The organism is Pedobacter sp. V48 (assembly GCF_000523515.1).
Taxonomy (GTDB): domain Bacteria; phylum Bacteroidota; class Bacteroidia; order Sphingobacteriales; family Sphingobacteriaceae; genus Pedobacter.
The window spans coordinates 1-57157 of record NZ_AWRU01000004.1; the positions used below are offsets into that span (position 1 = coordinate 1).

At 38.8% G+C, this 57157-nt stretch carries 46 protein-coding genes and 3 pseudogenes; 19 read left to right on the top strand and 30 right to left on the bottom strand.

Annotation, left to right across the window (positions count from 1 at the left end; translation table 11 throughout):
* A pseudogene (locus N824_RS34000) lies at positions 1 to 222 on the top strand (hypothetical protein); the annotation flags it as partial.
* 2 nt (positions 223 to 224) lie between these two features.
* Positions 225 to 1061, top strand: coding sequence for an IS3 family transposase (locus N824_RS03085; RefSeq protein ID WP_152542344.1), 837 nt, complete (start codon positions 225 to 227; stop codon positions 1059 to 1061).
* 68 nt (positions 1062 to 1129) lie between these two features.
* On the opposite strand, the gene N824_RS03090 is transcribed toward N824_RS03085, so the two are convergent.
* Positions 1130 to 2728, bottom strand: a complete 1599-nt coding sequence (locus N824_RS03090; RefSeq protein WP_048903691.1) for a glycoside hydrolase — start codon at positions 2726 to 2728, stop codon at positions 1130 to 1132.
* Positions 2729 to 2794: 66 nt separating this feature from the next.
* On the opposite strand from N824_RS03090, the gene N824_RS03095 reads away from it, so the two are divergent.
* Entirely contained in the window at positions 2795 to 3991 is a 1197-nt protein-coding gene (locus N824_RS03095; protein ID WP_052334042.1) for a DUF4185 domain-containing protein, read from the top strand.
* A 21-nt stretch (positions 3992 to 4012) separates the two neighbouring features.
* Positions 4013 to 4981 carry a FecR family protein gene (locus N824_RS03100; RefSeq protein WP_048903692.1) on the top strand — a complete coding sequence of 323 codons (969 nt, stop codon included), beginning with the start codon at positions 4013 to 4015 and terminating at the stop codon, positions 4979 to 4981.
* A 239-nt stretch (positions 4982 to 5220) separates the two neighbouring features.
* On the opposite strand, the gene cdaA is transcribed toward N824_RS03100, so the two are convergent.
* Complete coding sequence (gene cdaA, locus N824_RS03105; protein WP_048903693.1) at positions 5221 to 6012, bottom strand: diadenylate cyclase CdaA; 792 nt, start codon at positions 6010 to 6012, stop codon at positions 5221 to 5223.
* A gap of 20 nt (positions 6013 to 6032) precedes the next feature.
* Positions 6033 to 6890: a dihydropteroate synthase gene (folP, locus tag N824_RS03110; protein WP_048903694.1), complete on the bottom strand. Its 858-nt coding sequence runs from the start codon at positions 6888 to 6890 to the stop codon at positions 6033 to 6035.
* 93 nt (positions 6891 to 6983) lie between these two features.
* On the opposite strand from folP, the gene N824_RS03115 reads away from it, so the two are divergent.
* The 4 genes from N824_RS03115 to N824_RS03130 are packed head-to-tail and all read left to right on the top strand — an operon-like array spanning position 6984 to position 10255.
* Complete coding sequence (locus tag N824_RS03115; protein WP_048903695.1) at positions 6984 to 7526, top strand: DUF1599 domain-containing protein; 543 nt, start codon at positions 6984 to 6986, stop codon at positions 7524 to 7526.
* A gap of 10 nt (positions 7527 to 7536) precedes the next feature.
* Complete coding sequence (locus N824_RS03120; protein ID WP_048903696.1) at positions 7537 to 8688, top strand: BT_3928 family protein; 1152 nt, start codon at positions 7537 to 7539, stop codon at positions 8686 to 8688.
* 2 nt (positions 8689 to 8690) lie between these two features.
* Positions 8691 to 9746, top strand: a complete 1056-nt coding sequence (locus N824_RS03125; RefSeq protein ID WP_048903697.1) for an ABC transporter permease — start codon at positions 8691 to 8693, stop codon at positions 9744 to 9746.
* A gap of 2 nt (positions 9747 to 9748) precedes the next feature.
* Positions 9749 to 10255: a shikimate kinase gene (locus N824_RS03130; protein ID WP_048903698.1), complete on the top strand. Its 507-nt coding sequence runs from the start codon at positions 9749 to 9751 to the stop codon at positions 10253 to 10255.
* On the opposite strand, the gene N824_RS03135 is transcribed toward N824_RS03130, so the two are convergent.
* From N824_RS03135 to N824_RS03210, 16 genes are all read right to left on the bottom strand, one after another.
* On the bottom strand, positions 10238 to 11947 hold the full coding sequence (locus N824_RS03135; protein WP_052334043.1) for a M28 family peptidase: 1710 nt from the start codon (positions 11945 to 11947) through the stop codon (positions 10238 to 10240). The genes N824_RS03130 and N824_RS03135 overlap by 18 nt on opposite strands.
* A 54-nt stretch (positions 11948 to 12001) precedes the next feature.
* Positions 12002 to 12457, bottom strand: coding sequence for a DoxX family protein (locus tag N824_RS03140; protein WP_048903699.1), 456 nt, complete (start codon positions 12455 to 12457; stop codon positions 12002 to 12004).
* A gap of 86 nt (positions 12458 to 12543) precedes the next feature.
* Positions 12544 to 13353, bottom strand: coding sequence for a tRNA pseudouridine(38-40) synthase TruA (gene truA / locus N824_RS03145; protein ID WP_048903700.1), 810 nt, complete (start codon positions 13351 to 13353; stop codon positions 12544 to 12546).
* 4 nt (positions 13354 to 13357) lie between these two features.
* Positions 13358 to 15319, bottom strand: coding sequence for a beta-N-acetylhexosaminidase (locus N824_RS03150; RefSeq protein ID WP_052334044.1), 1962 nt, complete (start codon positions 15317 to 15319; stop codon positions 13358 to 13360).
* Between the two features lie 21 nt (positions 15320 to 15340).
* Positions 15341 to 16747 carry a D-alanyl-D-alanine carboxypeptidase/D-alanyl-D-alanine-endopeptidase gene (dacB, locus tag N824_RS03155; RefSeq protein ID WP_048903701.1) on the bottom strand — a complete coding sequence of 469 codons (1407 nt, stop codon included), beginning with the start codon at positions 16745 to 16747 and terminating at the stop codon, positions 15341 to 15343.
* Between the two features lie 76 nt (positions 16748 to 16823).
* Entirely contained in the window at positions 16824 to 17816 is a 993-nt protein-coding gene (locus N824_RS03160; RefSeq protein ID WP_048903702.1) for an aspartate-semialdehyde dehydrogenase, read from the bottom strand.
* 182 nt (positions 17817 to 17998) lie between these two features.
* Complete coding sequence (locus N824_RS03165; protein WP_048903756.1) at positions 17999 to 18883, bottom strand: sugar phosphate isomerase/epimerase; 885 nt, start codon at positions 18881 to 18883, stop codon at positions 17999 to 18001.
* A gap of 10 nt (positions 18884 to 18893) precedes the next feature.
* Positions 18894 to 19775, bottom strand: a complete 882-nt coding sequence (locus N824_RS03170) for a hydroxypyruvate isomerase family protein (protein ID WP_048903703.1) — start codon at positions 19773 to 19775, stop codon at positions 18894 to 18896.
* Between the two features lie 38 nt (positions 19776 to 19813).
* A complete protein-coding gene (locus tag N824_RS03175) occupies positions 19814 to 21055 on the bottom strand; it encodes an MFS transporter (protein WP_048903704.1) in 1242 nt (413 codons plus the stop codon).
* 32 nt (positions 21056 to 21087) lie between these two features.
* Complete coding sequence (locus tag N824_RS03180) at positions 21088 to 21780, bottom strand: DUF1080 domain-containing protein (protein WP_048903705.1); 693 nt, start codon at positions 21778 to 21780, stop codon at positions 21088 to 21090.
* Positions 21781 to 21808: 28 nt separating this feature from the next.
* The gene (locus tag N824_RS03185; RefSeq protein WP_048903706.1) at positions 21809 to 23266 is read right to left on the bottom strand and encodes a Gfo/Idh/MocA family protein; all 1458 of its coding nucleotides are present in this window, start codon (positions 23264 to 23266) and stop codon (positions 21809 to 21811) included.
* A gap of 26 nt (positions 23267 to 23292) precedes the next feature.
* Positions 23293 to 23766 carry a c-type cytochrome gene (locus N824_RS03190; protein WP_048903707.1) on the bottom strand — a complete coding sequence of 158 codons (474 nt, stop codon included), beginning with the start codon at positions 23764 to 23766 and terminating at the stop codon, positions 23293 to 23295.
* Between the two features lie 12 nt (positions 23767 to 23778).
* On the bottom strand, positions 23779 to 24837 hold the full coding sequence (locus N824_RS03195; RefSeq protein ID WP_048903708.1) for a sugar phosphate isomerase/epimerase: 1059 nt from the start codon (positions 24835 to 24837) through the stop codon (positions 23779 to 23781).
* Positions 24838 to 24845: 8 nt separating this feature from the next.
* Positions 24846 to 26006: a Gfo/Idh/MocA family protein gene (locus tag N824_RS03200; RefSeq protein ID WP_048903709.1), complete on the bottom strand. Its 1161-nt coding sequence runs from the start codon at positions 26004 to 26006 to the stop codon at positions 24846 to 24848.
* The gene (locus N824_RS03205) at positions 26006 to 27709 is read right to left on the bottom strand and encodes a GMC oxidoreductase (RefSeq protein ID WP_048903710.1); all 1704 of its coding nucleotides are present in this window, start codon (positions 27707 to 27709) and stop codon (positions 26006 to 26008) included. The genes N824_RS03200 and N824_RS03205 overlap by 1 nt, the downstream gene beginning before the upstream one ends.
* An 18-nt stretch (positions 27710 to 27727) precedes the next feature.
* On the bottom strand, positions 27728 to 28399 hold the full coding sequence (locus tag N824_RS03210; protein ID WP_048903711.1) for a gluconate 2-dehydrogenase subunit 3 family protein: 672 nt from the start codon (positions 28397 to 28399) through the stop codon (positions 27728 to 27730).
* Positions 28400 to 28665: 266 nt separating this feature from the next.
* On the opposite strand from N824_RS03210, the gene N824_RS03215 reads away from it, so the two are divergent.
* Together N824_RS03215 and N824_RS03220 are read left to right on the top strand one after the other, a co-directional pair.
* Positions 28666 to 29610, top strand: a complete 945-nt coding sequence (locus tag N824_RS03215; RefSeq protein ID WP_048903712.1) for an NAD-dependent epimerase/dehydratase family protein — start codon at positions 28666 to 28668, stop codon at positions 29608 to 29610.
* 54 nt (positions 29611 to 29664) lie between these two features.
* The gene (locus tag N824_RS03220) at positions 29665 to 30390 is read left to right on the top strand and encodes a YebC/PmpR family DNA-binding transcriptional regulator (protein WP_048903713.1); all 726 of its coding nucleotides are present in this window, start codon (positions 29665 to 29667) and stop codon (positions 30388 to 30390) included.
* Between the two features lie 20 nt (positions 30391 to 30410).
* Here N824_RS03220 and N824_RS03225 read toward each other — a convergent pair whose 3' ends face one another.
* From N824_RS03225 to N824_RS03265, 10 genes and pseudogenes are all read right to left on the bottom strand, one after another.
* A complete protein-coding gene (locus tag N824_RS03225) occupies positions 30411 to 31196 on the bottom strand; it encodes an alpha/beta hydrolase-fold protein (protein WP_048903714.1) in 786 nt (261 codons plus the stop codon).
* A gap of 134 nt (positions 31197 to 31330) precedes the next feature.
* Positions 31331 to 33628 (bottom strand): beta-glucosidase BglX, encoded by a 2298-nt coding sequence (bglX, locus tag N824_RS03230; RefSeq protein WP_052334045.1) that lies wholly within the window; start codon positions 33626 to 33628, stop codon positions 31331 to 31333.
* 8 nt (positions 33629 to 33636) lie between these two features.
* Positions 33637 to 34299, bottom strand: a complete 663-nt coding sequence (locus tag N824_RS03235; protein ID WP_084498168.1) for a GDSL-type esterase/lipase family protein — start codon at positions 34297 to 34299, stop codon at positions 33637 to 33639.
* Between the two features lie 14 nt (positions 34300 to 34313).
* Positions 34314 to 36062, bottom strand: a complete 1749-nt coding sequence (locus N824_RS03240) for a family 43 glycosylhydrolase (RefSeq protein ID WP_048903758.1) — start codon at positions 36060 to 36062, stop codon at positions 34314 to 34316.
* Positions 36063 to 36065: 3 nt separating this feature from the next.
* The gene (locus N824_RS03245; protein WP_052334046.1) at positions 36066 to 37418 is read right to left on the bottom strand and encodes a glucoamylase family protein; all 1353 of its coding nucleotides are present in this window, start codon (positions 37416 to 37418) and stop codon (positions 36066 to 36068) included.
* Positions 37419 to 37474: 56 nt separating this feature from the next.
* Positions 37475 to 38956, bottom strand: coding sequence for a RagB/SusD family nutrient uptake outer membrane protein (locus N824_RS03250; RefSeq protein WP_048903716.1), 1482 nt, complete (start codon positions 38954 to 38956; stop codon positions 37475 to 37477).
* Between the two features lie 12 nt (positions 38957 to 38968).
* A pseudogene (locus tag N824_RS03255) lies at positions 38969 to 41629 on the bottom strand (SusC/RagA family TonB-linked outer membrane protein).
* Positions 41595 to 41987, bottom strand: coding sequence for a carboxypeptidase-like regulatory domain-containing protein (locus N824_RS34005; protein ID WP_235206979.1), 393 nt, complete (start codon positions 41985 to 41987; stop codon positions 41595 to 41597). The pseudogene N824_RS03255 and the gene N824_RS34005 overlap by 35 nt, the downstream one beginning before the upstream one ends.
* Positions 41988 to 42236: 249 nt before the next feature.
* Positions 42237 to 45128, bottom strand: coding sequence for a triple tyrosine motif-containing protein (locus N824_RS03260; RefSeq protein WP_048903717.1), 2892 nt, complete (start codon positions 45126 to 45128; stop codon positions 42237 to 42239).
* A gap of 6 nt (positions 45129 to 45134) precedes the next feature.
* Positions 45135 to 46082, bottom strand: coding sequence for a rhodanese-related sulfurtransferase (locus tag N824_RS03265; protein WP_048903718.1), 948 nt, complete (start codon positions 46080 to 46082; stop codon positions 45135 to 45137).
* Between the two features lie 317 nt (positions 46083 to 46399).
* On the opposite strand from N824_RS03265, the gene N824_RS03270 reads away from it, so the two are divergent.
* From N824_RS03270 to N824_RS03280, 3 genes are all read left to right on the top strand, one after another.
* Positions 46400 to 47581, top strand: a complete 1182-nt coding sequence (locus N824_RS03270; RefSeq protein ID WP_373419276.1) for an aminopeptidase C — start codon at positions 46400 to 46402, stop codon at positions 47579 to 47581.
* A gap of 175 nt (positions 47582 to 47756) precedes the next feature.
* Positions 47757 to 48263: an RNA polymerase sigma factor gene (locus N824_RS03275; RefSeq protein ID WP_048903720.1), complete on the top strand. Its 507-nt coding sequence runs from the start codon at positions 47757 to 47759 to the stop codon at positions 48261 to 48263.
* Positions 48264 to 48275: 12 nt separating this feature from the next.
* Positions 48276 to 48923 carry a hypothetical protein gene (locus N824_RS03280; RefSeq protein WP_048903721.1) on the top strand — a complete coding sequence of 216 codons (648 nt, stop codon included), beginning with the start codon at positions 48276 to 48278 and terminating at the stop codon, positions 48921 to 48923.
* 4 nt (positions 48924 to 48927) lie between these two features.
* Here N824_RS03280 and N824_RS03285 read toward each other — a convergent pair.
* Positions 48928 to 51375: pseudogene (locus N824_RS03285) on the bottom strand (DUF5686 and carboxypeptidase regulatory-like domain-containing protein).
* Between the two features lie 142 nt (positions 51376 to 51517).
* On the opposite strand from N824_RS03285, the gene kbl reads away from it, so the two are divergent.
* The 6 genes from kbl (at position 51518) to N824_RS03320 (ending at position 56996) form a co-directional block, all read left to right on the top strand.
* Positions 51518 to 52705 (top strand): glycine C-acetyltransferase, encoded by a 1188-nt coding sequence (kbl, locus tag N824_RS03290; protein WP_048903723.1) that lies wholly within the window; start codon positions 51518 to 51520, stop codon positions 52703 to 52705.
* Between the two features lie 104 nt (positions 52706 to 52809).
* Positions 52810 to 53847, top strand: a complete 1038-nt coding sequence (gene pheS, locus N824_RS03295) for a phenylalanine--tRNA ligase subunit alpha (RefSeq protein ID WP_048903724.1) — start codon at positions 52810 to 52812, stop codon at positions 53845 to 53847.
* A gap of 409 nt (positions 53848 to 54256) precedes the next feature.
* On the top strand, positions 54257 to 54832 hold the full coding sequence (locus N824_RS03305) for a TetR/AcrR family transcriptional regulator (RefSeq protein ID WP_048903726.1): 576 nt from the start codon (positions 54257 to 54259) through the stop codon (positions 54830 to 54832).
* Between the two features lie 82 nt (positions 54833 to 54914).
* A complete protein-coding gene (locus N824_RS03310) occupies positions 54915 to 55025 on the top strand; it encodes a hypothetical protein (protein WP_048903727.1) in 111 nt (36 codons plus the stop codon).
* A gap of 92 nt (positions 55026 to 55117) precedes the next feature.
* On the top strand, positions 55118 to 56587 hold the full coding sequence (gene rlmD / locus N824_RS03315; RefSeq protein WP_048903728.1) for a 23S rRNA (uracil(1939)-C(5))-methyltransferase RlmD: 1470 nt from the start codon (positions 55118 to 55120) through the stop codon (positions 56585 to 56587).
* 1 nt (position 56588) lies between these two features.
* The gene (locus tag N824_RS03320; RefSeq protein ID WP_048903729.1) at positions 56589 to 56996 is read left to right on the top strand and encodes a hypothetical protein; all 408 of its coding nucleotides are present in this window, start codon (positions 56589 to 56591) and stop codon (positions 56994 to 56996) included.
* Positions 56997 to 57157 lie beyond the last annotated feature (161 nt).

The window sequence follows — 57157 nt, forward strand, 5'->3', positions numbered from 1 at the left end:
TCTCCTTTTCAAGCTCTTCTAGCCTGGTTAAWGCGTTTGGGTGAGAATGGCTTAAATGCTCAACAGAGAGGCCGAAAAACGATGAAAAAAAACAAGCCCCCAAAAACTCCCCCAAAACCGTTAACCAGGCTAGAAGAGCTTGAAAAGGAGAACTTATATCTCAGAGCGGAGAATGAGTTGCTAAAAAAGCTCGATGCCTTAGCTCAAAAGAAAAAGCGTTAGCCATAGAGGAGTTAAGGCATAAATATCCATTAGGACTATTATTGGATATATTAAAAATGGCCAGAAGCAGTTATTATTATCACTTAAAAACAAAATCAGTACTGAGAAAACATGATGCTTCCCAAGATCAAATAAAGAAGATTTATCATCGTCACCAAGGGAGGTATGGCTATAGAAGGATTACCATGGAGATGAAGAATGGGGGTTGTATTATCAATCATAAAACAGTTTTGAAACTGATGAGTACATTAGGACTGAAATCATTGATTAGAAGAAAGAAATACAGATCCTATAAAGGCGAGATAGGTAAAATTGCACCAAATCTATTAAAACAGGACTTTACTTCAACACAGCCTTGCCAGAAGTGGGCAACCGACATAACAGAATTCAAAGTGGGCGATAAAAAACTTTATCTATCTCCAATCATAGAATTATTTAATGGGGAAATCATCAGCTATAACTTGTCTGAATCCCCAAATTTTGAGCAGGTATCCCAGATGATGAAAGATGCCTTCAAAAAGATCAGTAGCAATACAAACCTAATCTTACACTCTGATCAGGGATGGCAATACCAGATGAAGCAATATCAGCGATTACTGAAAAACAAAGGTATTAGGCAGAGCATGTCTAGAAAGGGAAATTGCCTGGATAATGCCATTATTGAGAATTTCTTTGGCATCATAAAATCTGAATTATTCTATCTTAAGAAGTACTACCAGATTGAGGAACTTAAAAAGGATATAAAGAACTACATCGAATATTATAACAACGATCGAATCAAACTCAATCTAAAAGGAATGAGCCCGATTAAATATCGAGCTCATCACATTAATAATTAATTTTTAATTTTGTCCAACTTTTGGGGTGCACTTCAAATGAAGGCTCCCTCTTTTTGCGTTTATATTATTTAAAGAGCAGAAAATATAAAGGTGCTTATAGAACGTGGAGGTAAGGCAGTATCTCCAATTGGGTAAGGGCGAATATTGTCACCCTGCTTTTCAGAAGTTATATAATGCTTTTTAAGCTTTAAAGCCTGTCCTTTAAGTAGCCCTTTCAATACAAAATCAGTTTTTTTAGTTTCACCTGTGTAGTTAATTACATTTATCACAAGACTTTTTCCTTTCGGTTCTTTAAATGCAGAAACCATTACCTGCTGGGCAACCTCCATGTCATTTAAGCTGTCGCTTCTTTGTGTTTCTATACGAACCATACCAGGGCGGATAAAAAGACTGTAATGTCCCAATGCCCACAGGTTTTTAGTTATGGTGTACTTGCTTTCAGGTTTGCTTGCTCTGTGCGGATTTAATGCAATAAGGAAGTAACGTGGATTTAATGGATTCCCAGGCTCATATGCATTCCAGAAGTGCCATGCAGACGCATCTCCTACGGTAAAATCATGGTTAATTACCTTTGCAAGGAACAATGCATGGTCCATCTCGCTTGGCTTACCTGCGATCTTATCTTTATAACCATCGCCAAGCATGGAGTATTCTGATTGCCAATATTCCAGACCATTATATTTCTTTAAAGTATCTCTTAAAGATTTTCTTGTGTTTATTAGCGTACTGTCACCGTTTTCAGTAAAGTATCCATGGCCTTCAACAAACTTTGTGCTATTGCTAAAACCACCTATGTATAACGGGCTTTTTGGATTCCAGAAGCTGTCTATCTGGCGGGATGTACGTCCCTTGTCTGCATATAAGTAATCAAGCTGACCGGCTTCGGTTGTCAGGATCTTTGTACTAAGCTTTTGTTTCTGTAAACTGATATTTAAAGATTTAATGGTTTGATACATTTCTTCATTTGTCCATGGACTGCCTTCCTGGTTAGATTGCTTTAGCCAATCCCATTGGGGCTCATTTATTGGGCTTATGTAGTTAAAACGAAGACCCTCTTTATCATAATGTTTTATTACTTCGGTCAGGAAGTTTGCATAAGCATCATATTTATCGGGCTTTAAATTTGTAGAGCCATCTTTTTGTGACTTATAGCCACGGCCATTCTTGTTAAATTGTACTGGAGGGCTGTTTACAAATGCAATCAAGTCTTTTACTCCATAATTTTTTGCCTGCCGTAACATCCAGGTGTATCCTTGTTGTTTGCTCCAGTCGTAAGTTCCATCTGGAGATAAAAAACACTCTACTCTGCGTGAAGGATCAGCAATTCCACTGCTGTCGCCTTGTTCAGCAGTCCCCCCGCCAATGTTAAATCGCCATGCAGATAAGCCGATACCCTTTGGCTTACCATCTTTTTCAAATTCCCTGCTAAATAACAATTTTGCAATGTGTTGTTTTTCAGCCAATGGCCATTGCTTGCCAATTTCCTCAGTATACCAGCAACCAGACCCGCCTATGTTGTGTATTTGTTGTACGGTTTTGTTGAGCAGAAGGGTAAATTTAATTGGTTTCTGATTTTGCGAGAATGAACTTAGGGTACTGGCTAAAAGAAAAGTGCAAAGGGTAATTTTCCTAATAAAGACACTGGAAAGGAGTAGCTTAATTTTCATAGATACAATATTAATAATTGACGGCTTAATATACATATAACTCTACTTTTAATATATTTATGCCTGATGAATAGACTTAGATTTACCTCAGGCATAAAAAAAATCGTTTTGTTATGCTGCTTGGCTGGCTCTTTTAGCAATTCCGGTGCTCAGGATTTGACGAATATAAAGTTTACGGCAACTGAGGCCCCAGAGTGGACAAATTTATTTGCAAGAAATAATGGATGGTTTGGCGGTGATGGTATCTATACTATTCCATTAAATGGGGTAGAATCAGGTAAATCGGAAGCTAAGAAAACACTCTTTATTTTTAGCGATAGTATGATCGGTAATATTAAAGATGCTAAAATGGAGCCGGGAGCTAAAATGATCCATAATAGCATAGCGATATTAAAAGGTACAAAAGCTGTAAAGGATAACATAACGTTTTTCTGGAAAAACGATCAGACGGATAACCCGGAAACTGTCTTTATACCAAAAACTCCCCTAACAGGCCCTACAGATTATTATTGGCTTGGAGATGGTTTTGTAAATCAGGAGCAAAATAATGCCATCTATATTTTTGGTTACAGAGTGAAACAGGTTAGTGATGGTGCTTTTGGCTTTTCGGAGGTAGGTAATACACTAATCAAAATAGCAGAAAAAGAAGAACCTCCCTATAAAACCTTTGAACAGAAAGACACTCCATTTTATTTAAGCAGTAATGAAACTGAAAAGGAAATGGGCTCATTTGGTGCGGGTATATTCGTGAACACAACCAAAGCCGGTGCACCTAAACCTGACGGGTATGTTTACGTTTATGGTGTAAAAGGGATGGCCAAAAAATTGCTCGTAGCAAGGGTAAAACCTAACGAATTTGATGATTTCGCTAAGTGGAATTTCTGGGATGGAGCCGCATGGAATGCCGATATTAAGAAGGCTGAAGCAATAACAGATCAGGTTTCAAATGAGCTTAGCCTATCAGTATTGCCAGATGGGAGATATGCTTTAATTTTTCAGCAGGGTGGCATGGGAAGAGATGTAGGGATGCGTTTAGGGAAAAGCCCTATCGGGCCTTTTGGGCCGATAATAAAATTGTGGGATAGTTCTGATGCGTTAATAAAGAAAAGTTATTTCTCTTATAATGCTAAAGCGCATCCAAGTTTATCTGAAAAAGGAGAACTTTTAATTAGTTATAATGTTAATTCTTTTGATTTCTTTAAAGATCTTGAAACGGATCCTCAATTGTACAGGCCCCGGTTCATTAAGATAAAATTTAACTAAAACTGAAAAGGAAGTGTAAAAATGAGTGAAGAACCAGAAAAGAAACCAATATTTTACGACAGATGGGCATTTAGATATTTGGCGATAGCCTGTTTGGCGTTAATAGCGTGTGCAATTGGAGCAACTTTTTATAACCATCATCCAAAACCCTTAAAAGAAAACAGGTTTGCTAAGAGAGACATTCATGCAGGCAGCAGCAGGGCAATATTAACTTTGGCCAGCGGTAAAAAGATCAGTCTTGATGAAGCGCCAAATGGAATTCTGGCTGAGGAGTCGGGAGCAAGCATTGTAAGAACAGGCAGCGGACAAATTACTTATGCTGTTCATGAAAGTGCGCTTAGTTCTGATACGGTCAAAAATGTAGGTGTTAATCATCTTGAGACTCCCTTAGGCGGCCAATATCAGGTTCGTTTGCCAGATGGTACTAAGGTGTGGTTAAATGCAGCATCTAAATTAACTTATCCGGCATCATTTGATCCAGGTGCTGAGCGTAAAGTAGAGCTAAGGGGTGAAGCTTATTTTGAGATTGCTCAGATTGCCAATACGCCATTTGTAGTATTTTCTGGAAAGCAGCGTGTTGAGGTTGAGGCGGGGCGATTTAACATCAGCAGCTATCCTAATGATGAGGCGATAAAAACTACCCTGTTGGAGGGAATGGGCAAAATTAATTCCGATAATATCATAAAGTCAGGCCAGCAGTCTATAAATAAAAAAGGCAATTTGGAAATCATTCCTGCAAATACCAAGGAAGCAGTTGCATGGAAAAACGGGCTCTTCTTATTTGAAGATGAAAGCCTGGAAACTATAATGAAAAGTATTTGCAGATGGTACAATGTTGAAATAATTTACGTCAACGAAAATGCACGTAAGGAATTATTTAGTTTATCTGTTTCAAGGTTTGACAACATTTCCTCTACTTTAAAATCTTTAGAGAATACAGGTTTTGTAAGGTTTAAAATAAAGGGGAGAAAAATAACCGTTCTTCGCTAAGTCTGGCATCTGTTGCGAAAAGCAACAGCGCCCAGGCCTCATTGAAGAAGGTGATTTTTAAGGAAAGCAGGGGGCTATCTTTCTTTTGCCAGATGAACAGGCAGTATTAATTATCATCACTTCATATTAACATAAGCAGGGAGATTGCCATGCTATTTCCCTTAAATTCAGTGCCTGAGGCTTAAGAACTATTTTTGCCCTTTAGTGCAATTTTTTCGAGCCTATGAACATCACTTAATTTAAAAATCTTTATTTAGAAGTTTCTCTAACTCTCCAAAAGATACGTTCATTCTTACACGGCCTTGTTTAGCATAGGCAATCTCTCCGGTTTCTTCTGAAACGATTACCGCAACGGCATCTGTAGTTTCGGATATGCCAATTCCGGCCCTATGACGAAGACCAAATTGAGGTGGTAATTTATCATTATCAGTTAAAGGGAGGATACAACTTGCACTTTTAATTTTGTTTTCTGCAATAACAACGGCTCCATCATGGAGCGGGCTATATTTTTGAAAGATGCTTTCCAGTAAACGTTTTGATATTTTTGAATCTATGAGCTCGCAACTGTTGGCGAAAAGCTGGTCGTCGTAAAACTTTACAAATACAATTAGCGCACCTGTTCTGGATTTTTTCATGCTTTTGCAGGCATCAATGATAGGTTTTATCCTTACTAAATTGTCGCGCTCAATGTTTTTACTTCCAAACAAATAGCCCCACCAGGCTTTGTTTTGCTGTAGGAAAGTGTTTTTCCCGATGAGTAATAAGAAGCGCCTGATCTCTGGTTGGAAAATAACGATGAGGGCTATTATCCCCACACTCATGAATTGGTTAATGATGGTGGATAGTAAATTCATCTTTAATGCATCTACGACCCAGTGTATTACCAGTATGATTACCATACCTAACAACAGGTTTACTGCGAGGGTGTTCTTAATCAGGTTGTAGATGTAATAGATAATTAAAGCGACAAGAATAATGTCTACCGCATCTGTAATTGTTACCTTTAAGAAATCGAATTCTAAGCCTTTCATCACTGCCAAGTTATGGATTTTTATTGTTGCTGCGTCTTTTGAACTAAAGCTATACACTCTACTGCAGCTTTTACATCGTGAACACGTAATATGCTTGCGCCTTTTAATAGCGCTATAGTATTCAGTACGGAGGTTCCGTTAAGAGCTTCCTGCGGGGTTAAACCCAGAAATTTGTAGATCATAGATTTTCTGGAAAAGCCCACAAGTAAGGGAAGTTCAAAAATGTTAAAGTCCTGAAGTTGATTTAGCAGCTGATAATTCTGATCTAAAGTTTTTGCAAAACCAAACCCGGGATCTAAAATGATATCCTTTATCCCCAGTTTCTGTAGTTCAGCAAGTTTAAGTGAGAAATAATCCGTTATGTCTAATGCAAGATCTTTATATTCCGTTTGTTGTTGCATGGTTTGTGGGGTTCCCTTCATATGCATCATAATGTATGGAACCTGAAGTGCAGCAACTGTTTCAAACATGGCTTCATCCATGTCGCCCGAAGCGATATCATTTATGATATGCGCGCCGGCCTCTATGCTTTCTTTTGCTACCCTTGCTCTAAAAGTGTCTATAGAAATGATTGCCTCAGGTAACTTTTTTGTGATAGCCTCTACAACCGGAACTATCCTTTTTAACTCTTCGTCTGGACTCACTTCTGCTGCACCCGGACGAGAGGAGTATGCTCCTATATCTATAAACTTAGCTCCATCTTTCAGAAAGGCTTCCGTTCTTTGTAGTGCCTCGTCTAAAGAGCCGGCTCTGCTTTGATTGTAAAAGGAGTCTGGGGTCAGATTTAGGATGCCCATTACACATGGAGCACTGATATCCGTCAGTTTGCCTTTGACGTTTAGTGTAGTCTTTCGGTTTAAAAATGTATCTTTAGCCATTGTTTGAATACAAACTTAGATAAAATCTTTAAATGATTTTACTCAATTAGGATACTGTATTAAAACGGATGTAAACTTATTATTTTAATCGTTTTGGCAACAAACACTTCACAAGAATTTGACTCGGTAATTGCGGTTTGCAAATCGCTTTTTTTAAAGAAAACAAACGACTATGGAACAGCATGGCGAATATTAAGGCCGGCTTCCATAACAGACCAGATCTTCATTAAAGCACAGCGAATCCGCACGCTCGAAGAAAAGAAAGTATCCAAAGTAGGAGAAGACGTCGTTTCTGAGTATATAGGAATTATTAATTATTGTGCAATTGCCATGATGCAACTTGAACTTGGAGAAGATGATCCATATGAGCTTGGGGTAGAAAGAGTAGAGAAGCTTTTTGATGAGAAGGTAAATGAGACCAAAGAACTAATGTTTGCCAAAAATCACGATTATGGTGAAGCTTGGAGAGACATGCGGATTAGCTCTTTAACAGATCTGATTTTAATGAAAATTTTAAGGGTAAAACAAATAGAAGACAATTCGGGGCATACCCTGGCCTCCGAGGGTGTAAATGCAAATTATCAGGATATGCTAAATTATGCTGTTTTTGCTTTAATTAAGTTGGGCGTAAAATAGCTGGTAAACAATGAAGAAAGCTGCATTAAACTTTTTCAGGATATTTGTTGGTATCCTTTTTATATTTTCAGGGTTAATAAAAGCCAATGATCCGCTTGGATTTGGTTATAAATTGCAGGAGTACTTCGAAGTGTTCCATATGCCATTTCTTAGTGGTATGGCTACTGGAATCGCCATATTGCTTTGTGTATTTGAAATTGTACTGGGGGCTTTACTACTTTTTGGCTTTTGGCGCAAACAGGTAACTACTGGTTTATTGGTGGTTATTATTTTCTTTACATTTTTAACCTTTGTTTCGGCAGCGTTTAAAGTAGTAACCTCATGCGGATGCTTTGGAGATGCCATTCCTTTAACACCTTGGCAATCCTTTACTAAAGACCTGGTTTTATTGGGAATGATCATTTACCTATTCAAAAACAGGGATAGGATTAATCCGGTTACTGAAAGTGCCAGATGGCAAAGTGCTTTATTTGCTATTGTACTTACCTTTTCATTAATGTTTAGTCAGTTCACCTATAGCAGATTGCCAATACTGGATTTTCTGCCTTATAAAGTTGGGGCTAGCTTGCCTGATTTGATGAAAATACCTGCGGGAGGAACGCCTGATGAGTATTTAATCATGTACAACATGAAGAATAAGGAGACAGGTGAAACCAAGGTGATGAGTGATAAAGATTATCTGAAAACAGAGATATGGAAGGATGATAACTGGGAAATTATTGGTGAGCCGGAAAGCAAGCTGATTAAAAAAGGTTATGAACCTAAAATTAAAGATTTGCAAATAACTGATGCTTCTGGTACAGATTATACAAAAGAGCTCATAGAAAACCCGTATTACAATCTGGTAATTGTAGCTTATAATTTAAAAGACTCCAACGAGGAAGGTATAGCTAAGTTGAATGCGTTGGCATTGAATGCAACGGAACAATTTAATATCAGGTCTATAATGTTAACCTCCAGTTCAGCACAAGATGCAGATGCCTACAGCAAAAGAATGAAACTGTTTAGTGAAGTTTTCTATGCTGATGCCGTGCCTTTAAAAAGTATGGTAAGGGCAAACCCAGGTGTGCTTCTACTAAAAAATGGGGTTGTTATTAATAAATGGCATTATAATAATGTCCCTTCTTTTGACGAACTTACTAAAATGTATTTTGCTAAATAATCATGTTACAATACGCTTTTAAAAAATTCATATATGGATTTGCCGTTATGGCAGGCGTAATTGTAGTCGTGTTTGTATTATTTAATGTATTGCCGGGAGACCCTGCAAGGATGACTTTAGGACAACGTTCTGATGTGCAATCTTTAGAGGCTGTGCGCAAAGAATTTGGTTTAGATAGGTCAAGACCGGTACAATTCTTCCTTTATTTAAATGACCTATCGCCACTAGGGCTCCATGATAATGATAAGGAAACCAAGGACAAGTACCACTATGTGAAATTGTTTTCTGTTGGTAATGATGTTGTTGCGCTTAAATGGCCTTACTTAAGGCGCTCCTATCAAACTAAACGTGATGTAACCACTATTCTTACTGAGACGGTTCCCAATACCTTTATTTTGGCGTTTACGGCCATGATATTTGCCACTATCATAGGTGTTTTTCTAGGGGTACTGTCGGCCGTTCATAAAGATAGCTGGATTGATAAAACTGCAAATGCTTTTGCAATTTTGGGTATATCTGCGCCGTCCTTTTTTGCCGGGATTATTATTGCCTGGTTTTTTGGCTTTGTGCTTAGTGATTATACCGGGTTAAATATGTCTGGCAGTTTATATAGCTATGATCCTTTTGAGGGTGAGGTAACTACCTGGAAAAATCTGTGGTTGCCGATGGTAACCCTCGGTTTAAGGCCACTGGCAATTATTGTACAGTTAACGCGCAGTGCGATGTTAGATGTTCTTGCGCAGGATTACATCAGAACTGCACGGGCAAAGGGATTAGGGAGAAATGCAATAATTTACAAGCATGCACTTAGAAATGCCCTAAATCCTGTTATCACCGCTATTTCGGGATGGTTTGCTTCCTTGCTGGCTGGTTCGTTTTTTGTAGAATATATTTTTGGTTATAATGGTTTAGGGCGCACTACTGTAACTGCTCTGGAGATGTCGGATTTTCCGGTAGTTATGGGCTCCATACTTTTTATTGCCTTTGTTTTTGTAGTAATTAATATTTTTGTAGATATTTTATATGCCTTTGTTGATCCAAGGGTAAAGCTGGCTTAAGAATGAAGATATTCCTGATTGGATTTATGGGTTGCGGCAAAAGTACTTTAGGTAAAAAATTAGCCGCTAAATTGGGTTACGATTTTATAGATCTGGACCATGTATTGGAAGACAAGGTGGGTTCCAATATCGGAGATTATTTTGCCGCTAATGGAGAAGATGCTTTTAGAACATTGGAAAGTAAATTGTTGAAAGAGCATGATTACCCTGCAAACTGTGTAGTAGCAACCGGTGGAGGTGCTCCATGTTATTTTGATAATATGGAATGGATGAACGACAATGGGGTTACCATGTATGTCGAAATGCCCCCAATTGCCCTGGCTAAGAGATTGGAAAAAGGTAAAGAAAAACGTCCTTTAATTAAAGATATGAATCATGAGCAGCTGATTGATTTTATTGAAACCAGGTTGGCAGAAAGGAACCGTTTCTATAAACGTGCTATTTTAAGTGTTGATGGAATAAACCTCACACCAGATAAAGCATTGGAGCAATTATCTCAGATCATCTAAATACTGTTTGGTTTGTTTTTCTACTTCCAGAACGGCAAATTTAATTGCTGAACCTACTCTTGTTGTTTCTGCTTTTACGGGGATTGAAGAAACAGTTGACAGGGCATCAGTATAGTATTTTCCCCAGGTTGATATGATGTGCTTTTCCTGCTGGATAGTAGACTTTCCGTTAATAATGGCTTGTTTGCTTAGGTTATATTCAGTTTTTAATCGAATTAAAGCAGCCGCTTTTACTTCATTAACGGTAAATAATGCGGTGTTCTCATCGGCAGTTACCAGTGTGTAAGCAGTGGTTAGGGCGCTGATTCCAACGTTTTTCATCGTTGTTGCAGATACTTTGTCTAGCCGGTCATTATCAGTATGGTAAAAAACATCGGTAAAATGCCACATTAATAAACCTGGGATTTTGCTTTTCAAGAAAGGCGTATGGTCACTGCCGCCCTCAAAAGGATTATAGTTAACCTTCCAGTTTGCATACTTGCCCTGGTCATTACAGATTTTCATAACCAGATCATTGTAGTAATGAGGAAAAAAATCTTCCTCCTTTACATCACCAGATCCCCATTCTGAATGTTTATCTGTACCTCTGGTCCATATAGCGGATGGATCGGGCATTTTTTCTATAAGGAAAGATCCTCCGGTTTTCTCTGTGTTTTCTCCAACCATATCCAGGCTCATTCCCCACATAATTCCCTCTGCTCTTTCGTTATTCTCTTTGATGTATCGCTGGGTAGAAACAATTTCATCACCCCATAAAAAGGTTAGGGTTCTTTGAGGGGTAAGTTTCCCGGATTTTACCAGTGAGGCAGTAAGTCTTGCCATTTCAGCTAACGTACCTACTCCCGATGCATTGTCATTTGCGCCTGGTTCCTGCACATGAGCGCTGTATACAAAACGCTCATTAGGCTTAGTATTTCCTTTTATGTTAGCAATTATGGTTAATTCTTCTGAAGAATAAGTATTTGTTGCTACGGTAACATTTAGTTTAACGGGACCTTTTGCTATTGCTTTCTTTAAGCGCTCTTTGGCCTTGTATGAAAGGTTGATGGCCCAGCCCTTACCATCAGGGTTATTGATTCCTGAAAATTGAATAGAGGTTTGATATTTCTCCGGTTGGGTATAATCAGGCATTGCGAATCCTAAAACTCCCAGCGCTCCTGCATTGATGGCAACATTGAATAACCTCCCTGTTCCAATCTCGGAAAATACAATTTTGCCTTTAATGTCCTTATCATCTATTGAGCTGATATCTGCTGGATTTACGTAAATCACCTCGGCAGTAATACCTCCTGTAGGTGTTGAAGAAGAGTTTATCGTAATCATGTTGCGATTTGTTTTAAACTCTAATAGCGGTTCATGCTCACCTTCAATGCCTACTGTGGCATTAATAGGTTCCCATGTATTTTGCATCATCGGACGTTTTTCGATCCGGTAGGTTAATAAGGCTTCCGATTCATCTTTTTGTTCCGCTACAAAGCCCGCTTTTTTTAATAGCCCTTCTACATAATAAATGCTCTTGTTAAAACCCTTATTGCCAGGCAAACGCCAATGCTGTTCCACAAAAGCTGTGGTTTCAAAGGCGTTCTTTTCACTGAACCCGTTGCGGGTAAGGTCGAAATAGGATGACGTAGGGTCTTGCGCAAAACTATGCGAAGTATATAATATTAATCCGGCAAGCAGCAGTTTTTTCATGCATATAAAATATGCCGAAATATACTAAGAATCGCAGAATCGTTCTAGGGTTATCTATCTATTAATATCTTGTCTCTTTTTCATAGAGTAATCTACTGAATAGGGGCCAGAACCAATAACCCAAAATAAAACTAATAACAGCAGTACAATAATTGAAAGCCACAATTCAGAATTCAATGCTGAAAAGCCATGTGATAGGTTGACGAAAAAAACAGCACACAATAGTATTGGAATCTGTATCACAGATGCAAATCGTGTAAGCAGGCCTATAGCAATTAGAAGACCTCCAACCAGATGTACAAATCCCACAATGTGAACGGCTACGCTTGCCATCATTCCAGAAAAACCAAATACATTATTCTGTAATAATAGATCTTGAAGCACAGCAGTGTTGCTAACTATTGCAATGCCTTTACTAAAAATGAGAATACCTAAAGCAATACGGATGATGTCTAGCCATTTGGCATGATGTAGATCGCCCCAACGCTCGATTTTTTGAATAACAGTCATGATAATGCCTCCTATTTTATAATGGTCTATTAAAGCTAACTAATTCCGGTTAAATAATCAATAGCAAGATATTAACAATCAATATATTATAATGTTTTCCAGGAAAGGTCTGTTTGCTTCTGAAGTATAGACGAAAAAGCGGTTCTGGGAGGTAAATTTAAATATGGATAGGTCACTTTTGACAGGTATAATCCTTGAGGATGGGCTGGTGTAATTAATGCAGGAGTTTGCTTTGTGATCAGGTAACTTTCAAACTCGTCTACACTTAGAATTCCTTTTCCAATTTTTAAAAGCTGGCCCATGATAATCCTGATCATCTTGCTTAGGAAGCGATTTGAAGAGATTTGGAAGCGTAACTTTTCCCCGGTGGAGTCTATAGCCAGATTTGCAGACATGACATTACAGATGGTGTGTTCATATTTGTCAGGGCTGGTACAAAAGGATCTGTAATCCTTATAATTTGGAAGTATTTCAACGGCCTGTTTCATTTTATCAAAATGAAGATCTTCAAGCAAATAAAAGGAACTGAGGCCACTCAGAAAAGGATCTTTATAGGTGTGGATAAAGTAGTCGTACGACCTTTGTACTGCGTCAAACCGGGCATGTTGCAAACCATCCATTGCAATGATATCAAATATGGCAATATTTGCAGGCAAAAGCTTATTTAACCTGAATAGGAGATCGAAATCCCATGCCTGTTCTATATCCATGTGAAAAAAGAACTGACTGGCATGTACATGTGCATCGGTACGTCCGCAACCGATAATAAATACGGGGGTTTTTAATACCTGAGTAAGTGCTTTCTCAAGCACACCTTGTACGTTCAGTACTCCGGGTTGTTTTTGCCAGCCGTTATAGTGTAAGCCGTTATAACCAATGTGAACAAAGTATCTCAATATCTTATTTTCTAGATCTCCTGCTTAATTCGTCAACAGGCATAGACAACATTCTGCCTACTGGTTGTTTTCCTTTGTATGTAATCACTTTAAGTGTAGTAGCGTCTTTTGGTGGGGATAGCTTTTCTGTGTACTTAGGATAAAAACGATCGGGAAATGAATTATCGAAACTATAATAAATATCGAGTCCCGGCGCCTCGGTACTCAATTCAATCATAAGCTGCTTATCTGCCGATCTGCTTACACTAAATATAGGATCGTAAACACTTGGGGCATATTTCGTTTCAGCTACGTCAAGCCTTTTAAAATGCTGCTCAACGCGATTAAAGAAATTGTTCCAGTTTTTCTTTTCAATTGGCGACCACACAGCCTCCGCTATGGCCAGGCCTCTTGGCCAGGTCATATATTCTGCCTGGCGGATATTGTAAACTTGTTCAGTCCATAAATTAGCCTGTCCTCCTTTAATGTATTTTTTGTCGACTCCAGCTGGGATTGGATCAAACTCATACGATTTGCTCAATCTTAATGAGGCGTATACCTTGGGTTCTGTTATGGGATCAGCCTGCATATAATCTAAGTAAGCATAAGTAGTTGGACTCATCACTACTTCGTGTTTTCTTTTAGCTGCTTCAATTCCATATTTCATTCCTCTCCAGCTCATCACCGTAGTGTTTTGCGGCATATCTCCATCCAGAATCTCATCCCAACCCATAAATTTCTTTCCTTTTGATTCAACAATTTTTTGTACGCGTTTTTCAAAATAACCCTGAACCTGATGCATATTTTTTAAGCCTTCCTTTTTCATCAAGGCTTTAATGCTGTCACTCTTTTCCCAAAAATTGAAAGGGGCCTCATCGCCACCCATATGGATGTATTCGAAAGGAAATAATTGGGCTACCTGTGTAATTACAGTATCTAAAAAGCTGTACACTTTTTCATTGGCAGGACAAAGTGTGTTATCTACTAAAGCAATAGGAGGGGCGCCTCTAGACCAATCCATAATTCGCTCACCAGAACGCACACGATAGTTCTCGGCACCAGGGGTACATGATAATTCAGGATACGAAGCAATTGCAGCTAAACTATGACCGGGAACATCTATTTCTGGCATTATATCTACAAATCTTTCTTTGGCATATTGTACCAGTTCTCTTATGTCATCCTGGGTATAAAAACCTCCATAGTTTCTGGGCTCATCAGCTGCAGGAGGGAAGAAGTTTCCGAATTCTCCCACCTTTTTTACATTCCAGGCACCTACTTCAGTTAATTTTGGTAGCCCTTTTATTTCTATCCTCCATCCCTCATCATCAGTTAGGTGTAAATGGAGGACATTATATTTATATCTTACCATTGCATCTATGTATTGTTTCACTTCTGCTTTGGTGAAAAAGTGACGCGCTACATCAAACATTAATCCCCTCCATCCAACACGGGGATAATCTATTATTTCCACACAAGATGCTTTCCATTCTATATTTTCAACAGCTTCCTTGCTCTCAATTTCTTTAGGAAATAGCTGAATAAGGCTCTGAACACCATAAAATAAACCTGCCGGTTTATTTGCTTTAATGGTAATATGATTAGGTGTTACCGACAACTGGTAACCTTCTTTACCTAACGCTGAATTTGCTTTTTCATTTAAGATTAGGTTAATGGTTGATTTTGTAGCCGGAGTGCTCACCTCAGCAACATAACTTCCTGTAGGAATAGAAAGTCTTTCCTGTAAAAAAGCCACCACCTGCTTTATTTCTGCCACTGCAGGAGCTTGTATAACCACATTTGAAGGAAGCACAAAATACCCCTCACTTTTTATAACTGATACCGGTTCTGGTATAATTGCTATATCCGGGGCATTATTTACTATAGCAACTGTTTCTGTTGTAGCTTCGGTATTGGGAATAGCATACTGACCGAACGCAGGAATACTTAAAAGACTTAAACAAAGCAGGTAAAAGATGTTTTTCATAATTGCCGCAATTTATCAATTTTACTTAAGGGCATCCAAAACCCGGAACAGTTTTTTGCTGATCCCGGAACCGGAATAGTTATTTATGTTAATCACAATGATATATTTATTACCGCTCTTGTCGGTGTAATATCCGGCATATGCCGAAACGTCATTAATGCTTCCACTTTTAAGTTTCATGCCATTGTTTTCCGGCAATGATTCGTAATAAGCCGGGAACCAGCTTTCTTTTTGACTTTGAAAAAGAACACTTGCCATTGCTGCGGTTGTTACCCGGGTGCCAGGGGATAAGCCACTGCCATCCAAAATGTTTAAAGCGCGACTATCTATGCCTTTCGTAGACCAGTAATTAATCACAGTGGCCGCTCCGTTTTGTGTTGTAGCTTCTTTTCCTGATTTCCAGGCAATGGTTTTTAATAAGTGTTCTCCATATAAGTTCACACTTTTTTTATTGAACCAGTATACAATTTCGCTAAGGGTAGGAGAGCTTATTGTTGTTAATTTTTGGGTCACTACTGGCATTGGTTTTTGTTCGGCCGTCAACTGTCTGGCTGTAGTAGGTGTTTCTGTAGCGCCTATGCCTATACGATGTAAAGTGTCTTGTAATCTAAATGCGGCATCAAAAGCAGGATCAGGCAATGCTGCCGAAACTCCAGATTTTGAAATCCCAATAGCCCAGCTTCCTCTTAAATACGCAGTAGTACCTAGCGGAGGTAAGTAAGCATAAACCCTGTCTCCTGTGCCCTCGGCGCCCGCCTTCAATTCATTTACAAACTTAATGTAAGGCATTTCAGGGACGGTTTTTAATACTGTTACAGTCCGCTCGGCTCTATTTGCCCTTAAATGAAGGTCAAATTGATTCTCTCTCCAACTCAGTGCGGAAGCTCCTGCGCCATAGTAATTGCCTATATCCTGCCAAATCCAGCCATCAGGAGTTGTTTGGCTTCCCCATAAACCATCATCACCGATAACTTTTCCTTCGATCTTTTTAATTCCGGCTGCTTTTATGGCATTTACCCATTGATTTAAGATCACCCCTTCTTTAGTTGTTTCATATCGCCATGAACCTAATGTAGGGTCTCCGCCACCAACAATAATCAGGTTTCCTTTTAGTGTCCCTTCCGAATTGATGGCGCCACTATAAGCCAATACAGTCTGGTATTGAAAATCTTTACCTAATAATCCAAATGCAGTTGCCGAGGTGATGGTTTTCAATGTCGAGGCGGTAGCAACGCCTATATTCTCATTTCTACTGAATATCGTTTGTCCGGTTTTTGCATCCAGAACGCATAAAGAGGTTAATGCATATTTCGCCTGTGGGTCGGCAAGCAAATTATTAAAGGCTTGTTCCAGTTTCTGCACAGGTGCCTGTGCGTAAACAAGACCCTGAGACAAGAGGAACAGTAAAAGGAAAAATTTCTTTAACATAGGCATTTTAAAAAAAAAGTGATGTAAAAATAGCAATCGAGCTATTTCTACATCACTAACGTTTTATACAGATATTTTATATCAGTTCATTTCTTACCAGAAACTCTGCAATCTGAACTGCGTTGGTTGCAGCACCTTTACGTAAGTTATCGGCAACAATCCACATGTTTAATGTGTTTGGCAACGACTCATCACGTCTGATCCTTCCTACAAATACTTCATCTTTTTCGTGAGCATCTTTAGGCATAGGGTATTTAAGGTTTGCTGTATCATCAACAACAATGATTCCTTCCGTTTTAGTTAGCAAATCTCTTACATCAGCAAGGTCAAAATCATTCTCAAACTCTATGTTAACTGATTCAGAGTGACCACCCATAACTGGGATACGTACTGTAGTAGCAGTAACCCTGATGCTGTCGTCGCCCATGATCTTGCGTGTTTCAAGTATCATTTTCATTTCCTCTTTTGTATATCCGTTTTCAGTGAATACATCAATTTGAGGAATAACATTTAAATCAATAGGATATGCATAAGCCATAGGGCCATCAGTAATTCCTTTACGCTCATTCATTAGTTGTTCTACAGCTTTTACACCAGTACCGGTAACAGATTGGTAGGTAGAAACCACAACGCGTTTGATTCTATATTTATCGTGAAGTGGTTTTAACGCCACTACCATTTGTATGGTTGAACAGTTCGGGTTTGCAATGATCTTATCATCGATAGATAATTCATTTGCATTAACTTCAGGAACGATCAGTTTTTTTGAAGGATCCATACGCCATGCCGACGAATTATCAATTACTGTTGTACCAGCCTCAGCAAAAAGAGGAGCATATGTTAATGAAGTACCACCACCTGCAGAAAACAATGCGATGTCGGGTCTCATTGCAATTGCAGTTTCCATATTTACAACAGCATACTTCTTACCCTTGAATGAGATTTCCTTACCAACACTCTTCTCAGATGCTACAGGGATCAATTCAGTTAACGGGAAGTTACGCTCTTCTAATACTTTTAACATTACGGTGCCTACCAGACCGGTGGCGCCAACTACTGCAATTTTCATTTTTTTCTAATTGTTTTTTACTTGTTTTTAATTAATTATAAAGGTTTTATGTTTAATAAGTCCCCAAAGATGTGAAATATTTCAGCATTAAGTAAATGTTTCTGCAAACCAGGGTACTTATAAACAAAAAAGGGAAGTGATTTTTGTAAACCACTTCCCTTTTGTTGTTAAGATATATCTTCTTAAACCAGTTCGCGATTTACGTAATCAAAGCTTTGCTTAATGCTTACAAAAGGATCCTTTGAAAAATTCTCCTGCTCAACAATTAAGTGTTTAAGGCCTGATTCTTTAGCGTGCTTATAAATGCTCTTAAAGTCGATTTTTCCAGTGCCTACTTCGGTATTAATGGTGTTGTTGGCTTTATCCATATCCTTTACATGCCACATCACAAAACGGCCAGGATGTTTCGCAAATAATGCAAGTGGATCGTTCCCAGATCTTACAACCCAGTATAAATCCATCTCAAACTGAACATTTTTCTTATCTGTTTCCTGAAGCAGGATATCGTATCCCGTAGTCTCTCCGTATTTTTTAAATTCAAAATCGTGATTATGGTATGCTAACTGTAATCCAGATTTAGCACACAGTTCTGCTGCTTCATTTAATCTTGCTGCTACCTTTTTAAAAGCATCAAGGTCAGGTCTTAATGATTCATCAAGATATGGACAGGTAAGATATTCCATATTTAAAGTTAAAGCACCTTCAATTAAAGGTTTAACTTCATCCAGATTGCCGCTTTTAATAAAGCCATCTAAACCAAAGTGGCCACTAGGAGCTTTTAATCCATTAGCATCAAGCAAACCTTTAAATGTTTTGGCATCTAATCCCCAAAATCCTGCATCAGCAGTATAGCCATAGGTTTCAACTTCTTTGTAGCCGGCTTTTGCTACCTTTTCTATTACACCTTTAACATCTTTAGGTAGTAATTCTCTTAAGGTATAAAGTTGTAGCCCAATTGGGTGAGCTCCAGCTGCGGCAGGAGTGCTGCTGCAAGCAAAAGATGGTAATAACGCTGCACCTGCAACGGCAATACCCGCTTGCTTAATAAAATTTCTTCTAGAATTCATAGTTTTTGAATTATACATCACAAATATTTACTGCTTCTCTTAATGATTTTATACCGTCTTTATTCTTTGGAATAAATTCCTGAGCCAGATAGCCTTTGAAACCAGTAGCCAAAATAGCTTTAATAATGGCCGGATAAAATAGTTCCTGAGTATCATCAATTTCATTTCTTCCGGGTACTCCGGCTGTGTGATAATGAGAAATGTATTGGTGGTTATTTGTTATTGTACTGATAACATTCCCCTCGTCAATCTGCATATGGTAAATGTCATAAAGCAATTTAAAGTTTTCAGAGCCTAACCTTTTGCATAGCTCAACACCCCAAGGGGTATTATCGCACTGATAATCTCCGTGGTTAACTTTACTGTTAAGCAGCTCCATAACCACTACTACATTATGCTTTTCAGCAATTGGAAGTATTTGTTTTAAGCCTTCAACACAGTTTTTTAATCCTGTCTCGTCGTCTTTGCCCCTACGGTTTCCGCTAAAGCAGATCAATTGCTTGTATCCCGCTTCGGCAACCTTCGGAATCATTTCTGAATAGTTTTTAATCAGCGTTGCATGAAATTTAGGATCATTCCATCCATCTGGGATACTGATTTCTGCACCATTACACATTGAAGAGTATAAGCCATGTTTTTTTAAAGTAGCCCAATCATTAGGGCCAACAAGGTCTATTGCTTTAATACCAATTTTTTTTGCCTCAATACATAAAGTATCAAGATCTATGCTTCCAAAGCACCAACGGCAAACAGAATGATTTACATTTCCTTTTAGCATAGTTGACTTATATGGCTCAAGAGCAAAAGCGGGCAAGGCTGCAGAAACACCTAAGGCGGCGGTTCCGGCAACGATATTTTTCAGTGCAGATCTTCTGCTTAATTCTGATTCCATTTTTTTAAATATCTAAATTTTGATTTGGTTCAAATAGATTAATGAGCAATAGCTTCTTCTTCAATTTTCTTTTTATCATTGAAAGTTAGTGCAAACAATAAGAAAACTACAAATGCAATACCAGATGGAATTAGCCATACCATTTTCCAGTCGGCAGCTCCATTGGCACCTTTGTAAGTATCTGTAATCCACCCTGCAACTTCAAATCCAATAAGCATACCAACACCATATGTAGCTAAGGTGATTAATCCCTGAGCAGCACTTTTATATCTTTCACCGGCTTTTGAATTGGTGTAGATCTGTCCTGATACAAAGAAGAAATCATAGCAAATACCATGTAATGCAATACCGATCAGAATCATAAAGCTAAGCTCTCCTGCATTTCCATAGGCAAACAATAAATACCTAACAGACCAGGCAAGCATACCTACAAGGATGGTTTTCTTGAATCCGTATTTTTTGAAGAAAAAAGGGATCAATAGTAAAAATAGCGCTTCTGAAATTTGTCCGATTGCCATCTTACCAGTAGGCCCTTCAACACCGATATTAGATAAGAAAGGGTGAGCATTTTGGTAATAGAATGCCAGAGGGATACAAATTAGGATAGCAGAGACAAAGAATATAGCAAAGTTTTTATCCTTTAATAGCTTCAAAGCATCAAGGCCTAAAATATCACCGATCTTTACTTTTTCACCGGCAGCCACTTTTGGTGGCGTTTTAGGTAGGGTGAAACTAAATAAACCTAAGCCTAATGAAGCTATGCCAGCCATAAGGAAAGTGTTTTTTAATAAACCTGCAGACAGGGCCTCAGGTGAATCCCAAATGAATACATAACTGATAATTAGTCCAGCTGTAATCCAACCGATAGTTCCCCAAATCCTGATAGGAGAGAACTCTTTCTCCGGATCTTTCATCTGGTTAAAGGATACTGAATTTACTAAAGCAAGTGTTGGCATATAAAGAATCATGTAGCCTAATACGTATGGATAAAAAACAGATATATCTGCAGCAGTATACATTTGATACATCAAAGCAGCACCAAGAAGGTGTAAAACACCCAGGATTTTTTCTGCATTGAAAAATCTATCAGCGATTAAGCCGATAATAAAAGGGGCAACTATAGCTCCCCATGATTGGGTTGAAAAAACAGCGGCAGTTTCTGAACCTGAGGCCGAAAGGTTCTTGTCCAGAAAAGTACCTAAGGTAACAAACCATGATCCCCAGATAAAAAATTCCAGGAACATCATGATTGATAATTTAACACGGTTAGTCGTATTCATATTCGGGTTTTCGTTATTCTTTAAAAGTTAAATTATAGTTCTTTAATCATAATGTTACGGTACCAAACAGCATCTCCATGATCCTGAAGAGCTATTTTGCCTGATTTGAAAGTTCCAAATCCTTCCCAGCCAGCAAATTTGCTTTTTGAAACAAGATTTTTCCAGTTTTCATCCCAAAGTGTAGTAGTTACTACTTTAACACCATTTAATCTTAATTCGAGTGCTCCATTGTTACTGATTACTTCAGCTGTATTCCATTCTCCAACAGGTTTTACCGGTTCAGAGTTACTTTTAACAAGATCATACAAATCTCCCGCTCTGTGCTTGGTTATCTTCCCGTCCGGATGACCATCGTTATCCAGCACCTGCATTTCTAAACCTGTACTATATGTCGCACTATATTTCGGGTCTTCGTGTACATAGAAAATAATACCGCTATTCGCTTTAGGAGCTACTTTCCATTCCAGTTTTAAATGGAAATTGCTGTATTCCTTATCTGTCACTAAATCACCTCCACCGTCATTTTGGCCGTTTGGATCAAAGTGGAGTGTTCCATCTTCTACTTTCCATTTACTACCGGCGGTTGTTTTTCCATATGTATGCCATCCGGCAGTGGATTCACCATTAAATAGTTTGGTGAATCCTTTTGTGCCTTTTTGACTTTTTGTACTACTGCAGCTCATTATTGTTGTTAAGATCAGCGCAGAGAAAATGTATTTTTTCATTATGTGGTTTAAAATTGTTCTTTATGTTTTATGCGCCCAAAGTCCAGCCTTTGCGATACTCACGTTTCACATATTGGTTCACATCATCAAGGTTAGTAACCTTCATCAGGTCATTATCCCAAAGTAATTTGATATTACGGCCAGGATAAGAGATTTTTCCTTCACTGTTTTTACGTTGAACATCAACACCACGTATGGCAAGGTTCGCCATTAATAAGGCTTCTGTAAGCGGGCCTGCAATTTCAAAAGGAGAACTTACTTCCTGCTTGCCATAACCGGCAATAGCAGCTTCAACCCATTGTTTGTAGTGACCACTTGCACCACCCTGTACGCGGGCAAATTTCTGCGCTACTTTGATGTCTTTGTTTTTAGTTAAAGGAAGTAGTTTCGGGTTTGCGCTATAAGTTTCGCACATCATTTTACCTTTTGTACCAATAAATAGGGTACCGTTACCACCGTCTCCAAAAGTTTCATTTGCTTGTAATTCTTCTGGTCTTTCAGGTTGGATACCACCGTCCATCCAGTGTACCGTAACGTCACCTTTAGTTTTAGTCGTTTTAGGGAATTTTAAAGTTACATGGCTTGATGGAGGACAGCTATCAGGGAAATATCCTCTTTTGAACTCATCAACATATACAGAACCAACACTAGCCTGAACTTCGCTCGCATACTTTAAATTTAAAACACTAAACGGAGCTTCTAACAAGTGACAGCCCATATCTCCAAGAGCACCGGTACCATAATCCCACCAGCCACGCCAGTTAAACGGAACCAATTTATCTACATAGTCTTTGTATGGGGCAGTACCTAACCAAAGATCCCAATCAAGATCTGAAGGTACCTGAGCTTTATTAGCCGACCATGGAATACCCTGAGGCCATACCGGACGATCTGTCCATGCATAGACCGTGTGTACATCTCCAATCAATCCTGCATCATACCATTCTTTCATTTGTCTTGGGCCATCATTTGACGCACCCTGATTTCCCATTTGGGTAACCACTTTATATTTTTTAGCAGCAGCGGTTAAAGCTCTTGCCTCATAAATATCATGAGTTAAAGGTTTTTGAACATACACATGTTTACCCAACTGCATTGCTGCAAGGGCAATAATGGCATGGTTATGATCTGGAGTAGAAACAGAAACAGCATCAAAATTTTTAGCTTCTTTATCCATCAATTCGCGCCAATCTCTATAGTATTTAGCTTTAGGGAAAGCTTTTACGCTATTCGCAGCTCTTGAATCATGCACATCGCATAAAAAACCAATATCGGCTTTTCCACTTTTTGCAAATTCAGCAATATCAGATTGACCTTTTCCTCCTGCACCAATCCCCGCTACAATTAATCTGTCGCTAGGAGCTAAAAATCCTTTTCCGCCCAAAACGTGACGCGGAACTATCATGAATGCAGATGCAGCAATAGCTGATGTTTTTAGAAAACTACGTCTGTTGGTAGCATTCTGATCTTTTTTTGTTTCTTCCATGGTTCTATTTGGTTAGGTAGGTTGAATTATTTTTTTAGTGATAAAATATATTTTACCATTTCTTTTGCATCGTCTTTACTTAATGTCGGGTGAGGAGTCATTGGAATTGCACCCCAAACCCCTTGTCCACCTGCAATGATCTTATCAGCAAGATGTTCAATGTTCTCATCAGTTGCAGGATATTTACCGGCCACATTTACATAAGCAGGACCAACAAGCTTTTGAGTTTTGCTGTGACATGCTAGACAGTCAGACTTCGCAATAAGTGCTTCGCCTTTCCCCTTTTCTGCCGACGCGGCTGGAGCAGGGGCTGCTGGTGCTGGTGCCGCCTCTTTTGCAGTTGTATCAGTAGCTGCTGGGGTAGTGGCTTCAGTTGCAGGAGCAGATGCTGATGTGTTAGCTGAATCTGCAGCTTTATTTGCTGCCGCCCTTTCTTCCGGACTTGCACATGAGGCCATAAAGATTGCTAAACAGCCTAAAACTAATAATGTTCTTTTCATTGTTGTGTTGTATTATTTATCTAAACCTAAAATTCTGTTATTGAAATCATCATCACCACCTGAAGCAGCGAAATCATCGAATGCTTTAGTGGTTACTTTAATGATGTTCTTTTTAATGAATTCCGCGCCTTCTCTGGCGCCAACTTCAGCATCCTTAATGCAGCATTCCCATTCCATTACCGCCCATCCTTTGTAATCGTATTGCGCAAGCTTACTGAATATGGTTTTGAAATCTACTTGTCCATCACCTGGAGAACGATATCTTCCGGCGCGGTTTGCCCAGCTTTGGTAACCACCAAATGTTCCCTGTTTACCTGTTGCATTAAATTCTGAATCTTTAACATGGAATGCCTTTATGCGCTCATGATAAAAATCAATATACTGAATATAATCAAGCTGTTGTAAAACAAAGTGAGAAGGATCGTAAAGCAAGCATGCACGAGGGTGATTGTTTACTTTTTCAAGGAACATTTCATAAGTGATACCATCAAAAAGATCTTCACCCGGATGTATTTCGTAACATACATCTACACCACAGGTATCGAACTCATTTAATATTGGAGTCCATCTTTTTGCAAGTTCAGTAAAGGCGGCATCAACTAGCCCTTCCGGACGCTGAGGCCACGGATGGAACATGTGCCATAATAATGAACCACTAAATGTGGCATGTGCATTTAAACCAAGATTCTGAGAAGCTTTTGCAGCGTATTTTAGTTGCTGTACAGCCCATTCTGTTCTTGCTTTAGGATTGTTTTTATACTGATCAGGGGCAAAGGCATCAAATGCAAGGTCATATGCCGGATGTACTGCAACCAGCTGACCTTGTAAATGTGTCGACAATTCCGTGATTTCCAAACCGTATGATCTAACCTTACCGGTTAATTCATCAGCATAAGTTTTGCTTTCTGCTGCTTTTTGAAGGTCAATAAACCTTGCGTCAAGCGTGGGTACCTGAATACCCTTAAAGCCTAAGCCTGCCGCCCATTCACAAATAGCATCTAAAGAATTAAAAGGAGCCTCATCACCAATAAATTGAGCAAGAAAAACTCCGGGACCTTTAAGTGTTGTCATGATGTTTTTTATATTTTAAAATCTGTCCATTTTTGATCAGACTGACTTGAAGCCACTACGGTGTCAATAAATGCCATACCTCTTACGCCATCTTCCACTTTAGGGAAATCTAACATCGCTTCGGTAGGGGTTGTGCCATGAATCTTTGCTGAAACGGTTGATGCAAAGTTTCTGTAGATATTTGCAAACGCTTCTAAGTAACCTTCTGGGTGACCTCCCGGTACACGGGTGTTGTGTTTGGCAATATCAGAAAGGTAAGCCTGACCAGCACGATAAATCTGTGCAGGTTCGTTAAGCCATTTTAAAGTAAGGGTATTTGGCTCTTGCTGGTTCCATTCTAAACCACCTTTTTCACCATATACTCTAATTTTTAATGCATTTTCTTCGCCTGCAGCAACCTGTGATGCAACCAGTACACCATTGGCTCCGTTATCGAATTTTAACAACACATTACCATCATCATCAAGACCTCTGCCTTCAACAACAATGTTAAGATCAGCACATAGTTTTGCGATTTTTGCACCAGAAATATATTCTGCTAATTGTGCAGCATGAGTACCTATGTCGCCCATGCAACCACTTTTCCCACTTTTTTTAGGGTCTGTACGCCATGCAGCACCAGCATTTCCCTCTCTTTCAGTAAGTGTGCTTAACCAACCCTGAGGATATTCAACCAATACCTTTCTGATGGTACCTAGTTTTCCTTCTTTTACCATTTGTCTGGCTTGTTTTACCATTGGGTAGCCAGAGTAGGTATGAGTTAAGCATAGAATTAAGCCAGTTTCCTGTACTTTTTGTTGCAATAACTTAGCTTCTTCAAGAGATAAAGCAATTGGTTTTTCAATTACCACGTTAAACCCATGATCCAAAGCCATCATTGCAGGAGCAAAGTGGGCAAAGTTTGGGGTAACAATAGTTACAAAGTCGATACGTTTGTCAGCGGGTAATTTGCTTTCTTTCTCAATCATTTCCTCAAAGTTCATATAAACCCTGTCTTCCGGAAGGAATAACATTTCACCAGATTCTTTGGCGATTTCGGGGTGTATACTCAATGCTCCGCAGCAAAACTCTACCTGGCCGTCAATGTTCGCGGCAATACGATGAACGGCACCGATAAACGCGTCTTTACCGCCGCCTACCATGCCCATTCTAATTTTTCTTGTCTTCATTAAATGTTACCTTTTTTTAATTCACTAACTGCAAAATCACAAGCTCTTGCTGTTAAAGCCATATATGTTAATGATGGGTTCTGACATGCAGCTGAAGTCATGCAAGAACCGTCTGTTACAAATACATTTTTTACTTCATGCATCTGATTCCATTTATTTAATACCGAAGTTTTAGGGTCATGTCCCATACGGGCAGTTCCCATTTCGTGTATTGCCATACCCGGAGCAGATCCGTTGTCGTAAGTTTTTACATCTTTAATTCCTGATGCCTCAAGCATTTCTGCAGCATCATTCATCATGTCAACGCGCATTTTTTGTTCGTTGTCTTTAAACTCACAATCAATAGCCAATACAGGTTGACCCCATTTGTCTTTTTTGCTTTTATCTATATAAACGCGGTTTTCGAAATATGGAAGAGATTCACCGAAACCCCCTAATCCCATGTTCCATGCGCCTGGTGTGGTCATTTGATCCTTAAATTCAGCACCAAATGCCATTTCCGCAACATCAGCATGCCAGTTACCTCTGCTTGCGCCGCCTTGATAGCCGAAACCCCTAACGTAGTCGCGTTTATCATTGCCCATGTTTCTATACCTAGGTATATAGATTCCATTTGCCCTGCGGCCATAAGTATATTTATCGTCAAAACCTTCAGCTGTTCCAGATGCACCACAACGGAAGTGGTGATCCATTAAGTTATGTCCCAATTGTCCACTGCCATTACCTAATCCATCAGGAAACTCAGCAGATGTAGAGTTAAGCAACAGGAAAGTTGAGCCTAAAGTTGATCCGTTTACAAAAACGATCTTTGCAAAATATTCTATAGTTTCTTTTGTTTCCGAATCTATTACCACAACACCTTTTGCCTTTTGGGTTTCCTTATCATAGATAATGGTGTTTACTAATGAAAAAGGACGCAAAGTAAGGTTTCCTGTAGCTACAGCAGCGGGTAGGGTAGATGATTGAGTGCTAAAATAAGCTCCAAAAGGGCAGCCTCTGCTACAAAGATTGCGGTATTGGCAAGATCCTCTTCCGCCATGAGGAACAGTTAAATTGGCGGTACGGCCAATTGTCATGATTCTCGATTTTTTCCACTTATCTTCAATACGTTTTTTTACATCTTTTTCAACACAGTTCATCTCCATTGGAGGTAGAAATTGACCATCAGGTAATGCCGGCCAGCCTTCTACTTGTCCACTGATACCTGCAAATTTCTCTACATAGTCATACCATGGAGCAATATCTTTATATCTGATTGGCCAGTCAACACCATGCCCATCTTTAAGGTTGTCTTCAAAGTTAAGGTCGCTAAAACGGTAACTCTGTCTGCCCCACATCAATGATTTTCCACCAACGTGAAATCCACGGTACCAGTCAAAACGTTTAATTTCTGTATACGGGCAATCGTGATCATTTACCCAATAGCTCTCGTTGAATTCAGAGTATGGATAATCTCTCTTTTGCACCGGGTGTGCTTCTTTTTGTGCTTCGGTTATTCTTCCACGGTGTTCAAACTCCCATGGTTTTTTAGTAGCGGTAGTATAGTCTTTTATGTGCTCAATGTTTCTTCCTCTTTCAAGTAATAGAACTTTTAAGCCTTTTTCTGTTAGTTCCTTTGCCGCCCAGCCACCACTAATTCCAGATCCTACAACAATGGCGTCATATGTATTGTTAGCTGTCGCTTTCGTATTTAAATTGCTCATTTTAATGCTATAAAAGGTTTATGCCCAAACTTTTTGACCAGGTTTCAAATCCACACAGCCATCATAGCGGCCAGGGATATCAACATAAGCCATTGCTTTTGTTGCTCCAATCTCAGAGGTGAAATAACCTAGTAAGGTTAGATCTCTAATGATAGAGAAGAAACGTGGTTCTGTTTTCGGCTTGTCTTTTGGTAGTATTGATGCGAAGCCGGCATTTTCGGTTTGAGACTTTGCTTTATCAGGGTCAGTTTTTTGAGCATCTGCCTCTTTTTGTTTATCCTGTTCAGCTTTGGTAGCAGCAATGGTCTCTTCTCTGAGTTTACTAAGCAGTTGTGTACGCTCTGCCGGAGAAATTTCCAGGAAAGATTTTTTAAACTGGTCTTTAGATTGCTCTTCAAGAGCATCCAGTCCTTTCACAAATGCCTTTTGAGCATCCTCAGGATAACAATCTTTTACCATTAAGGCAATAAATGGACCCACTCCTGCTGCCTTTGCACCCGGCGAACTGGTTGTAGGGATAATGATGTCGGCAACTTCGGTAATTAGCTTAAGCTGATTATCATCAAATAATTTGCCATTGGTTTTAGTAGATGGTGAGTTACAACTATCAAGAAATACTCCTATCGTAGTTGCAGATAAAGCCCCTCCCATTAGGAAGGCCATATTCCTCACTGCTTCTCGTCTGTCCATATTTGGTGTTTTAGGTGTTTTGGTGTATTCTAAGTGTGTTTTGTTTTGTAATATTAAGAAAAAATAAATAGTTAGTGTTCTAAATACACAATTAAAGTAAATATATAATGTTTTTGTTACTTTATAAAGGTACTTTGGAAATTAACGAAAATCCATCCAATTGAGTATCCTTAATATCGGTTTTATCCAGGTAAAATGTTGGTTGCACTAAAGATTTTTGAATAGGTTCGTTCATTTATTTATTTTTGTGGAAATCCAAATCAGTCATGATTGAGAAAATAGTAGTGTTAGGCTCTAACGGCCAGATAGGCACAGAGCTGGTAACCGCTTTACGTAGAGTGTATGGAGAGTCCAATGTTATTGCGTGTGACATCCGCCGTCCTGATTATGACATTAAGAATTCGGGTCCTTTTGAATTTGTAAATGTGCTGGAAAAAGATACTTTAAATAGTATTTTTCAGAAGTATCAGCCTACACAGGTTTATTTATTGGCAGCCTTGTTGTCTGCAACCGGCGAGCAAAATCCTAAACTTGCCTGGGACCTTAACATGAACGGGTTACTTAATATTTTAGATTTGGCAATTACCTATAAGACGGCAAAGGTATACTGGCCAAGTTCTATAGCTGTTTTTGGTCCAAATTCGCCTAAAGATAATACTCCTCAGTTTTGTGTGATGGATCCCAATACCGTTTATGGAATTAGTAAACTGGCAGGAGAACGTTGGTGCGAATACTACCAGCAAAAGTATAATTTAGATGTACGCAGTATCCGTTACCCAGGCCTAATAAGCTGGAAAGCTGCACCGGGTGGAGGAACTACAGATTATGCCATCCATATTTTTCATGATGCGCTAAAAAAAGGAACTTATGCCTCGTTTTTAAATGCCGGAACAGAACTACCAATGATGTATATGGATGATGCCATCCGTGGCACTATAGAATTGATGGATGCTGAGGCATCAAAAATCACTATCCGTTCCAGCTATAATTTTGCGGGTGTCAGCTTTACTCCGGAGATTTTAGCAGCAGAGATCAGAAAGCATATTCCGGAATTTACATTAACTTACACCGAAAATGACCCCCGCCAAAACATCGCAGATAGTTGGCCAAGGTCTATTGACGATAGCTTTGCAGTAAAAGAATGGGAATGGAAGCCTGAGTTTGATCTTTCAAAACTTACGCTTGACATGATTGAAAATTTAAAAAAATAAAATAAATATCAAGTAGTTAGTGCTAACTACTTACTAACCACCAAAGAGAATAAAATGGGAAGAGCATTTGAGTTCAGAAAAGAAAGAAAATTTAAACGTTGGGCCAAAATGGCTGTTCAATTTACCAGGATAGGTAAAGAGATTGTAATGGCCGTTAAAGATGGCGGACCAAGTCCTGATACCAACTCTCGTTTACGTACAGCTATACAAAATGCCAAGGCAGTAAATATGCCTAAAGATAGAGTTGATGCAGCAATTAAACGTGCTTCAAATAAAGATGAGAATGGGTACGAAGAGTATGTTTACGAAGGTTATGCGCAGCATGGTGTTGCCGTTTTAATTGAAACTGCAACAGACAATACAAACAGAACCGTTGCTAACGTACGTAGCTATTTTAATAAAACAGGCGGTACCTTAGGTAAAACAGGATCTCTTGATTTTATTTTTAATCGTAAATCAATATTCAGATTCTTACCTGGGGAAAAGGATCTTGAAGAACTGGAATTTGAATTAATTGATTCAGGATTGGAAGAACTCTATCTCGAAGCTGATGAAGAAGGAAATGATATTGCTGTAGTTCAAACTGCCTTTGAAGATTTTGGTAAAATGCAAAAGGCACTTGAAGATCTGGGTGTTGAAATGAAAAGTGCTAAGCTTGAGCGCATTTCTCTTTCCACTACTGCGGTTACAGAAGAGCAAGCTGCGGATGTATTTAAACTAATAGATAAACTGGAAGAGGACGATGATGTTCAAGCAGTTTATCACAATATGGCAGAATAAACTCTGCCATATAAAACCCATTATTTCTGATTAGAAAATAGCCATGGCAACAGTTCCGGTTCTGCAAAGGCAGAATCCCAGCTGTTGTGATTGGCTTCGGGGTAAAGCGTTATTTTTGGTGTTTTTCCCAATACTTTAAGCTNNGATCGGMARWKSRTNGTRKAAAGTACAACAGGCACTACATCATCTTTTTCTCCATGAAAAATCCATAGCGGAACCTTTTTGTACTTCTGAACATTTGCAATGTTATCGCCACCACAGATCGCAAAAGCAGCTGCAAATGTCTTGCGCTTGCGCCGTAACAATTCATAAGTGCCCATTCCTCCCATAGATAAACCACCTATGTAAACCTTTTTCTTATCCACAAAGGGCTTATCCAAAAAATTATCTATCATACCCAGTAGTGCATGCATTGCTTTGGTGGGTTTGCCTCCTGTTTGGAAATTAAATTCCCGTTTGCCACCTTCATTATTTTTGAATTCGACGTTTGCCCAAAAGCTATCATTGCTACATTGTGGGAATACAATTATTGCCGGAAATTTTTTACGAACACTATCTTTTAAAAACAACTTGCCACCATGAGTAAGCTGTTTCTCATTATCGTTTCCTCTTTCTCCACTTCCATGTAAGAAGAACAATATTGGATATTTTTGATGTGCATCAAAATTTTCGGGAAACAGAATCCTATAATAAATGCTGTCTTTCCCTTCAATGAAATTGCCTGAATCATATTTCTTGAAGTCTTGAGCCATACCATTTAATCCTAATAGCAAGACCATAAAAGCCGTTAATTTAATCCTGTTCATATTACTAAACTAAACAAAATTGTAATCTTTTAAAAATGAGGGGATATAGGGCGATGGTAACGTTGTCGATAGGAGATTGTTGGCTATTTCATTAATACGATGTGCACTATAGCATGACTGCAAGCCTAAACACGCTAAAGCAACGTAAACTGATTAGTCTTAACGTCTCTTGAATTTGTGCCAATGAACACTTTAAAATCTCCCGGTTCCGCTACATATTTAAGTTCCGAGTTAAAGAATTTTAAATCATCAACAGTGATTTTGAAATTAACTGTTTTGCTTTCTCCCGCTTTTAAATCAATTTTTTCAAAGTGTTTTAATTCTTTAACAGGACGGGTAGAACTCCCAATAAGATCTCTGATGTAAAGCTGCACTACTTCCTTGCCTTCCCTTGATCCGGTATTCTTTACAATAACACTTGCATTGATCGTTTCGCCGGATTTAAACTTATCCTTGTCTAGTTTTATATCACTATAATTAAAGGTTGTATAGCTTAATCCGTATCCAAATGGATACAAAGGATCATTACTTACATCAATGTAATTAGAACGGAATTTAGAAAACCATTTGCCATCTTCTAATGGGCGACCAGTATTTTTATGACTGTAATACAATGGTATCTGACCAACATTTTGTGGGAATGTTGTGGTCAGTTTTCCTGATGGATTTACATCGCCAAATAATACATCGGTAATTGCTTTTGCAGCTTCTGTACCACCAAACCAAACATTAAGTATGGCCGGAACATTCTCATTTTCCCAATTTAAAACCAATGGCCTGCCGCTAAATAAAACTAAAACAACTGGTTTGCCAGTTTTAAGTAAGGCCTGTAATAAACGTTTTTGAACTTCAGGAATTTCCAGATTGGTACGGCTTGAGCTTTCACCGCTCATTTCAGAACCTTCTCCCAAAGCAGCAATAACTACATCGGATTGTTTTGCAATGTCTACAGCTTCTTTGATCACCTCTTCTTCAGGACGGTTGTCTCTCGGAATATCACGGGCAAACATAGTTGCTCTTTTTTGATACGCTTCATCAGCCAATAAATTCGAACCTAAGCTATGTAATACTTTAACACTTGACCCTAAAGTAGCTTTCATACCTGCAAGAAGAGAAGAGGTACTGGCTAAATCACTATTTACGCTCCAAGTACCGGGCATATTGGATCCGGTGTTGGCCAAAGGACCTATTAATGCAACCGTACCCGTTTTTTTAAGTGGTAATGTCTGCTTGTCATTTTTTAACAAAACGAAGGATTGAGTTGCCGCTTCACGTGCAAATTGTAAATGTTCAGGTTTAAGAATTTCAGTTTTTGCACGTTCTTCATTGCAATAACGATATGGATCCTCAAATAACCCTAGCTTATATTTAGCCTCCAACACAAGGCGGCAGGCATTATCAATTTGCTGTGTTTTTACTTTGCCTTGCTGTACCGATTTTTTTAGTGTGGTTAAAAATCCTTCACCCACCATATCCATATCAACTCCGGCATTTAACGATAAGGCAGATACCGTCTGCAAATCACCTAAACCATGATCTATCAGTTCGTTCACAGCGGTGTAATCAGTAACAACGAAACCTTTAAAACCCCATTGTTTACGTAGCAAATCTGTCATTAACCATTTGTTCGCGGTTGCAGGAACACCGTTAATATCATTAAATGACGTCATTACACTTCCGGCTCCCGCATCGATAGCAGCTTTATATGGAGGAAGGTATTCATTGTACATCCTGTCCAGACTCATATCTGTAGTGTTGTAATCTCTTCCAGCTTCTGCAGCGCCATATAGTGCAAAGTGTTTAACACAAGCCATCATGGTGTTGTATTTAGAAAGATCATCGCCCTGATAGCCTTTAATCATTGCTTTGGCAATTTGACTGCCTAAATAAGTATCCTCTCCCGATCCTTCAGAGATTCTTCCCCACCTAGGGTCTCTTGAGATATCAACCATTGGAGAAAAAGTCCAGTTAAGTCCATCAGCAGTTGCTTCAACAGCCGCTATACGTGCCGTTTTCTGTATAAGAGACATATCCCAGGTACAAGACAAGGCCAATGGGATAGGGAAGGTGGTTTTATACCCATGAATTACATCCTGTCCAAAAATGATCGGGATTTTAAGTCTGCTTTCATTTACAGCAATCTCTTGTGCCTTACGGATTTTTTGAGGTGTTGTAAAGCTAAACATACCACCTACCTGACCTTTTTTGATCTTACTTTCAACATCTGTACTTACTACTGATCCTGTAGTTGCTTCGCCACCGGTTAGCAAGTTGAGTTGCCCTATCTTTTCATCTAAAGTCATTTTAGATAAAAGACTGCTGATAAAAGCATTCATCTTTTGATCAGCCGCAGGAACTTTTTTTTTCTGTTGCGCAAATGTTGCACCGATACAGAAAAACATAGACAAGAATAGTAAGTGAGATATTTTCATTTTTTGTGTTATTTTTTTAAATAGGGTGTTATTTCTTTGATCCAGATGGCATAGCCTTCTGGCTTCATGTGTAGCATGTCTTCTACAAATAGCTCTGGTCTTGGAGCGCCGTTGCTGTCTAGCATTTTAGCATTTACATCAATAAAAATTGCATTTTTTTGCTTACTCATGTACGCTTTTATCATGGTGTTTGCTTTGTTCACATTATCTGCAAATTTCATTCTTGAAGGACTCTGCTTCATAGAAATATAGACGATGTTCGCTTTGGGAAGACCTTTACGGAGGTTATTGTAAAACGTTACAAATCTGTCGTAGGTTTGCTCAACACTTGTACCTGTTGCAATGTCATTTTCTCCACTGTAAATTACAACCTGCTTAGGCCGATAGGCGAACACAAGCTCGTGGATATACGCATTCGCCTGCTCAAGTGTTGAGCCTCCAAAACCACGGTTAATGGCATGATAATCTTTAAAAACTGTCTCCAGGTCATTCCAGCGTGTGAAGGAAGAACTACCCACAAATACAACTTTGTTTTTTGCAGGCATTGATATGCTGTCCTGATGTTTAAATTTTTGGATGTCGTTCCAAAAAGGTTTCTCCTGCGAATATGAGTTAACAGACAGACTTACCAGTAATACAAAAACCAGACGGAAATAGAAGTGATGTTTCATAATGTTTTATTTTTCTAATTAACTTTGGCAACCTCTGTTTTTTGAGAGACACCGCTCTCATTGATTGCTTCAATGCTAAAATAGTAAGTTTTATTTTTGTCCATCCCTTTATACCAGTATTCATTAGTATTATACACCATAATGCAGTTGTACAACTTGTCGGGTTCAGTGCCTATGTAGATGTTGTAAGCATAAGCATCTTCTATAGGTGCCCACTTTAACCATGCGCTACGTTTGTCTTTTTCGGTTCTCAGCACCACAAAATCTTTTACGCTTTTTGGTGCCGACTGATTGCCATTACCAAAAACCCTTAGGCCGCTAATAGCGAATTTTCCTGTAGGCATGTGTATGTTTTCCAGTTTTATAAACCGTGCCTTAACCGGTTGTTCAAGCTCAACATAATCATGAGGAACATCAGTTTTATTTGTGCTTTTATCCTTTAAGATTTTCCATTTCACACCATCTGCAGAATACCACAGCTTGTATTGATGATAAATGTCTTGTCGTTTGCCAAGGAACTCGGCATCCTGATCTGCATAGTTAATCTGTACCGCATTTACTGTCGATACGTCACCAAGATCAGTTTGAATCCATTCGCCTTTATTTCCTGTTTTTGCACTCCAATAAGTTTTAATGCTTTCATCAACAGCATTGTTGGCATAGTACGATCCAAGTGTTGACGATACGGCTACAGGCTTGTTATAGTTTAACAACATCCATCCGGTAAAACCGCTTTTTAAATGATCCTGAGCTTCAGTGGGTAAATAATGAGGATAATCACCAAAGGCAGCATCCATATACATTATATCATCCTTATCGAATCCAGCTGGCCAAATACCAAGGCGGCGTTCAAAGTTGTTTTTTACGGAGATGGCTATAGTAGAAACATGCCAATAGTTTTTCCATTTATCCTGATAGGTAGCGCCATGGCCTGCACCACGGGCAAAGCCACCTGGTTTCCATGAAAAAGGAGTAGACTGATGTTCAAATGGTCCCAAAGGAGTAGGCCCAACAGCAACACCATCGGCATAGCCGCTAAATTCTGTGCCTGGTGCGCCATACTGAAGGTAGTACTTATTGTTGTGCTTTGTTACCCAGGCGCCCTCCATAAATGGATCTAAAAAGGTGTTGTCCAAATATTCTCCAAACCGCTGCCATCCAAACCGTTCCGGATTTAAAAGGAGTAATTCTTTACGGGTGCCTATTGGTTCAAAAGTTTTTCGGTTTAACTCAATGCCATATAGGGGATAGCTATTGCTGCTACCATTGTACATGTATAGCTTGCCGTCGTCATCAACAAAATGAGCGGGATCCCATCCTCCGATCTCAAATTCATGAACAGCTTCTTTCCATTCATTGTTTTTAGGATCTGTGCTCATCCATATCGGGAAATTTTTAGAATAGGTGGAGCCGAAAACAAGCATCGTATCCCCCTGCACCCATACCGATGGAGCACAAAGATCGTCATAAACCTTATGTTCCGGTCTTAGAAAGTTTTTAGAAACGAATTTCCAGTTATACATATCACTGCTCCACCAATAACCCCATTGATTGGTAGAAAACAAATAATAATCACCTTTATAGGTTACAATAACAGGATCGGCTGTAGCCCTGTGTTTTCCTTGCTCCGCAAAATTAGGAATAGGAGTATAACCGTAATCCAGATTAATTGGATTACAATAAGTAAGTTGTTTTTTTTGAGCAAATGCGCCCATGCTTACAATAAGCATTAACAACATTGAAATATATATTTTCTTGGTCATCATCTACAAATTGGGACTCGTGAATCCTAAGGTTTTAAGACCTCTTTTGACATCAGGGCTGCTCATAAATAACTTCCACAATAAGCCGCTGCGGTAGTTTTCAATCATAACAATGATTGGCCCCTGATCTATGGCAAGGTGAGATTTTGCATACCAGTTTTTTTCTTCGCTAAAAGCATCCACAAAACCATATTCGCTCCATAGTTTGTCGCCTTTATCATAATAAAAATGTTTTAGCGCTTCCATTGAATATTCTGGGGTATAAGGGAAGGCAGATAAAGCTGCAGTTGGTGTAATTACACCAAGGTCTTCTGTTGGCGAGTGGGCTGCGTAACCACCCCAGCTATCACTGGCGGTTAAGCCCCAACTATTCGCGCCGTAGCCTTTGTATTTCTTAGGGTTTTCTATACAGTAAGCTCTATTAATGAGTGTATGATTTTTATTCTGCTCCCAATAATCCGCATTATTGTCTTTTAAACCACGTGGATCTAAACCCAGGAACGAGTAATGTGAAAAGAATAACGGGCCTCCGTAATCAAAGCCTAATGGTAGCGTAATGCCATTAAATTTACGGCCATTGAAGAAGGTGTTGTTATTTGCGTAACCATCGTCGTAAACGCGTTTGTTGATAGGGAATTTGGGAGATGACGCTGCCATCACATAGGTAATCAAACACTCGTTCCATCCTTTAATCTGATGATTCATGCTCCAGCCGTTGTTTGGACTCCAGTGCCAGTAAAGAACATTTTGATTTTGAGTGAACCAGTTCCATTCAATGCCTTCCCACATCCATAATATTTTATTTCTGATGTCGTTTTCGACAGGATTGTCTGCAGTATAATACTGACGGGCAGTTAATAAACCTTGAAACAATAAAGAAGTTTCAACGATATCTGCACCATCATCTTTTGGGCTAAAGCGGATTACTTTTCCGGTTTCGCCATTTAGCCAATGCGGGAAAGCGCCATGAAACATATCTGCTTTCCATAAAAAGTCTACTATTTTTTTTGTGCGTTCAGCCGCTTGTTCGCGGGTAATGAATTTACGCTCGGCGGCTACTATCATAGCCATAACGCCAAAGCCGGTACCGCCGGTTGTAACTACCTCATCGCCGTAGTCAAATGATCGGTTACTGCGTTCGCGTGCCATGCCGCTAACAGGGTGTCCAAAATCCCAGAAGTATCTGAAAGTTTGTTTTTGTACCAGATCAAGAAGCTGATCGTCAGTAAGGTTTTTTTTAATGGAGAGGTCAGCCGTTATTTTATTGCTTTTTTTTTGCCCCAGTACAGGATTTGTAAATAGAACAAAAACTAATGAAAATATTAGGAGTATTGAAAAATGACTGATTTTTATCATGTGCTTGTAACTAAAAAAGGTTGCTGCTTTAACAGGAGCAACCTTTTAAAAGTGAATTAATTATAACCGGGGTTTTGCTTTAATAAACCACCACTTTGATCTATCTCGGTTGAAGGAATTGGCCAGACTTCATTTTTATTAGCTTTCCATCCTTTTGGACCAAACACTTGAAGTGCACGACCCTGACGAATTACATCAAAGTAACGATCACTTTCCATTGCCAGCTCCACTTGTCGTTCGTGCCAGATCGCTTCTTTTAATGCTGTTTTGTCGCTAGTTGTTACGTCTGGAAGGATCGCCGCATTAGTTCCGCGTGCACGTTTTCTTACACGATTTAATGATGTTTTAGCAAGTGTCGGATTTCCAAGTTCATTGGCGGCCTCTGCGTTCATCAACAGTATGTCTGCAAATCTCAGAACACGAATGTTCTGCTGAGCACCTTCATTAAACCCGGATACACGCATCCCAAATGGTACATATGATTTTTGATTATATCTTTCATTCGGTACAGTGTTGGGAATCACGTCTCCCTGAGGAGTTGTCTCGCCTTTAAAAATAATGGTTGCATCTCTTCTTGGATCGCCGGTTTCAAAGGCATTAGCCAAAACTTCTGAAGGTGTATTGAATCCCCATCCGCCCCCGGCAACACCGGCAACACCTTGTACCTGACTGTATTGTGAGTTTGATGCTGCTGAATTACCAGGCAACAATTCACATTGGATCTCGAACAGAGATTCAACATTGTTCTCGTTTCCCGTTCTGAATCCTTTTTCGAAATCTGGAAAAAGATCATAACCTAATCCCATCACTTGATTTGTTAGCGATAACACCTGATCCCATTTTTGCTGGTACATGGCTGCTTTGGCCATCATTCCTAAGGCAGCACCCTTTGTTGCTCGGCCAAGCTCGGTTGCCCCGTAAGTAGTGGGCAGAACTGCAGCTGCTTCTGTCAAATCTTTTTCGATTTGGGCATATACCTCTTCTTTGGTGGATTGAGGTATGTTGTACTCTGTAGCATCTTTAGGAACATGAATCCTTAAAACCACATTTCCATAGGCGCGAACAAGTCTGAAATAGGAGTATGCCCGTATAAATTTAGCTTCGGCCAGGTAACGTCCTTTTAAGTTAGCGTCCATTTCTATGTTTGGCACATTATCTAATACCTGATTGCATAGATTGATGTTTTGATACTGACCGGTCCAGAAATCCTGTAAAGAGCCTTGTGTAGAGGTTACCGTAAAATTATCGTAAAGATTAAAGAAGGTCGCGTCAGTAGGTGTGCTTCCTTTATCGGCTTCATCAGAGCCGGTGCTTTCTATAACTAGGGCATTGAAAGCTACGCTATTCCAGCTACGCAATTGTGCATACATTGCATTTACTCCTTTTAGAGCATCCTCTGATGTTTTCCAGAATTGAACTGCTGGCTGCTGAGCCTGTGGCGGAACATTTAGGAATTCTTTTTTACAGGAGGCCGTAAACAGCATTACACTTAAAGCTGCCGCTGCAAAGCAGGACTGTATATTTATATGTGTTTTCATATTCAAAGTCAGTTAGAATGTTAAGTTAACACCGAAATTATAAGTAGCAAATAATGGATAGACGTTGGTGTCTATTCCTGCGTTTGTAGGGGTGCCGCCTACCTCAGGACTGAATCCTTTATAACCAAATAGGTTTACCGCATTTTGTGCATTTATAAAGACCCTCAGGCTCCTTGCTTTCCACTTAGTGGTTAAAGATTGAGGTAGGGTATAGCCCAGCTGTATGTTTCTCAAGCGGATATAATCACCACTTTCCACATAAAAAGAGCTGGGAGCCTTGTTAAGCTCATTAGCAAGATTTGCTGATGGATAAGTGTTAGATGATCCCGGACCAGTCCAACGGTGGTCAAAAAAATCTTTGGTATAATTCTCATTACCAAAGCGGTTAGCCAGATTGGCATTTAACACATCTACTCCGGCAACACCTTGAATGTCCACGGTAAGATCAAAGTTTTTGTAAGCAAAATTGGTATTTATCCCGTAGCTAAATTTAGGATTAGGATTACCCAACACTACTCGGTCTCTGTCATCAATAGTGCCGTCATTATTAATGTCCGCAAATTTGAAGTCACCTATTGAAAATTTAYKGWYWKTMNATWMWGMMRSYWCYNTYGRNTGAYWGRWAMMSASNTASRRYNTGRNTNAKCCWAAKMNCTMASYWNTAGSTCTGTTGTTAACTGTTCTTGTAGATCTGTAACCACTGGTTAGCCCTGCTCCGCCTTGATAAACCGGATTGTCTCCTGAACTTACATTCAATACTTTATTATTATTAATACCCAGATTCGCACTAATTGTGTATGTTAATCCGCCTTGAGTTTTGTCTGCCCATGTAGTTACAAATTCAATTCCACTATTTTTGATATCAGCCTGGTTACCTAAGATAGTGCTGTTTATCGTTCCTAAACTTCCAAGAATTGGAATATTAAAAATGGCCTGTTCAGTTTTTCGTGTGTAGTAATCGGTCTCTATTTTCAATCGGTTTTCCATAAAACCCATTTCCAGACCTACGTTTGTTCCGGCACTACGTTCCCAAAGTAATGAAGGGGGAACAATTGATCTGATACTGGCCCCAGTTTGAGGGTTGCCACCAAAAAAAGCAACCAATGCTGCACTTTGGTCAACAGTTAGCGTAGAAGGATTGAAAGGTACTCCGGCATTCCCTACCTTACCCCAGCTTCCACGAAGTTTTAAATTACTAAACACCTTCTGATCTTTCATGAAATCTTCATTGGTGATTACCCAGCCTGCACCGATAGAAGGGAAGTTACCCCATGGATTTGAGTCAAAGCCATAGAATTGAGAAGCGCCGTCCCTCCTGAAGGAAGCATTCAATAGGTATTTGTTCTTGTAGGCATAGTTTACTCTTGCAAAATACGAAGAAAAGGTACTGAGCTCACCTTCATCCCGAATAGATCGTGACGCGGCGTCGCCAAGTGCCAGATATAGGTCGCTTTCTGAGCTGTAAGGCACATTCTGAGCTTCAGCAAAGGTTTTGTATGCTTTTACGCGTTGTGCGGTTTGTCCGGCAAGTACCGTTAACCTATGGTCATCCCATTGTTTATCATAAGTTAATGTATTTTCTATGATCCAGTTTCTGTTTTCAACCCTGTCTATGTTTAGCTTACTGATCGTATTGTTCTGTGCAGTAGTAGCTTCGTATTTTGGTATATAGCCCCTTACCTCGTCCTGACCAAAATCGCCACCCACACTGGTTTTAAAGGTAAAGTCTTTTAATAGTTTCAACTCAGCAAACACGTTTCCTGTAACTTTATATTTGGTTGTTCTTTGGTTAAAGAAATCCATTGTTACCTGAGGGTTTATGTTACTGCCGTTTCCTAAATTAAAATCATTAGGATCGCCGTAAGAACCATCAGGATTAAATACAGGCACTACGGGAGAAGCTGCATAAAGTCCTCTGAATAGTGCGGTTGGTGCATCCTTAGATTTGCTGGAGGTGGCGGTCACATTATATCCGATTTTCAACGCTTGAAAAATCTGGATATCATTGGATAACCTTGCCGTGTAACGCTGATAGTTGTTATTTTTTACAATACCATCTTGATTAAGGTATCCAAGGGAAAGGTTGTAAGTTGATTTTTCAGTACCACCATTAATAGAGATCTGATGATTAGTCACCATCGCGTCTCTTAACATCAGACCATACCAGTCGGTTCCTTTACCAAGATCAGTGCTAGCAAATAATGCTGGTTGACCTAGAAGCGCATACGCCTCATTAACTGCTGTTGCATACTCCGAAGCATTGGCCATTTCCACTTTATTGGTAACCCTTTGGAATCCTACAGATCCGTTGTAGTTAATAACGGGATCTCCGTTTTTGCCCTTGGTAGTAGTTACCAGTACCACCCCATTGGCACCGCGTATACCGAAAATAGACTGTGCCGAGGCATCCTTCAGGATACTTATATCAGCAATGTCTGCAGGATTAAGAAAGTTAATATCATCATACCAAACTCCGTCTACTACATATAAAGCTCCGGTTTTGCCATAAATTGTACTTGTACCACGTATGGTTAGTTGCGGAGTTCCACCAGGTGCACCCACATTGGTAATGTTTACACCTGCTACCTTACCTTGTAATGAGCTCACTGGATTTACCGAAGCTTGCTTAGCGATATCCTCACCTTTTACATTGCCGACAGATCNYRGYWACATCAATTTTTTTCTGTGTACCATAACCTACTACTACAACTTGCTCTAATTGTTGCGAGGATGAGGCAAGTTCCACGTTGATTACTGTTCTGTTGTTCACTTGCATCTCTGTTGGATTATATCCAATGTAAGAGAATACAAGAGTCGCATTGGCCGGAGCACTTATTGCGTATTTTCCTGTTGCATCTGTTTGTGTCCCAATTTGTGTTCCCTTTACTAAAACGCTTACACCTGGAAGGGTGGTTTTATCTGCACCGTCACTTACTACACCTCGTATAGTAATATCTTGCGCAGAAGCTGCGTTGATAAAAAGAAAACATAAAAAAGTTAAAACAGAAAGTTTTGTAAAGATTCTTTTCATGCTGTTTAAAATTTAGTTGTTAGTTGTATAAATCTCCGAGAGTATTTGAGTTAAAACAAATAAAACGCCTCAACATTAATACATCATCATGGAAACCTATACTTTCTCAAACAATCAAAATTGGCGTCTTGTTTCGCTAAAAACAGTGTTCTATGCCGACATAACAAAATTTAGACCTACACCACGGGGCCAAAAGAATTTTATAAAATCAATCTTAAAAAAAGAGGTATGAGAGGTAATGATGTAGTGCTATAGCTCCATTAGAAACTCCACAAGGTTCTTGTCGTGGGGTACATCAAGCTTTTTACGAAGTCTGTAGCGGCGGATTTCCACACCCCTTAACGAAATGTTCAGCAAAGATGCCATTTCTTTACTACTCATATTCATGTGCAGGTATGCACAAAGTTTTAAATCATTAGGCACAAGATCCGGGTGATTGGCTTTAAGCTTTTTGAAGAAGCTCTCATGGGCCTCGTTAAAACTGCTCTCGAATAAATTCCAGTCGCGCTCATCGTTCATGCCTTCATCAATTACTTTTTGGATTTTTCTGAGCTGTTCTTCTGCCAAAGGTTTTCCGCTTGAATCTTTAAGCTTCAGCATCTCCTGACTTAGTTTTTGCAGCAACTCATTTTTGTAAACCAAACTCATGGCTGAGTTTGCAAGTTCCCTGTTCTTACCTGCAAGTTCAACCTGCAGCTTCTCTGTTTGTAATTTGATGATTTGTCTTTCAGTTGCTTCTGCTTCTTTTTTAAGGAATTCCTCTTTTTCCACTTGCAACTTATCGGAAATGGCTTGCTGATCTTTCATCAGCTTTCTTTCGTAAAAGCGCTTAGAAGCGATAAGAAAAAAGACTATGCCAATCAGGTATAAAACGAAAGCCCAGTTACTGGCATAAAAAGGAGGCAGGATAGTAAATTCAAACTCTGTATCCTTGCTTATGGTCTCATCATTAATCTTCGCTCTAACCAGGAAGGTGTAGGTTCCTGCACTAAGGTTCGTAAAATCTTTTTGCGAAGCAGAACTCCAGTCAGACCATTGTTTAGAATAGCCCTTCAGGAAATACTGGAACTTGATACTGCTTTGTCTGTAATAAGGAAGCGCGTACGAAATCCTGATGTTGTTTCTGCTGAAAGGTATTTCAATTTCCGAATCTGTATTTCCAACCTCACTAATAATAGAGTAAGTGTCTGTAATATCTTCTATTTTTCTAATCAAAACAGATGGGAGTGCTACTTTTTTGCGCTTTAGCGAATCCAATTCATTGTAAATCACAAATCCATCGTCCACACTGATCAGATAAATATGATCGCTGATTTTACTGATGTTTTCATAGTACTGAACCATTCTGCCATCTAAAACACTGAAACGGTTAGAATCTATTTCTATCTTTCCCGGCTGAGAAAAGTTGATCAGCGCCATTTTACCGTGGTTAATAAACCAATATTTCTTATAGTCTGCTTTAATGATCTTATTGGATTGAGAAAAAGACCCAAGTTCCTTATTCAGAGTCGTATACTTGCTAAAGTTGTTGCTGATCTCATCGTAGGTTAAAAAGCCCTCGTTGGAAGAATAGATCAGTTTATTTTCGAGGGTGAAGAGGTTAATGCCATATGTACTTGGCAACCCATTGCGCTCGTCGTAATACTTAACGTTTGTGACTGTTTTAAAATCAGGACTTAATACCAATTTGTATAGCCCTCTGTAAGCATGGCTCACCCAGATGTCACCTTTAGAGTCCTGTTCTACATATCTTGATGGCTCATCGAAACCTTTAATTTTGGAATCAAATTTCCACTGGCCAACGGGATCCTTTTTGAATAGCACCAGGCCATTATAAGTACCTTGAATTAGGTAATTATCGTTCAGTTTCTTAATTACCCAGCCTCCGCTTATACCGGTAACTTTTTCAATTGTGTTTCCGGTAACGCTAAAAGTACCATCGTTATGACCGCAAAGAAGCTGTCCATCAATCATCCTCAGGTCCCAGACCTGTCCCTGCGATTTGGGTATCAGCTTAAAATCAAAAGAACTGAAGGTGTTGTCTTTACCACCTACCCATGGACTATAAAAAAGACCCTGGTTGGTTCCTAAATAAATGATGTTCTTATAAATAATACTTGAATATACAGTGCCAAAAAGGCCTGTCTTATCAAAATAAAAGTAAAGCGGAGAGTTTAATTCTATGCGGTCTATACCGTTATCCAGCCCAGTCCATAGGTTCTGATCGTCATCTGCATAAATACTAAGTACCGTATTGTTCTGTAAACCACTTGATTTGTTAATCCTTTGTACAATGTTTCCATCCTCATCAATAATAATCAAACCGTTTAAAATTGTGCCGTAGGCATAGTATTTTCCTAATACTTTAACCCCGTTATTTAATTGATAGGTTTGCAGGAAAGTGTTTGCTGGCGTATTAAAGGGAGTATATTTTTCGCCATCATATAGAAACAAACCATCTTTGCTGGTGCCAATTAAAAAACTGCCGTTTTTATAAGGAAGGATCGAAAGTACGCTTCCGGGTAGTGGCGGGCCAATATTTTTAAGAGGGACAAGTTTATCGCCACTTAGCTCAAACAGGCCTTTTCCTAAAGCTTCAATAATGAAACGTTTATCTACTTTATGAAGGAACAGAAAGAAGGCAGGTATTTTTACAACGCTTATTTTCTTGTCATTGTAAATATATATGCTCGAAAAAGACTGGAAAATAACTCGTTTACCATCTACATAGATTTTCCAGATCTCATCGGTCATTTTATGTTCCTTCGGAATAAGGTTGATGAGGGAAGTATATTTTAAACGCTTATGGTCTATTTTCCAATACCCGAATTCACCAAAGCTCCCGGTATAAATTATACCGTTATCGTCGGTAGCTACCGAGCGAACAATCTGGCGGTTTGGCATTTCATATTGTTGCCAGTACTTGCCATCGTAAGTTAACAGGCCCTGGGTATTCCCAAAATACATAATGCCATTTTTGCCTTTGGCAATAGACCAGTTCTGGTTACCGGAAAGGTAGACTGATTTAGGATAATTTTGAATGTAAGGAACCCCAATACTTTTGATATCGTCTGCCAGAGCAGAAACAGATACAAAACAAAAGATTAAAAATATAAAGTATTTAAAGGGTCCGTTGCTCATCAACAGCTAAGATAGTTGTTTACTTGAAACGTTTACCTGCTGTGGTACTTTTACGTAATATCCTGTTCCGTCATAAGGGCGCTTACGAGGATTTGTAGTACACTCAACTGAGCAGCACCCTTGTAGAGCCTCTCCGCATTCATCACATTGTGTGACATGCTCATTGCATTCCGGATTGGCGCAATTGATCATTTTTGGAGTGGTTTTGCCACAATTATAACATTTAGAGACTATTGTTGGATTTACTGTGTTTACGTCAACCGCAATACGGTTGTCAAAAACGTAGCATTTACCTTCAAAATCTTCACCTCCGGCTTCTTTACCATACTTAATGATCCCGCCATGTAGTTGGTAAACATCATTAAATCCATGATGTAATAGCAAAGCCGATGCTTTTTCGCATTTTATGCCACCTGTGCAGTAGGTAAGTACTTTTTTGTCCTTGTACTTAGCAAGCTCATTTATTTTATCAGGAAAATCTCTGAAATTCTCAATATCCAGGGTTACCGCATTTTTAAATTTCCCTAAATTGTGTTCATAGTTTGAACGCACATCAAGTATTACCACATCTTCCTGATCTATCATTTTCTGAAAATCAGCAGGCTCCAGGTGTTTGCCGGTTTGCCGGTTTGGGTCTATGATATGTGGGTCTCTCAATCCTGAGTGTACAATTTCGGCTTTGTAACGACAGTGCATTTTGATGAATGAAGGCTCTTCARCNTMANNGATYKKAARAKCRGTTTTTGCAAATCGCTCATCAGCTTTTATAGCTGCCATGTAGGCTTCGCAGGATTCTTTTGTTCCCGAAACGGTACCGTTTAAACCCTCATTAGCAACAATGATGCGGCCAACAAGATTTAAAGATTTGCAAAATGTAAGATGATCAGCAGCAAATTGTTCTGCCTCAGCTATGTGACTATAGCAATAGTAAAGTAGTGTCTGGAATTTTTTCATAATTCATTGATACCGATGCAAACGGCGTTTAATGCGGTGCAAAGTTAAGAAAAAAATAAGTGATTTTTTATGGTGCTGTGTTTTATGGTTTTCAGGTAGGTATTAAAGGGGTGCCAGGGCGTTGTTAGGGCCTTGTTAGGGTTAATTGCCCTACCGAGGTCCTAACAACGCCATACCAACAATAGGTCTAGAAATGACAGGGATATTTGTAACATTCTTGTAAACCTACCACCTTAGTTAGATTATTGTTAAGTTTGTATGCGTTATTTAAAAACACAAATAAAACTAACTTATTATTTATAAAAATGACTAACACTATGATGAGATCATTGTGGCTGACGGCAAGTCTGCTACTTGGATCAACTGTTGGATTTGCGCAAGACAACCTTGTAAATTCATTAAAAAACAACCAAAGCGAAAACAGCGCAACCAGCTTTAAATTTACTCCGGTTATCAATACTGAAGCTACTTCTGTTAAAAATCAAAAATCATCTGGTACTTGCTGGAGTTACAGCACCAACTCTTTTTTAGAGTCGGAAATGATTAGAATGGGTAAAAAACCTGTAGATCTTGCAGATTTATTTACCGCTCGTAATGCTTATGTTGAAAAAGGAATTAACTATGTGCGTATGCATGGTGCCTTAACATTAGGAGACGGAGGTGCTTGCCATGATGTAATTAATATGTTTGCTAAGTATGGTGCCTTACCTCAGGAAGTTTATAGTGGTAATGATTATGGCGCTCCTGGTTCCTCAGATAGAATGAATGGCCTTACAAAATCCATTCTAGAAAATGCAGTAAAGGCACCAGATGGTAAACTTGATCCTAATTGGAAAACTAAATACATCGCGACTATCGATTCTTGCATGGGTGCTGTCCCAGAAAAATTCACTTACGAAGGAAAAGAGTACACCCCTAAAACTTTTGCTAAAGAGGTTGTAGGTATTAATCCTGAAGACTATGTTGAGCTTTCATCTTTCAATACCGCTCCTTATTATAAAAAAGCAGTTTTGATGGTGCCTGATAACTGGTCATACGATCAGGTATATAATGTGCAAATGGATGACATCACTAAAATTATTGATAATGCCTTAAAAGGTGGTTATAGCGTTGCATGGGCAACTGATGTTAGTGAAAAAGGCTTTAGCTGGAAAAACGGTGTGGCTTATGTTCCTGAAAAGAATTTTGACAGCATGACCGACGAAGAGAAAAAAGCAATGTTCAGCGGCCCCAAAGCTGAAAAAGAAATCACTGTTGATTTACGTCAGGCAGCATTTGATGATTATCAAACTACTGATGATCATGGTATGCAGATCACAGGCTTAGCTAAAGATCAGAACGGTAAAGAATATTACATCGTTAAAAACTCTTGGGGTGCTACTAACGATTACAATGGCTATTTATATGTAACCAAAAACTTTGTGAAATATAAAACCACAGCGTTTTTATTGCATAAAAAAGGTGTCCCTTCAGATATCCGTAAAAAGCTGGACATATAACAGCAAAAGACTTTGTTTAAAAGGCCTGCATCATCAATCGTGATTGCAGGCCTTTTTTTTGAATCTTAATGATGCATCTCTTTTTATTTTAATCAAGCTGTGACATTTCAATCCTTAGAACGAATAATTGAGTGGGTTAAAAAAGTATAACTTTATTCAAAGCATATGCATTAAAATGGATACTCAGAAGGAGCAGTTTGTATCAGTAATTGAGCGGAACAAGGGGATAATTTACAAAATAGCCAATTCTTTTAACAGGGATGAGGAGGATAGAAAAGATCTGGTTCAGGAAATTATATTTCAGTTGTGGCGCTCGTTTCCGGGTTATGACAACAAAAGCAAATTCACTACATGGATGTATCGTGTTGCTTTAAATGTTGCCATTACCTCATACAGAAAGGAAAGAAAGAAAACGGCATTAATAAGCCCCATTTCCGAAAATGTAATTGAGTTTATAGAGGATGATGTGCCAATTGATAATGAGGCCAATTTAAAACTGCTGCAACAGTTTATTAATGAGCTAAAAGAGCTCGATAGAGCATTGATGCTGCTTTACCTGGAAGAAAAGACCCAAAAGGAAATGGCAGAGATTCTTGGACTATCGGAAACAAACATCGGCACCAAAGTAAATAGGATTAAAGAGAAGTTAAAGCAAAGATTTTTAAGGATTAGTAACAATTAATAACCGGGAGACATGGAAGAACTGGATATAAAACAACTGTGGAGTAGCTATGACGCAAAGCTGGAAAGATCATTGGCACTTAATTTAAAAGTGATAAAAGAACTGCAAACCCAGAAAGCTGAACATAAGCTTCGTTCTTTTCGCAGAAATCAGGTAACGGGAGTAATTCTCGGTGTAATATGGATTGCTTTTTTAGTGTTTTTGCTGGTCAATACTTTGCACAACATGTACTTTGTGATATCTGTAGGCTTTATCATATTGTTTAATGTATTTGCCACGGCTGCCTACATCAGGCATCTTGTAATGCTTGCTCAAGTAAATATTGATGACAGTGTTACCGAATCTCAGAGAAAAATAACCGAAATCCAGTCTTCGTTTACCAATGTTGGCAGAATATTGGTTTTACAGGCTCCGTTTTACTGTACCTTTTGGTATAATAACGATCTTGTTGCAAATGCCGGTATAGGTTTTTGGTTAATACAGGTCGTAATTGTTTCGTTTTTTACCTTTATCTCAATATTCTTATTCAAAAAATTGACTTATAAAAATAGGCACATTAAGTGGGTTAAAGCTGCTTTGGAGAGCTTTGGTGGTAAAACCTTAACCAAAGCAATGGAATTCCTTAATGAAATAGAGGAATATAAAACCGAACGATCATAACGTATTAGAACCCATAATACAACCTAAACCCATGATTTACCCTTTTGTTGCCATCATAAGCAAAGCCATATGTGGCTTTGAAAATCAATCTTTGTAAGCCGAAATAAAACTCTGTGTAATTTCTTTTTACCGGCTGACTCAAATAGTTAACCCCAATAAGTTCTTCCAGCTTCAATTTACGCAGCAGCGGAACTTTATTTGTTAAAAGACCAGAGAAATTGTGTTCAAAATGTGCCTCAAGATATTGACGATCTGTACTGAAAAGATAGAAATCAAGGAATAAGAACTTTCTTAAATTCGGAAGCCCAAGTAAAGAGTTGTTACCTCTGAAATGTTTTGCCTCAGGATWKYMKAYCNTWTTSTTGTTGATGAATTTGCCAGCACCAACAACGAATGATGAATAACCCCATAAACCAGCACTAATTCGGTTTTGGGAAACTTCTAGGGATACCAGATCGTAATCTACATCGCTATTAAATAATCCCTTTATGCCTTTTTTGTAGGTAAGGTTAATTACCGGATATTTTGATCCCTGATAAAATTTACCATCGGGGCGGGTTATATATTGCTGATCAATGGTGTAATTTAATGATGCTGTAATTGCTAATGATTTATATGTTGGAAACAATGGTGTTTCTGTATCAGGGGTAAAAGGATTGTTAGATGTAAAAGTTTCGCCTTTTAAATCCTTTATTTTGAAGGTTGTTGTGTTTACAAGATTAGTGTTGCGGGAGTAGTCGGCATTAAGTGATGCCTGAAGCCCGTTGGCTAACTCTCTTGTTGTACCAATGTTCGCAAATTCCTTTTTATAGAATTTAGAAAAGTTGGTTTCGAAAAATAAAGAGTTAATGGAGTTGCCCAAAAGACTCATTGTTCCCAGATTATTTAAGTCGTAAATACCGGAACCTGCACTGATGCTAATGTTTGCACGTTTTACAGGGTTGTAATAATAATTTGCCGATAGGTTTCCGGTTAGGGTTTTATTGGAAAATCCGTATCTCACCTCCGGTCGGATGCTGTAATAGCGGCTGTCCTGAAGTCGTTTCACATACGTTACTCCGTATTTAAGCGCGAAACCTTCAACGGTGTTATAAAATATAGAACGATATATCGGGTCAAAACTATAATACTTCTGAGCGTACCTGTTATTTATAGTGTATCCTGTTATAACGGCCTTAACAATTCCAAGTTTGTTGTTTTCCCGTTCTAATGAATCAAGGTAATGCTTTGACACTTTAAGCGCAGCGATGCTATCTTTTCTTACATAATCCCGGCTTTCTTCCTTTGTAAGAGGAATTGGTCTGTTACTAAGCCAAAACAGCGAATCTTTTTTATTAACCGCTTTGGTTATTTTGAGAATTTCGCCATTGAAATAGTTCTTGGGAAAGTTTGGATGGAGATTGTAATTGCTGTAAACCCCAACATAATAACCCTCGAACTTAAAGCCAAACACATTACCGTTAAATTGGAAATTGATGTTCGATGGCATATAAGTGTTCTCGGTTTTAATAAACTGTTGCGAGATATTTAAAGTATCAAGAAGGTTGATGCCTGAGTTGCTGGTTAGGTACACGTCGGCGTTAACAAGGTGCCAGCTGTCGTCTGTAATATATATAGTTCCTCTGAAAACAGGATCGTGTTCCCGGCGGGGAATAATCTGGATTTTGTTAACTGTTGCTCCGTTTTCTGTAGAAACGCCTATCAATTTGTATCTGTAATAGAGAAAGGCATTGTCGGAAATTGGCGATACAAAGCCACGGGCACTTAGTTTATCTTCTAATAAAATGTTGTCGTAAAAATTTATGATCAGGTCTGATGCTTTATTGAAACTAAAGGCATTGTTGCGGCCAGCAATTTTTGAAGACACCATTTCTTCGTGAATCTTATTGGGGCGCTCATATGAAAATGTAGAGGTTGACTCTGATAAATATAAAATGCCTTTTCTGTTGGTATCCAGATCAAGTGTTTTTTGAATGTCTTTTCCGAAAAACTTTTTGGGTGCCCCTACAAGTTTTTGTACCCCCTTAATATATACGTCAGCTTTATAAGCCTTTACTTCGGTAAGGTGTTCTTTTCTTTTTTTAATGGCCTGTCTGATGATTTCGTAAGCGGGGTCTTCTGCATTACCATCTATGGTCACTCCAGCCAAGGTATAGGTTTCTGGTGTGATTACTACATCTTCCGTCAGGTTATCATTAATGGTGATTTCTTTCTCTAATGCTTTATAACCAATTGCTTTGTAAATAATGGTAAAAGTTCCCTTTTCAACGCTTAGCGAATAAATACCATCCACATTGGCAGAAGTTCCAATAGTTGTATTTTTTATGTAAACAGAAGCGAATGGTACAGGTTGTCCCTCTGTGTCTTTTATGGTGCCACCAAGTTTAAGCTGCTGTGCTGATAGGCTAAGGGTGCTTATAAAAAGAAATAGCGTTAAAAAAATCTTCTTCATTAAATGGGTTTAAGGCTTAAATATCGGATTAGTTGTGAATACTAAACAGATTTTTTGTGTTAAAGTTTGCAACCATCGTTTAATTGCTTTACCACCACAAGACGATATTTTTATAACTTTGGTTGCACTAATTATTATAAATATGTACAAAACTTTAAAACCCGTTCTAGAACAGGAACTGGAGCAAATAGAAAAAGACGGTTTATTTAAACGTGAACGTATCATTGTAACCCCTCAGGGAGCCGATATTAAGATCAGCACTGGGCAGGAGGTGATCAACTTTTGTGCAAATAATTATTTGGGACTATCGTCTCATCCGGCAGTTATTGAAGCGGCAAAGAAAGCTATAGATAAATATGGTTATGGAATGTCGTCGGTACGTTTTATATGTGGTACTCAAGATGTCCATAAAGAATTGGAAGCAAAGCTTTCCAAATTTTTAGGTACAGAAGATACAATTTTATATGCGGCTGCATTTGATGCTAACGGTGGTGTTTTTGAACCATTGTTTAATGATCAGGACGCTATTATTTCTGATGAATTAAACCATGCTTCTATTATCGACGGGGTGCGCTTGTGTAAAGCTAAACGCTTTAGATATAAAAATGCGGATATGGCAGATTTGGAACAGCAATTAATTGCTGCAAAGGATTCCAGACATCGCATTATTGTTACCGATGGAGCTTTTTCTATGGATGGAGTTGTGGCTCCCCTAGATAAAATTTGTGATTTAGCAGATAAATATGAAGCACTTGTAATGATTGATGAGTCGCATTGTACTGGTTTTATGGGTAAAACAGGTCGTGGTACTCATGAGCATTTCAATGTGATAGATAGGGTTGACATTATTACAGGTACCTTAGGTAAAGCGCTTGGCGGTGCATCTGGAGGGTTTACTTCCGGTAAGAAAGAAATTATTGACATGTTACGCCAAAGATCTCGCCCGTATTTATTCTCAAATACACTTGCCCCTGCAATTACAGGAGCATCTGTAGCGGTTCTGGACCTTTTAAGTGAAACTACTGACTTGAGAGATAAACTGGAACGTAATACTACTTACTTCCGTACAAAAATGACTGAAGCTGGTTTTGACATTAAAGAGGGCGTACATCCGATTGTTCCGGTTATGCTTTATGATGCTAAGCTTGCTCAGGAATTTGCGGCTAAAATGCTTGAGGAAGGTATTTATGTAATTGGGTTCTATTATCCGGTGGTGGGACAAGGCAAAGCTAGAATCCGCGTGCAATTATCTGCGGCTCATGAGCAGCACCATTTAGATAAAGCTATAGCAGCATTTACTAAAGTTGGTAAAGCCTTAGGTGTAATATAAAACTAAGCGGCTGAGTCTATTTTCTTTATGGAGTGATGCTTCATGATGATTTTTGGACTCAGCCATTATAAATATATTGCATAAATAGCTGTATATTTGTCGCCATGTTACAAGACAAGATAACACAGTATACAGCAGAAATAAATGCTTTTTCGACTGATAAAGCAGATGAATTAGAACAATTTCGTATTAAATTCCTTGGTACTAAAGGAATTATCAAAGATATTTTCGATGAATTTAAGGCCGTTTCACCAGAAGAAAAGAGAACTCTGGGCAAGGTTTTAAATGAATTTAAACAACTTGCAGAAGCAAAATATCAGACACTGAAAGATCAGGGTGGGGTAGCAGAAGTTTCAGCAAGTGCTGATATAGATTTAACTTTACCAGGTGAAGGGTTTGAAGTCGGAGCCCGCCATCCATTGGCTTTGGTTAGAAGAGAAATCATAGCGATTTTTAATAAACTGGGTTTTATTGTAGCAGAAGGCCCGGAGATTGAGGACGACTGGCACAATTTCTCTGCTTTAAACTTCCCGGAAGAACATCCGGCAAGAGATATGCAGGATACTTTCTTCATAAAAAAGGGAGGCGAAAAAGGAGATATCGCTTTACGTACGCACACTTCTTCTGTTCAGGTCAGGATGATGGAGGCCGGTAAGCCACCATTCAGAGCAATTATGCCGGGTCGTGTTTATCGTAATGAGGCCATTTCTGCGAGGGCACATTGCTTTTTCCACCAGGTAGAAGGTTTGTATATTGATGAGAATGTTTCATTTGCAGATTTAAAGCAAACACTGTTCTATTTTGTACAGGAACTTTATGGGGAAGGCACAAAAGTTCGTTTCCGCCCTTCTTATTTCCCTTTTACAGAGCCATCAGCTGAAATGGATATTTCTTGTACAATCTGTAAAGGCGCAGGCTGTCAGATGTGTAAGTATAGCGGCTGGGTTGAAATTTTAGGATGTGGCATGGTTGATCCTAACGTTTTGGAAAATTGTAATATCGACAGCAAGAAATATAGCGGATTTGCATTCGGAATGGGGATTGAACGTATTGCCAACCTGAAATTCGAAATCAAAGATTTGCGTTTATTTTCTGAAAATGATGCTCGCTTTTTAAAGCAATATAAAACGTCATTAATATAATGATTAAAAAATTAGTCGGATTATTTCTGTTGGTGATCGCTTTTTGGGGATGTGGCAAGGAAAGTGAAATGATTCCTAATGTCTTTGTGGAATATAATGTGACCGTTCAGGAATTTAAGATTAAAGCCAAGAACAACGTATTGCTCGTCGATAATCAGGGTGTTAAAGGCCTGATGATAGTTGCGATTGCTGGTGGTTACAGAGCCTTTGACAGGGCTAGTTCGGTAAACCCTCAAAATGGTGGCTGTGCAGTTGTTCCGGACTMGNCTRRRATYRSARSTACTGATCCGTGTACAGGAGCTAAATTTTTGCTGCTTGACGGAACTCCACAAAAAGCACCAGCTGTACGTAATTTAAAATCTTATACTACGTCACTTCGTGGTGGCCTGACTATAAACGTAAGTAACTAATGGAACCAGAGAAAATAAAGGAAAGTATAATCAGGTCTGCAAAAGAGCTATTCAGAAAGTACGGCTATCATAAAACAAGTGTTAATGAGATTGCCAGAAAAGCTAGAATAGCTAAAGCAACTATATATAAGTATTTTGAAAGCAAAGAGCAGATTCTGGATGCTATCCTGATGAATTATCTGGACCTGAACCTTCATGAAATTTTAAAAAATAAAGCTCAGTTTGCTGATGAAGAAGAGCACCTTAAGGCGCTCGTAATGAAAACATGCAGACTTACTTATACTGTTTGTAATGAGTTTATTGGTTGGGATTTTGTTAGGGAAAATGCAAACTCGCAAGATTTTTTAAAGCATTTATCTGATCAGTTAGAGTCTCTATTGCTTTCTGCTTATTTAGAGCTCGACCATTTTAAAAATAACCCATCTCGTAAGGAAGGCCTGGCATTTTTATTAAAAGCAAGCAAGAGCATTGTATTCTCATTCGCCTTTACTTCTGTGAGTGATTCCGACGTACGCAAGAACTTTGTGAGCTTTCAAAAAGAACTTCTTCCCTTCCTGGTAAAAGCTGCTTTGTAGGTTTCTTTACAAAATCTTAACATGTACCGTTTTGGTATTCGGTATAAAAACATCTATATTTGGCTGCATACGTCAATATATTATGAGTAAAGAGGTTTTAGAGATTTCGATAATGGTTGATGAGAAGTTTGATATGAGCTTTAACATGGTTGAGGGCTTTTTCGGTTTAATCCTTAAAGTTTTTGGCAAGTAGAGTTTGATATTGCATTTTCTTTTCTTTTAAAGGTATTTTGAATGCCTTACGGAGATTAGTATGTCTGAAATTTTATCTAATTTTGCGGCATAATGAGTAGAAATAGAAAAGCCGGAACGGTAACCATCATCCCTAATCTAAATATTATTGACATTGCCGAAGAGGGCAAAGGAGTTGGCAAAGCAGATGAGCTAGTTATATTTGTGGATAAAGCCGTGCCGGGCGATGTGGTTGATGTTCGGATAGTAAAGAAAAAGAAAAATTTTGCCGAAGCAGTCATTGAAAGCTTAAATAAGGCTTCTGATCTAAGAGTTGACCCTTTTTGCCAGCACTTTGGCACCTGCGGTGGTTGTAAATGGCAACACATGGGCTATGATGCTCAATTAAGATTTAAACATAAAAATGTAGAGGCTGCTTTACAGCGTCTTGCAAAAATTGATACCTCTGCAATGGAGCCAATTTTGGGTTCTGCAGAAAATAAATACTATCGCAATAAGCTTGAATACACGTTTTCTAATAAACGCTGGTTGAATAAGCAAGATATGGCAGATAGGCCAGAGGATTTAAGCGGCCCGAATGAGGATTTGGAAATGAATGCGCTTGGTTTTCACGTTCCGCTAAGGTTTGATAAGATTCTGGACATCCAGCATTGCTATCTGCAGGCTGAGCCTTCTAATACATTAAGGAATAGTGTTAGGGCATATGCTTTGGAAAACGGGTTAACTTTTTATGATCTGCGCAACCATGAAGGTAATTTAAGAAACCTGATTATACGTACTTCATCTACAGGTGAGGTAATGGTAGTGGTTGTTTTTGCTTATGCAGAACAGGAGCAGGTAGATGGGTTGATGGAGTATTTGAAAGTGAATTTCCCGGAGATCACCTCGTTGCTTTACATTCTGAACCAAAAAAAGAATGATACTATTTTTGATCAGGAGGTAATTACTTATGCAGGTAGAGACCATATTTTTGAGGAAATGGATGGCTTGAAGTTTAAAATTGGAGCTAAGTCTTTTTACCAGACCAATTCTGATCAGGCGCATGAGTTGTATAAAATTACCAAAGAGTTTGCAGGTTTTACTGGTGATGAACTTGTTTACGATCTGTATACCGGAGCTGGTACTATTGCTAATTTTGTAGCAAGAAGTGTAAAACAGGTAGTTGGAATTGAATATGTGCCAACAGCTATTGAAGATGCCAAGTTTAATTCGGAGCTTAATAAAATAGATAATACTATTTTTTACGCAGGCGATATGAAGGATATCCTGACAAGGGACTTTATTGCAAGTCATGGTAAGCCCGATGTGGTAATTACAGATCCTCCAAGAGCAGGAATGCATGTCGATGTAGTGGAAAGACTGCTTGAAATGGAAGCCGAGAAAATTGTTTATGTGAGTTGTAATGCAGCTACCCAGGCGAGAGACTTAGCACTGTTAAAAGAAAAATATGAGGTAGTTCGTATTAAACCTGTTGATATGTTCCCGCACACGCAGCACGTTGAAAATGTAGTGTTATTAAAATTTGTAGGTAGCACATCGGAAGATACTTTAGAGAATAATTAAGATGGATATAGAAGAATTATTGCCACAGGAACCAGAAGGCGGAAAAGCAGAAGAGAAAAAGCAAAGCCCTTTGGTAAGCCTTGAAAAGGATTTAGATTTATATGCTGATTCTATTAAGGAGATTGCAGTAGAAATAATGTTGGAAGGAATCTCTGCTAATCCCATTTTTATAGCCCACCAATACGTTGTAAGTATTGGAGAGGTAATTTTGGATAGAAAGGAATTAAATACCGAATGGACTATACAGGCCTCTACTTTCGAAGAGTTTGTAGAAAAAGGTATAATCCAACCGGATAAAAAAGCATTGTTTTTGAAAAGCTACAAAAAGCCTGAAGACTTTATGTGCGTTTTTGTGATTGTACCTGAAGGGGCTAACTTTATTTATTATCCTTATAAAAATAAAGGATAAAAAAATTCCTGCCATACATCCGTTTGGCAGGAATAACTAAAAACTAAAACTAAACTTTATTTTAATCGGTTTACATCTCCGCTTTTGCTGGAGTTGTTTTTTACTGATGCACTTCCTTTGTAGTTTATATCACTACCTCCACTGGCACTTGCCTCTAATGC

Excerpts from the sequence above, each read along its gene's own strand:
- N824_RS03090 (WP_048903691.1), bottom strand. The coding sequence starts at position 2,728 with ATGAAAATTAAGCTACTCCTTTCCAGTGTCTTTATTAGGAAAATTACC.
- N824_RS03095 (WP_052334042.1), top strand. The coding sequence starts at position 2,795 with ATGAATAGACTTAGATTTACCTCAGGCATAAAAAAAATCGTTTTGTTA.
- N824_RS03100 (WP_048903692.1), top strand. The coding sequence starts at position 4,013 with ATGAGTGAAGAACCAGAAAAGAAACCAATATTTTACGACAGATGGGCA.
- cdaA (WP_048903693.1), bottom strand. The coding sequence starts at position 6,012 with ATGAAAGGCTTAGAATTCGATTTCTTAAAGGTAACAATTACAGATGCG.
- folP (WP_048903694.1), bottom strand. The coding sequence starts at position 6,890 with ATGGCTAAAGATACATTTTTAAACCGAAAGACTACACTAAACGTCAAA.
- N824_RS03120 (WP_048903696.1), top strand. The coding sequence starts at position 7,537 with ATGAAGAAAGCTGCATTAAACTTTTTCAGGATATTTGTTGGTATCCTT.
- N824_RS03125 (WP_048903697.1), top strand. The coding sequence starts at position 8,691 with ATGTTACAATACGCTTTTAAAAAATTCATATATGGATTTGCCGTTATG.
- N824_RS03130 (WP_048903698.1), top strand. The coding sequence starts at position 9,749 with ATGAAGATATTCCTGATTGGATTTATGGGTTGCGGCAAAAGTACTTTA.
- N824_RS03135 (WP_052334043.1), bottom strand. The coding sequence starts at position 11,947 with ATGAAAAAACTGCTGCTTGCCGGATTAATATTATATACTTCGCATAGT.
- N824_RS03140 (WP_048903699.1), bottom strand. The coding sequence starts at position 12,457 with ATGACTGTTATTCAAAAAATCGAGCGTTGGGGCGATCTACATCATGCC.
- N824_RS03150 (WP_052334044.1), bottom strand. The coding sequence starts at position 15,319 with ATGAAAAACATCTTTTACCTGCTTTGTTTAAGTCTTTTAAGTATTCCT.
- dacB (WP_048903701.1), bottom strand. The coding sequence starts at position 16,747 with ATGTTAAAGAAATTTTTCCTTTTACTGTTCCTCTTGTCTCAGGGTCTT.
- N824_RS03160 (WP_048903702.1), bottom strand. The coding sequence starts at position 17,816 with ATGAAAATTGCAGTAGTTGGCGCCACCGGTCTGGTAGGCACCGTAATG.
- N824_RS03165 (WP_048903756.1), bottom strand. The coding sequence starts at position 18,883 with ATGAATTCTAGAAGAAATTTTATTAAGCAAGCGGGTATTGCCGTTGCA.
- N824_RS03170 (WP_048903703.1), bottom strand. The coding sequence starts at position 19,775 with ATGGAATCAGAATTAAGCAGAAGATCTGCACTGAAAAATATCGTTGCC.
- N824_RS03175 (WP_048903704.1), bottom strand. The coding sequence starts at position 21,055 with ATGAATACGACTAACCGTGTTAAATTATCAATCATGATGTTCCTGGAA.
- N824_RS03180 (WP_048903705.1), bottom strand. The coding sequence starts at position 21,780 with ATGAAAAAATACATTTTCTCTGCGCTGATCTTAACAACAATAATGAGC.
- N824_RS03185 (WP_048903706.1), bottom strand. The coding sequence starts at position 23,266 with ATGGAAGAAACAAAAAAAGATCAGAATGCTACCAACAGACGTAGTTTT.
- N824_RS03190 (WP_048903707.1), bottom strand. The coding sequence starts at position 23,766 with ATGAAAAGAACATTATTAGTTTTAGGCTGTTTAGCAATCTTTATGGCC.
- N824_RS03195 (WP_048903708.1), bottom strand. The coding sequence starts at position 24,837 with ATGACAACACTTAAAGGTCCCGGAGTTTTTCTTGCTCAATTTATTGGT.
- N824_RS03200 (WP_048903709.1), bottom strand. The coding sequence starts at position 26,006 with ATGAAGACAAGAAAAATTAGAATGGGCATGGTAGGCGGCGGTAAAGAC.
- N824_RS03205 (WP_048903710.1), bottom strand. The coding sequence starts at position 27,709 with ATGAGCAATTTAAATACGAAAGCGACAGCTAACAATACATATGACGCC.
- N824_RS03210 (WP_048903711.1), bottom strand. The coding sequence starts at position 28,399 with ATGGACAGACGAGAAGCAGTGAGGAATATGGCCTTCCTAATGGGAGGG.
- N824_RS03215 (WP_048903712.1), top strand. The coding sequence starts at position 28,666 with ATGATTGAGAAAATAGTAGTGTTAGGCTCTAACGGCCAGATAGGCACA.
- N824_RS03220 (WP_048903713.1), top strand. The coding sequence starts at position 29,665 with ATGGGAAGAGCATTTGAGTTCAGAAAAGAAAGAAAATTTAAACGTTGG.
- bglX (WP_052334045.1), bottom strand. The coding sequence starts at position 33,628 with ATGAAAATATCTCACTTACTATTCTTGTCTATGTTTTTCTGTATCGGT.
- N824_RS03235 (WP_084498168.1), bottom strand. The coding sequence starts at position 34,299 with ATGAAACATCACTTCTATTTCCGTCTGGTTTTTGTATTACTGGTAAGT.
- N824_RS03240 (WP_048903758.1), bottom strand. The coding sequence starts at position 36,062 with ATGACCAAGAAAATATATATTTCAATGTTGTTAATGCTTATTGTAAGC.
- N824_RS03245 (WP_052334046.1), bottom strand. The coding sequence starts at position 37,418 with ATGATAAAAATCAGTCATTTTTCAATACTCCTAATATTTTCATTAGTT.
- N824_RS03250 (WP_048903716.1), bottom strand. The coding sequence starts at position 38,956 with ATGAAAACACATATAAATATACAGTCCTGCTTTGCAGCGGCAGCTTTA.
- N824_RS03260 (WP_048903717.1), bottom strand. The coding sequence starts at position 45,128 with ATGAGCAACGGACCCTTTAAATACTTTATATTTTTAATCTTTTGTTTT.
- N824_RS03270 (WP_373419276.1), top strand. The coding sequence starts at position 46,400 with ATGATGAGATCATTGTGGCTGACGGCAAGTCTGCTACTTGGATCAACT.
- N824_RS03275 (WP_048903720.1), top strand. The coding sequence starts at position 47,757 with ATGGATACTCAGAAGGAGCAGTTTGTATCAGTAATTGAGCGGAACAAG.
- N824_RS03280 (WP_048903721.1), top strand. The coding sequence starts at position 48,276 with ATGGAAGAACTGGATATAAAACAACTGTGGAGTAGCTATGACGCAAAG.
- kbl (WP_048903723.1), top strand. The coding sequence starts at position 51,518 with ATGTACAAAACTTTAAAACCCGTTCTAGAACAGGAACTGGAGCAAATA.
- pheS (WP_048903724.1), top strand. The coding sequence starts at position 52,810 with ATGTTACAAGACAAGATAACACAGTATACAGCAGAAATAAATGCTTTT.
- N824_RS03305 (WP_048903726.1), top strand. The coding sequence starts at position 54,257 with ATGGAACCAGAGAAAATAAAGGAAAGTATAATCAGGTCTGCAAAAGAG.
- N824_RS03310 (WP_048903727.1), top strand. The coding sequence starts at position 54,915 with ATGAGTAAAGAGGTTTTAGAGATTTCGATAATGGTTGATGAGAAGTTT.
- rlmD (WP_048903728.1), top strand. The coding sequence starts at position 55,118 with ATGAGTAGAAATAGAAAAGCCGGAACGGTAACCATCATCCCTAATCTA.
- N824_RS03320 (WP_048903729.1), top strand. The coding sequence starts at position 56,589 with ATGGATATAGAAGAATTATTGCCACAGGAACCAGAAGGCGGAAAAGCA.